The organism is Anderseniella sp. Alg231-50, assembly GCF_900149695.1.
Classification (GTDB): Bacteria; Pseudomonadota; Alphaproteobacteria; order Rhizobiales; family Aestuariivirgaceae; genus Anderseniella.
Genome location: NZ_LT703003.1, coordinates 2,343,884 through 2,401,554, shown reverse-complemented (window position 1 = coordinate 2,401,554; position 57,671 = coordinate 2,343,884). Strand labels below are relative to the sequence as shown.

Sequence of the window (57,671 nt, the reverse complement as noted above, 5' to 3'; positions counted from 1 at the left end):
GCGCGCGTCTCATGACGCAAGTGCTTGGCGCTTATGCCGCCAAGGCGCACGACCTGCCGCGAGCGCTGCTGGTGCTGGGACCCCTGATGCCGACCGGCGAGCGTACCGAGATATTCCGCCAGGGTGAGTTGATGGACAATGTGGACGTGATCGAGTTTGACAACAGCATGGAAGACCTGGTCGAGAGTGCATCAGCCATTGTCGGCATGTGTGGCTACAATACGTTCTGCGAAGTGTTGTCGTTCAACAAGCCGGCCCTGATCGTGCCGCGCACAAACCCGCGTGAAGAGCAGTTCATCCGGGCGCGCCGGGCCGAACAACTGAACCTTGTTCAGATGATGCTGCCCAGTGATGCAGATGACGCTGTTTCACTGTCTGCGGCGTTGGCCGGCCTGCCTGACCGTGCCCTGCCTGACAGTGCCGGAGGTGCTGAAATGCTGAACGGACTGGAAACCATAAATGCTTTTGTGAGCAAATGGGCCGCCAGCAGGCCGGCTGCGGACCTCTATGCCGTTGCGGATGCCGGCTGACCGCTTTCGGAAAGCACCATGACCCAGCCAGTTGCATTCGTCCTGAAAGGCTATCCGCGCCTGTCGGAAACATTCATCGCCCAGGAGATACTGGGGCTGGAACGTGCCGGATTGCCGCTTGAGATCATTTCGCTGCGCCGGCCAACCGACGGCAAGCGCCATCCGGTGCACGGTGAAATCAAGGCGCCGGTCATGTACCTGCCGGAATATGTCAAGGATGAGCCATTGCGCTGTTTCAGGGCGTGGCTGAAAGTCCGCAGGCTGGCCGGCTATCGGGCGGCGTTCAAGGCCTTCCGGCGCGACTGGGCACGCGACAGGACAAGCAACCGGGCGCGCCGGTTTGTGCAGGCAATGGTACTGGCTGCAGAGCGGCAGGATGCGGTCTCGTCACTGCATGCCCACTTCATCCACACACCGGCGTCCGTGGTGCGGTATGCGTCTATGATATTGCAACTCGGCTGGACATGCTCTGCACACGCAAAGGACATCTGGACCAGCGATGACTGGGACCTTGCCGACAAGCTTGCTGAAGCGGACTGGGCGGTGACCTGCACCCGCAACGGCTGCACGACACTTCGGTCATTGGCAGCCGACCCCTCCCGGGTGCACCTGTCATATCACGGGCTTGACCTGTCCCGGTTTTCGGTTTTCGACAAACGGGTACACGTCCGGGACGGCCGTGATGAAGCTTCACCGGTCCGGTTTGTGAGTGTCGGGCGTGCCGTGACGAAGAAGGGATACGATACCTTGCTGGATGCGCTGGCGAAGCTGCCGCAAGACATCCACTGGCGATTTGATCACGCCGGCGGCGGTGATTTGCTGGACGACCTCAGGCAACAGGCGGGCAGGCTTGGTGTCGCCGACCGTATCACCTGGCATGGTGCGATGGCCCAGGAAGATGTGCTGAAGCTTTATCGTGACTGCGATGTTTTTGTTCTGCCCTGCCGGATTGCGCCGGATGGCGACCGCGACGGGCTGCCCAACGTTCTGGTCGAGGCGGCATCCCAGGGGCTTGCCTGTGTTTCGACCGATGTATCCGGCGTGCCTGAACTGATCGACGATGGTACCCACGGGCTGCTGGTCAGAGCCGATGATCCGATGGCGCTGGCCTCCGCATTGACAAAGGCCACCCGCGAGCCTGCCTTGCGCGCCCGGTTGGGAGCTGCGGCAGAGGGTAAGGTGCGTGGACAATTTGATCACCAGGCATCGGTGCGGCAATTGATGGACCTGTTTTCGCAACGCGACACAGGACCGCGCCGATGAAAATCATGTTCTATGTGCAGCATCTGCTCGGCATAGGCCATCTGGTACGCGCCAGCCGTATCGCGTCCGCGCTGGTGTCCGATGGACAGGATGTCACCATGGTGACCGGTGGTATGGCGGTGGACGGGTTTCCGGCTGCGCAGGTTGCCAACGTCCAGTTGCCGCCGTTGCGCAGCGCCGACGACAGTTTTTCCGGCCTTGCCGACGAACATGGCCGCGAGGCCGGCGATGTATACCTGGCGCGCAGGAAACAAGCGCTGATCAAGGCCTTTGACGAGATTGAACCCGATTGCCTGGTTATCGAGGCATACCCATTTGCGCGCCGGCAGATGCGATTTGAGCTGCTGCCCCTGCTGGATCACGTGAAATCCTTGCCGCCTGGCCGCCGGCCAATGGTGGTGAGTTCCATTCGCGATATTCTGCAGCCCAAGTCGGCAAAACGTGACGAGGCCACCGCAGGTTTGGTAGACGGCTATTTTGACCTGGTTCTGGTGCACGGCGATGAGCGTTTTGCAACGCTCGACGAGACGTTTTCAGCTGCGGGCTCAATTGCGGACAAAATCGCATATACCGGCATGATTGCGCCGGATGAGACGGTGCCTCCAGTTGCCGACAGGTATGATGTGATTGTTTCTGCAGGTGGTGGGGCAGTGGGTGAAGACCTGCTGCGCGCCAGTCTTGCAGCGCGTGAACTGACCTCGCTCAATTCGGCACACTGGCTGATCGTGACCGGGCCAAACCTGCCTGATGCGGCGGTCGCGCGCCTGCAGGGCGATGCATCAGACGATGTCGAGATTGTTCGCTTCCGGCCCGATCTTGCACACCTGTTGAGGCAGGCCAGGGTTTCCGTCTCGCAGGCAGGCTACAATACCGTTGCGGATGTGTTGCGGGCGAAATGTGCAAGCGTCCTGGTGCCGTTTGCGGCTCACGGCGAGCAGGAACAGACGATCCGGGCAAGCCGTCTGCAAGCCGCCGGTCTGGCGGTCTGCATGCAGCCTGGCGACCTGTCTCCTGCAGACCTGGCGCGCGCCATTGATGCCGCCTGCAAGCAGGATCGTGACTACGCGGACGGCATGCTGCTGGATGGCGCTGTCGCCACCGCAGGTGTTTTGAGGGAGCGCCACGAGGAGTTCAAACGCGACCAATCAGCATGAAACGTGTGTATTTCGGCAGGCGCAGTGCACCGGCGTATTTCAACTCGCTCAACGCCGCCTGCTGGGCCAGTTCGTCGACGCTCTCAACGCAATTTACGTGGGTTGGTTCGGACGTGTAGTTGTTCGATTGCAGCATGACCCGGCAACCTCTTGGCAGCAGCGAGAGCCATTTCGGCAGGTCCGCGATGTGCTCGCAGCTTGTATTGATCACCAGGTCAGGGGCGTCGATGCCGGTGTAGTCGAGCGCATACATGTCCGCGGTGTGGGCGCTGAAGGTCGCTTCACCTGCCAGTTTTCTGTTCAGCTTTTCGGCAATCGGGGCAACGGCGGGATCGATATCAAAACTACTGATTGCCTTGATCTTGAACCTGGCATCATCAAACAGCATGGCCGGCAGGATGCCGATCCAGCCGCCCATAACCCAGACATGGTCGAATGCGCCGCGCGTGTGGGTGGCCAGCATGTCGCGGGCCCATTGCTTGGAGGCGACCTGCTTGTGGTTGAATGCGTTGTCAACGGGCGTGTCGGGAAATTCAGCGACGGTTTCCGCAAGCGCCGACAACAGGTCCGATCCGGTAAACTTGGCGGCTCCGCGCAACAGGTCGAAGACGTAATCTTTGTTGAAACTGCGTTCGGTCACTGTATTCACCTTTGCGGTACCGAGTGTGATTTCCAGTGGTATGAGCAATCAACCGCAGCTATGCTAGTAAAAACATGACGGTAACAAAATTCATACGAAGATTTGATGCAGCGACCAGCCGCTAAATTCCCAGGTGATCTGCCTGCCGGTCCGGTCGGAATGCCGCATCTGGCTGGTCCGGCAGCCGGTTTGCGGCAAGCCATGGCGGCGTACTTCGTCGACGGATGCGCTACCATTGTCGAGATTGGCGGACACCTCCAGCCCGTGTCCGGTTTCCTGCGTCACGTGCCTGAAGAATTCGTCTGTATTGATCCCAAATCCGAACCCTTCGAATCAGATAAACTGGACGGGGAACCGTGCCGGGTGCGCCATATCGCGCGAAAGTTTCAGGATGTTGATCTTGAACTGCAGCCCGGCAGCTACGGTCTGGTGTTCGTGGGTTACTCGTTAAAGGCTTTCGGAAGTCAGGACGCGGTCGGGCAAAAACTGTTCTCGCTGATCGACAATTCGGCCATTACGGTTCTTGAGTTTTCGCCCAACCTTCAGCGAGCCAGCGATCAGATGCAGTCTTTGCTGAAGCGCCCTGAAACGGAGACTGTTTGCTCATTGGATTTTTCGATAGAGGACGGTGCTTTCGAAACGACTGAGTACGGCACGCGCCGTCTTGTTGTGCTGCGTCCTCGAAGCGGCAGTTCCGACCTACAGAATATGGTTACCCATGCTTGACCGGAACATCCTGAGATTTACCTGGACCTATTCGCGATCGGCCCAGATATTCATTCTGTTCATCGTACTGCTGTCGATGCCGACCTATTTCATGTCGCTGGACCTGCCCAAGCAGATCGTCAATGGCCCGATACTGGGGCAGGGTTTTGAGACGGCGGGCGCAGAACAGACTTTCATGAAACTCAGCTGGACTTTCTCCGGCGAGGAATGGGTGCTGTTTGAAGGCTTTCAGCTTGAGCGGGTAAAAATGCTGTTTGCCCTGTCCGGCGCATTCCTCACATTGATCATCGTCAATGGCTTGTTCAAATTCTATATCAATACCTACAAGGGCAGGCTTGGCGAGCGCATGTTGCGGCGCATTCGCTATTCGCTGGTGGACCGCCTGTTGCGGTTCCCGGTGCGGGCATTCCGGCGCATAAAATCTTCCGAAATGGCCAGCATGGTGAAGGATGAAGTCGAACCCATTGGCGGCTTCATGGGCGATGCCTTCGTACAACCCCTGTTACTGGGGGGGCAGGCCATCACTGCCATGGCGTTCATCATGGTCCAGAATGTCTATCTGGGCCTGATCGCCATCTTCATGATCGGCATCCAGTTCATCATCATTCCCAGAATGCGCCGCCACCTGATCCGCCTGGGCAAGGAACGCCAGATCACGGCCCGCAAGCTGGCCGGGCGGGTCGGCGAGATTGTCGACGGCATTACGCACGTGCACGTCAATGACACCTCGCATTATGAGCGTGCAGACATATCCAGCCGGCTGGCCAAGATTTTCTACATTCGCTACGAACTTTTCCAGCGCAAGTTTTTCACCAAGTTCCTCAATAACCTGCTGGCCCAGATTACGCCTTTCCTGTTTTACGTCGTCGGCGGGTACTTCGCCCTGCAGGGCAAGATCGATGTCGGCCAGCTGGTTGCCGTGATTGCCGCCTACAAGGATCTGCCGTCACCGATCAAGGAACTGATCGACTGGGACCAGCAGCGGCTTGATGTGGAAGTCAAGTTCACCCAGGTGGTGGAGCAGTTTGATATCGAGGACATGCTTGACGAAAACCTGCAGGCTCTGCCGGACGAAGCGGTGCCTCCTCTGGCGTTCCCGATAGAAATCAACAACCTGACGGTGACCGACGATACCGGCACGACCTTGTTGAACCGGGCCCGGCTGAAGATTGCGGCTGGCACCAGCCTTGCCGTGGTCGGACCGTCAAATTCCGGCGCTGATGTGCTGGCGGACTCGATTGTCAGGCTTTATGTCCCAGACAACGGTTCGGTCAGTTACGGTGGCACCGACCTGTTCGATATCGGTGAGAGCGTTATCGGGCGGCGCGTAGGCTATGCAGCCAGCGATATATTCCTGCCGCAGGGCAGCCTTCGTGACGGTCTGCTCTATGCCCTGAAACACCAACCGGTGGCAGAGCGGACCTATGAAGGTCCAGATGCCATGACCCGTCAGCGGTTTATCAACGAGGCCGAAATTACAGCCAACACCCATCTGGATATCGATGCGGACTGGCTGAGCATCGATAATGACGTAGCTGCCAGCGGCGAAGGCATGGTCATTCACCAACGCCTTGTGAACGTGCTGTGTGCGGCAGGACTGGAAGACGACGTGTTCAATCTCGGATTGCGGGGTGAAGTTGATCCGCACAGCAATCCGCAGTTTGCCGACAATATTCTCGCGGCCCGAAAGGCGCTGCGCTCACATATCGACGAAATGCATTTGTCTGAACTGGTTGAGCTGTTTGATCCGCAACAGTATGCGGTACAGGCGACAATCGGGGAAAACCTGTTGTTCGGTACGCCGGTTGGCGATGAGTTTGCACCTCAGAACCTGGCGAAAAACGAATACCTTCGGTCTGTGTTGCGTGACGCCGGTCTCGAGGATGCGTTGCTTGCCAAGGGTATAGAACTTGCGGAAACGACCATTGGCCTGTTTCAGGACCTGCCGCCGGATCATGAGTTCTTCAACCAGATAACCTTTATGGATGCAGAACGTCTGCCTGAATACGCGGCACTCCTGAAACGCGCCAAGCAGACCGGCGAAACCGCCCTGACGGTTGACGAGCGCTACACGCTGATTGAACTCACCTTCTCCTATGTGGAGCCGCAGCATCGTATGGGACTGGTTGATGACGATCTGCAGGACCGGGTTCTTGATGGCCGAAACCGGTTCAAGAGCGGTTTGCCGGAAAACCTTGCCGGCACCATCAGCTTCTACGATCCTGAAACCTATAATGCGGCAGCATCGGTTCAGGATAATCTGCTGATGGGACGTGTCGCACATGGTATGGCGCGGGGACCGCAGCGGGTGTTTGAGGTGATGTCGGCGACCCTCAAGGAGATGCAGTTGCGTGACGAGATACTCGATCTCGGCCTGGAATTTGACATTGGTTCGGCAGGCAAGCGGTTGAGTTCCGTACAGCGGCAGAAGCTGGGCCTGGCGCGGGCGCTGATCAAGCAGCCGGACCTTCTGGTGCTGAACCGCCCGCTCAGCGCGCTTGATGGTCGTCAGCAGGCCGCAATCTTGAGCGACGTAATGAACTATGTAGCGCAACAGCCGAACAAGCCTGCCATTGTGTGGGTGGTTTCGGATGCTGCGCTGGCGTCGGATTTTGATGAGATATGTGTAATGGCAGGTGGTAAAATACTTGAAACCGGCAAGCGAGAAACACTGTTGAAAAGTGGCGGTGCCTATTCGAAAGTGCTGGCAGAGTAGCAGCAGCGATCTGCGCCGACAGGGAGAAAATTATGGCGCTTAATGATGAAGTCGAGATGCTTGGCAATGTATCACTGTTTGCCGGGCTGCAACCGAGCCAGCTGAAACTGCTGGCCTTTACGTCGCAACGCCTGACTTTTACCGAAGGCGATATGCTGTTCAACCAGAACGATTCCGGTGATGCAGCCTATGTTGTGCTGTGCGGAAAGGCGGAGGTCATTGTCAAAATCAATGGCAGTGACGTGGTCGTGGCGACGCTTGGCGAGAATGACGTTATCGGTGAAATCGCCATTTTGTGTGATGTACCGCGAACCGCAAGCGTGCGTGCCGCCACCAAGCTGGAAACACTGTGTATCGAGAAGGAGCAATTGCTCAAGCTGCTGAAGGAATTTCCTGCAATGGCGATCGACCTCATGAAGGTGCTGGCAGAGCGGTTGGCCGCAACGACGGCGGATTTGTCTGCGGCACGGGCCGAACTGAACAAGCTGTCGAAGGGGTAGCCGGCGTTAAATGCGTGTGTCCATCGCAGGTGCGGGGCCCGCTGGCCTGTATGCCGCCATCCTGATCCGGCGCGCGCGGCCGGACATCGATATCTCCATATTCGAGCAGAACTCAAGTGATGCGACATTCGGGTTTGGCGTGGTGTTTTCCGACCAGGCCCTGGGCTTCCTGCGCGAGGATGATGCAGAGACTGCTGCCCTGATCGAACCGCACATGCAGCGCTGGTCCGACATTGCGGTGGTGCACAGGAGTGAGCGCATTGCAATTGACGGTGTCGGGTTTTCGGCCATTGGGAGGCTTGACCTGCTCAAGCTGCTGCAGCAGCGCGCCGTGCAACTCGGCATAGAACCGGTTTATGAAACCCGCATCGAAACCGCCGAAGATCTCGGACCGGCAGACCTGATCATCGGGGCAGACGGTCTCAATTCGGTCGTCAGGGCATCTGGAAGGCAAGAGTTCGGCGAGCGCATGGAAACACTGTCCAACCGCTTCATCTGGTACGGGGCGGATTGCGAGTTTGATGCTCTCACCCAGAGCTTCGTTGAAACCCGGCTGGGCAAGTTCAATGCCCATCACTACCGCTACCAGGCAGGCCGCAGCACATTCATCATCGAAACCACCGATGCCACCTGGCATGAGGCGGGGTTTGCGGAGCTGGATGCTGATGCTACGCGAGCCGTTTGCGAAGAGCTGTTCGCTGATGTTCTTGATGGTGCACGGCTGGTGGATAACAATTCAACCTGGCGGCAGTTTCCCAACCTGACATGCGAGCGGTATTATTCGGGCAACAAGGTTCTGGTCGGAGATGCCCTGCACACTGCGCATTTCTCAATCGGATCAGGCACGAGGTTGGCCCTGGAAGATGTGGTCGCGCTGGTCGATGCTCTCAAGTCAAGCGACTGGAACATACCCGACGCACTGGCGGATTTTCAGGATGCCCGCCATCCGGCCCTGCAAAAGATCGTCGGTGCGGCGACAAGATCTGCTGCCTGGTATGAAGCATTTGACCAGCACATGACACTCGAGCCGTGGCCTTTTGCACTGAGTTACATTCGGCGCGCCGGTAGGCTCGATGCTGACAAGCTGCACCGCTTTGCGCCGGGTTTCACGGCACAACTTGAAGCGCACGGCGTTTCGCTGTCTATTTGAAAGATTGACTGAATTCATCGAGGTGAGATTGATAATGGCACAGGCATCAGTTTCAAACACAGCTCAGCGTGAAGCGTTCTACAAGGCAATCGAACCTGAGAGCATGACAGCGCTTTGGTCTGTCATGGGGGCTATCATCACCCCGGAGCCGAAAAGCGAATGTGTACCGTTCATGTGGCAGTACGACAGGGTTCGCTCAAGGTTGCTGGAGGCCGGTGACCTGATCACCGCAAAGGAGGCCGAACGCCGGGTGCTGATCCTTGAAAACCCCGGCTTGAAGGGGACGTCAAAATGCACCACCTCGCTGTATTGCGGCGTGCAGCTTGTGATGCCCGGCGAGGTCGCGCCTGCGCACAGGCATACCCAGTCTGCATTGCGGTTTGTGCTGGAGGCATCCGGCGGGCATACGGCAGTCGGCGGTGAAAAGACCGAGATGCACTATGGCGATTTTGTCATTACGCCCAACTGGGAATGGCATGACCACGGCAATGACAGTGACGAACCGGTGTTCTGGCTGGATGGCCTGGACATTCCCCTGGTGCAGTTTCTCGATGCTTCATTCGCAGAAGGGTTCGGCGAGGACCAGCAGCCGATCAGCAAGCAGCAGGGTGACTCCAATGCGCGTTATGGCGCGAACATGTTGCCGCTGGGCTACGAGAAAGCGACGCCGACATCGCCGATCTTCAATTACCCATATGACCGATCGCGCGAGGCGCTCGAGCAGATGAAGCGGCAGGAAGAATGGGATCCCTGCCACGGACTTAAAATGCGGTATGTCAACCCGGTCGACGGCGGCTGGGCCATGCCGACAATCGGCACCTGCCTGCAATTGCTGCCGAAAAGCTTCACTTCGCAAGCCTATCGGTCTACCGACGCGACGGTGTTCGTCGGCGTTGAGGGCAAGGGCCGCATCATTGTGGACGGCGAGATTTTCAACTGGTCGCCGCGTGACGTTGTCGTCGTACCGTCCTGGCGCGAGGTTGTGCACGAGGCATCGGAAGATGCCGTGCTATTCAGCTATTCCGACCGGCCGGTACAGGAAAAATGCGGCTTGTGGCGCGAACGGCGCGGCAACAATTAGGATCGATGGCGAAATTTCCGTGTTTCCCGTTTGACCGACTGCGGGCAAGCTGTAATATACCGGCATGGTTTCAATGACCTTCAAATCAAGCATTTCGAAACGGGTCCTCAATTCGGGGACTGTGTTCATTATGTGATGTCGAAATCAATGTAACGATCGAAGTAAACCCCGCCGGTTTGGACGGGGTTTTTTATTGCCTGTCACCGGTCACGACAGGAGATCAAAATGACCTTTCAATCGACGACAAGCGGCATATGGATTCCGCTGATAACGCCCTTCAAGGCTGGTGAACTGGATGAGAGTTCCCTCAGGAGACTGGTGAAGCACTACTCCAGCATCGGGTTGCGAGGCTTCGTGCTTGCCGCCACCACCGGTGAAGGGCAAACGTTAGATGATGCGGAGCTTGAGCGACTGGCATCCGTTTGCGCCGACGAGACCAGCCATTGCAGTTGCGAGATGCCAATATACCTGGGTGTGTCGGGAAGCGATCCGCGAAAAGTCGAAAAGCGATTTCAACAAACAAAACACTGGCCAATTGATGGCTATCTGATCAGCGGGCCCAATTACTTGCGACCGTCGCAGGATGGGGTGAAGCGGCATTACGAGTTCCTGGCCGGTAGTACCGAGCGTCCGATAATGATCTACAATATCCCGTATCGCACGGGCGTGAATGTGCTGAACGAAACCATGCTGGAACTGGCGGCCTTGCCAAACATTGTGGGCTTGAAGGATTGCTGCGGCAGTCCGGAACAGTCCTATGACCTGCTGAGGTGCGCGCCGAAGGACTTTTCGGTTCTTACCGGCGAGGATCCGTTTTTCTACAACGCAATGGTTCATGGAGCGAAAGGAGCGATTCTGACTGGTGCACATGTGCTGGCGCACGTGCATCTGGAAATCTGCGAGGATCTGCACAACGGGCATCAAAAGCTTGCGCTGGAAAAGTGGAACAGGGTCGTTCATATCCCGCGGCTGCTGTTTGTAGAACCTAGTCCGGCACCCGTAAAGCACTGGCTGTGGCGCCAGGGACTGATAGACAGCCCGGAAGTGCGACTGCCCATGCTTCCGATCGGTGACAGCCTGGCAGGGAAGATCGATGCAGCCGTAAATCTGCAGGGTGGGACTGATTGGCGAATTTGAGCCGGAACAGCTCTAGACCAGTTTGCCGCCGAGCCGGTCCAGCATTCCAAGACACTGGTCCAGTTGATCGAGTTCGACATACTCATCGGGTTTGTGGGCCTGTTCTATCGAACCGGGCCCGCACACGACCGCCGGAATACCGATCTGCTGGAACAGGCCGGCCTCGGTGCCGAAGCATACGAAGTCCGAGGTGTTGGCGCCGGTGAGTTGATATACCAGCTTAACGGCTTCGCTGTCCGGCATCGCTTCCAGCCCGGCAATTTCACCCATCGTATGGGTCACGATGTCTGCGGCCGGGTGTACGGCGCGCATGGCGGGCAGCAGATCATGCTCGACATGCTCACGTATTCGGGCCTTGACGAAATCGGCGTCGCTGTTCTGGACGGGGCGCATTTCCCAGTCGACGGTGCACTTGTCGGCAATGACATTGTGGGCGATGCCGCCGGCGACACGACCGACCTGCAAGGTTGTGTGAGGTGGATCGAATGGTGACGCTGCCGGGCAACGTGCCTCAAGTTCCGGCCGCAATGACATTAAATGGCTGACATACCGAACCGCATACTCAACGGCGCTTACACCGGCTTCCGGTACCGAGCCGTGGCCCGCCAGGCCCGAAAACTCCACGGTGTATTCATAACACCCCTTATGACCTTCGATGATGCGCATCAGGGTCGGCTCGCCGATGATGCAGGCAGCCGGTTTCATGCCGATGTCACGCAGTTCCCGGATGAGGGCCTGAGCACCCAGGCAGCCGGTTTCCTCGTCGTGGGTGAAAGCAAAATGCACGGGCCTGGCAAGGGGGAGGGCGGCGTAGTGTTCCGCCATGGCGAGGCTGGCTGCGATGAAGCCTTTCATATCGCAGGCGCCGCGGCCAAACAGTCTGCCGTCTTCCTCGCGCATCAAGAACGGGTCCGATGTCCAGTCCTGGCCCGTCACAGGCACCACGTCGGAGTGGCCCGACAGAACGATGCCGCCATCCGCCTCAGGCCCGAGCGTCGCAAACAGATTGGCCTTGGTGCCGGATTCATCCGGCGAGACCCGGACGCTGGCGCCCAACCTTTCCAGTTTTTCGGCGGCAAAAGCGATCAGTGGGAGATTGCTGTCTGATGAGATTGTAGGGAAGGCAATGAGCTTTCCCAACAGGTCGGCGGTGTTTTCAAGCTGGTCGTGCGCCATGGTCAGTGATCAGGTCCGTGTTGTGTGCCTCAACCGATCATGACAGCATGGGACCTTGAATTGTCAAACTGTGAATTTCGGGAGATCTGCCATGGGCAATGTCGATATGACCTATCTTTTCACATCGGTCGAGGGGCGTATCAGCAGGCAGCAATGGTGGATAGGAATTGGAATCCTGGTCGTTATATGGGTGTTAAGCGCGGTTCTGCTTGGCCGGGATGGCCTGATACCCTTCATTGTCGGCATACTCATCTGGCTCGGGGGCATCATGCTGCACATAAAGCGCTGCCATGACCGGGGTAAATCCGGCTGGTGGTGCCTGCTGCTGCTTATCCCGTTTGTGGGTTTTATATGGGCGCTCATCGATCTCGGTATTCTGCCCGGGACCATCGGGGACAATGAGTACGGGCCTGATCCCCTGGATACTGCGTAGCCATCCCATCCCGATTTCTGCCACAGCCAGTTTCCAGATGTGCTGAGAGGCGGCGGCTACGCACTTGACTCCAGGTTGTGTTTGAGCTTTAATTTAACGTACGTTCATTTAATTAGCGAGTCTGTTTTGGCCCGAACCACAGGCAGTATTGGCATTGAAACGGCAGAGCGCATTCGCTCGGCCGCTGAGCAGCTGTTTGCAGCGCGCGGCTTTGCAGCTGTATCCATGCGCGAAATTGCCGGGGCAGTCGGGGTGCAGGCCGCCGCGCTCTACAATCATTTTTCCAACAAACAGGCCCTGCTGGAGGATCTTCTGGTTTCCCACATGGAAAGCCTGATTGCGGCGTGGAAGGAAGAGGCTGATGCGGACGAGGCTGCGGACAGGGCGCTGGAGCGGTTTGCGCGGTTTCACATTCGCTATCACATCGACCGCTCGGATGCCGTGTTCATCTCCTATATGGAACTTCGCAATCTCGAGCCGGACAATTTCCGGCGGGTTGAAAACCTGAGAAAAACTTACGAGGCGTTTGTTGTCGGCATTCTCGATGACGGACGTGCCAGCGGTGAATTTGACCTGACTGATACGCGGATCAGCGCCATGGCCATCATTGCCATGCTGACCGGCGTCAACACCTGGTACAGGTCGCGCGGACGGTTATCCCTGTCTGAAATTGAAGACATTTATACAAAAATGGTGTTGCGCAGCGCCGGTGCGCAACCAGGAGAGGCATCATGTTTGGCAGCGGAATGAATTTTGGTCTTGGAGAGGACGTCGACGCGTTGCGCGACATGGTGCAGCGCTGGGCAGGGGATAACCTTGCACCCCGTGCCGCACAGATTGACGAAACCAATGAAGCGCCCAAAGACCTGTGGCCACAGATGGGCGAGCTGGGCCTGTTGGGCATCACCGCCGATCCTGATTTCGGCGGAACCGGCTTGGGATATCTGGCGCATGTGGTGGCGATGGAAGAGCTCAGCCGTGCATCAGCATCTGTGGGCCTGAGCTACGGCGCGCACTCGAATTTGTGTGTGAACCAGATCAACCGGTGGGGCACAACCGAGCAGAAAACCAGGTATCTGCCAAAACTGTGTTCCGGAGAGCATTTCGGCGCGCTGGCCATGTCAGAACCCGGATCAGGATCTGATGTGGTGTCCATGAAGCTGCGGGCTGAAAAGCGCAATGACCGCTTCATCCTGAACGGCAACAAGATGTGGATCACCAACGGGCCCGATGCCGAAACACTGGTGGTCTATGCCAAGACCGATCCGGAGGCCGGGTCGCGCGGGATTACCGCTTTCCTGATTGAGAAATCCATGACCGGGTTTTCTACCGCGCAAAAACTCGACAAACTCGGCATGCGCGGTTCCAATACATGCGAACTGGTATTCGAGGATTGCGAAGTTCCTTATGAGAACGTGCTTGGTGAAGAGGGACAGGGTTCGAAAATACTCATGTCGGGCCTGGACTATGAGCGCGTTGTACTCGCCGGCGGGCCGTTGGGCATCATGGCCGCCTGCATGGACGTGGTTGTGCCGTACAGCCACGAGCGCAAGCAATTCGGCAAGTCCATCGGCGAGTTTCAGCTGATGCAGGGCAAGCTGGCCGACATGTACACCACCATGAATGCCTGCCGCGCCTATGTGTACTCGGTGGCGGCAGCGTGTGATCGCGGTGAAACCACCCGCAAGGATGCAGCAGGATGCATTCTCTACGCTGCCGAGAAAGCGACCTGGTGTGCGCTGGAAGCCATCCAGGCGCTCGGCGGCAATGGCTACATCAATGAGTATCCCGCCGGCCGTTTGCTGCGCGACGCCAAGCTGTATGAGATCGGCGCCGGCACATCGGAAATCAGGCGCATGCTGATCGGGCGCGAAATGTTTGTGGAATCCGCATAATGGCCATCTTGAAGCCGACCGCACCGACGCGTGGCGAGACCTTTGATGCCAATCGAAAGGCGATGCTCAGCGCATTGTCCACGGTCGAGGATGCTGTCAAAGCGGCGCTGGATGGCGGCGGTGATGCCGCGCGTGAAAGACACTTGTCGCGTGGCAAGATCTTGCCGCGCGAGCGGGTGGCGAGACTGCTTGATCCCGGTTCGCCGTTTCTTGAGATCGGCGCAACTGCGGCACACGCAATGTATGACGGGGCAGCGCCATGCGCCGGCATGATTGCCGGCGTTGGCCGGGTCGAAAACCGCGAAGTGATGATCATCGCAAATGATGCGACGGTTAAGGGCGGCACCTATTATCCGCTCACCGTGAAAAAGCATTTGCGTGCGCAGGAAATAGCCCAGGTGAGCAACCTGCCGTGCATCTACCTGGTGGATTCCGGCGGAGCCAATCTTCCCAACCAGGACGAAGTGTTCCCGGACCGTGACCATTTCGGGCGCATCTTTTTCAACCAGGCCAATATGTCGTCCCGCGGCATTGCCCAGATCGCGGTGGTGATGGGATCGTGCACGGCAGGCGGTGCCTATGTGCCGGCCATGTCGGACGAGTCGATCATCGTCAAGGAGCAGGGCACCATCTTTCTGGCAGGCCCGCCCCTGGTGAAGGCTGCCACCGGCGAAGTCGTAACGGCGGAAGAACTCGGCGGGGCGGATGTGCACACGCGTTTGTCCGGGGTGGCCGACCACATGGCGATGGACGATGCCCATGCACTTGAGCTTGCGCGCCGGGCCATCGCCAATCTCAATTCGCAGAAACAGATGTCTGTCACGCTGCAAACGCCGGAAGCCCCGCTTTATGATCCGGACGAACTGATGGGCGTTGTGCCGGGTGACCTGAAAACACCCTACGACGTTCGCGAAGTGCTGGCCCGCGTCGTGGACGGGTCACGTTTCGATGAGTTCAAGGCGCGCTATGGTCCGACGCTGGTTACAGGCTTTGCGCATATTCATGGCATTCCGTGCGGCATCATCGCCAACAACGGCGTACTGTTTTCGGAAAGTGCGACCAAGGGTGCCCACTTTGTGGAACTGTGTTCGCAGCGCCGCATTCCGCTGGTCTTCCTGCAAAACATAACCGGCTTCATGGTCGGCAAGTCATATGAGGCCGGGGGCATCGCCAAGGACGGCGCCAAGCTGGTGACGGCCGTTTCGACAACATCGGTGCCGAAAGTGACGATGATGGTCGGCGGGTCTTTCGGGGCCGGCAATTACGGCATGTCGGGGCGGGCATTCGACCCGCGGTTCGTGTGGTCGTGGCCCAACAGCCGGATTTCGGTGATGGGTGGCGAGCAGGCCGCAGGCGTGCTTGCAACGGTCAGGCGTGACGGGATCGAGCGCAAGGGCGGCGAGTGGTCCGGGGATGAAGAGGCTGCGTTCCGCAAGCCCATTGCGGATCAGTTCGAACATCAGGGGCATCCGCTTTACGCCTCGGCCCGGCTTTGGGACGATGGTGTGATCGATCCGCGCCGGACCCGTGATGTGCTGGGATTGTCGCTGTCTGCCGCACTCAACGCACCGATAGCGGAAACACGTTTCGGCGTGTTCAGGATGTGAGGGCGGGTCTTTGTTCAGCAAAATTCTCATAGCCAATCGGGGCGAGATTGCAGTGCGCATCATGCGTACGGCAAAGCGGCTTGGCGTTGCCACCGTCGCTGTTTATTCGGATGCGGATGCAGGTGCCATGCATGTGGCTGAAGCAGACGAAGCCGTGCGCGTCGGTCCGCCACCGGTGGCCGACAGTTATCTTCAGGCAGACACCATCATTGCGGCGGCGAAGGCAACAGGTGCTGAAGCCATTCATCCCGGCTACGGTTTTCTGTCCGAAAATCCGGATTTTGTCGAAAAGGTCGAAACTGCGGGCCTTGTGTTCATCGGTCCGTCTGCCGAGGCCATCCGTGCCATGGGGCTCAAGGATGCCGCCAAGGCCCTGATGGAAACGGCAAACGTGCCGGTCGTTCCCGGATATCATGGCGAGCGTCAGGAGCCGGAATTTCTGAAGCAGCAGGCTGAAGAAATTGGCTATCCTGTGCTTATCAAGGCGCGCGCCGGGGGTGGCGGCAAGGGGATGCGCAAGGTTGATGCGGCTGACCAGTTTGCCGACGCACTGGCAGGCGCACAGCGCGAAGGCAAGGCAAGCTTTGCGGATGACCGGGTGCTGATCGAGAAATACGTTACCTCGCCACGCCATATCGAAATCCAGGTGTTCGGCGACCGGCACGGTGATGCCGTGCATCTGTTTGAACGCGACTGTTCGCTGCAGCGCCGTCATCAGAAAGTGATTGAGGAAGCACCGGCTCCCGGTATGACCGACGAGATGCGCACCGCCATGGGCGATGCGGCGGTCAAGGCGGCCAGGGCCATCGGTTATTCAGGAGCCGGTACCGTTGAGTTCATCGTTGACGGGTCAGACGGACTGCTGCCGGATCGGTTCTGGTTCATGGAAATGAACACCCGCCTGCAGGTTGAACACCCGGTCACCGAAGCTATTACCGGGCTCGATCTCGTCGAGTTGCAATTGCGTGTCGCGGCAGGAGAGCCGTTGCCGTTTGTACAGGCTGATCTGGCCATTGACGGCCATGCCTTTGAGGCAAGGCTTTATGCAGAAGATGTTCCCAGGGGCTTCCTGCCGGCCATCGGGACGCTGGATCACTTGAGGTTTTCGTCTGCAGCGCGCAACGATACCGGCGTCCGCGAGGGCGATGAAATCACGCCGCATTACGATCCAATGATTGCCAAGGTCATCGTGCACGGGCGGTCCCGGGACGAGGCGCTGGCGAAAATGCGCGCGGCACTGGCCGACACGCAGATCGCCGGCACTGTCACCAACAAGGCGTTCCTGTCTGCATTGTGCAGGCATGACGGGTTTTCCCGGGGGGCAGTGGACACTGGCCTGATCGAGAGGGATCTGGCGCAACTCGTGCAGGAAGGCGAAACTCCCGTGCTTGCGCAGGCAGTGGCGGCAATTGCCGTTTTGGGCCTGGCGGGCGACACGGACCAAGATGATCCGTGGAGTTCGCTGTCCGGGTGGCGGCTGTGGGGGGCAGCACAGCATTTTGTGAAGCTTGTGCAGGGCGCCGCGATATTTGATTTGCGCGTGTCGTTGCGCAATTCCCGCGACTTCAAGGTTTCATCGCAAACCGAAGCGGTTAATGTGTCGCTGGTCGAGCGCGCACCCGACAGGATGATTGTTGACGGTCACACCCAGCCACTGCGCTTTGCCGTATCTGAAGTTTCCGGCCGTGTCGCGCAGGTCACCGTTTTCCTGAACGGCGATACGTTTGTGTTTGATGTCCCGGACGGTGTTACCGATGCAGGCGATGCCGGGTCCGGTGATGATGTGCGCGCACCGATGCCGGGCCTGGTAAAGCAGATCAGGGTGAAAGCTGGTGAACAGGTTACAAAGGGCGACGCCCTTGCGGTGCTGGAAGCCATGAAGATGGAACACACGCTGACGGCAGCGCGAGACGGTATCGTTGCCGAAACATATGTGGCGGATGGCGACCAGGTAAGTAACGGTGATTTACTGGTTTCGCTCGTGCCGGAAAAGGAATAGCGTCGGCTCCAGATCAGAATGCTTTCTGGTTGCTTCAACCAAAAGGAACAAAGCTGATCGCTTCTGGAGGTGCCGGCGATGAATGTACAGCGAGGAAGACGCGGCGGTAGACGGCAGGCCGGAACGGAAACTCCAGTCAGGGATGTGAACTACCGCAACCTGGTCAATCCGTTTGCACCACAGCCGCTTTACTCCGACGACCAGATTGACCGCATCCACGAACTCGCCAAGCAGGTGCTTGCTGAAATCGGTATCCGTGCCTTGCTGCCGCGGGCGCGTGATACCTATCGCGCCGCGGGATGTATTGTGGATGACGACACCATGATGGTGCGGATCGGTGACGAGATCATCGAGGCGGCGATCGCATCAGCGCCGGGCACTTTCGTTTTGCAGGCCAGTGATCCGGAAAACAATATCCCGCTGGGCGGCACGTCGCTGAACTTCATGCCGGTGGGCGGTCCGCCGGGCTTTTCCGATCTTGAAGGAGGCAAGCAAACCGGAACGCGTGCAGCGGCGCGCAATTTCATGAAGCTGTGCCAGCACTTTGATGTCATGCATGTGGCAGGCCCGTGTGTTGAAGCGCAGGACCTGGCTTTGAACGAGCGCCATCTTTGGATCAAGCTGGATCATCTCACTCTGACCAGCAAGGCCGTGTTTACCTGGGCGCGGGGCACACCCCAATCGATGGACGGGTTTGAAATGATCCGCATCGCGCGCGGGCTGTCCACTGAGGAGTTCAGGTCCGCACACCATACCTACACAGTGATCAATACCAATTCTCCGCTACAGCTTGATATTCCGATGCTCAACGGGTTGATGGATTTTGCCGAGCACAACCAGATAGTCGTCATCACGCCGTTCACGCTGTCCGGCGCCATGGCACCGGTGACCATTTCCGGGGCGCTGGTGCAGCAGCATGCGGAGTTTCTGGCCGCGCTGGTCATCAACCAGCTTGTGCGTCCGGGTGCGCCGGTGGTGTACGGGGCGTTCACCTCCAACGTGGACATGAAGTCGGGTTCGCCGGCGTTTGGTACGCCTGAATACGTCAAGGCTGCCTGGGGCTCGGGCCAGCTGGCGCGCAAGCTCGGCTTGCCGTGGCGCTCTTCGGCACCGACCGCATCGAATGCACCGGATGCACAGGGTGCCTACGAGACACAGCTTTCCCTGTGGGGCGCCATTCAGGGCGGGTCCAACTTCATCGCGCATACCGCAGGCTGGCTGGAAGGCGGGCTTACCGCGTCTTTCGAGAAATTCATTCTCGATATTGAGGTCCTGCAGATGGTTGCCGAACTTTGCCAGCCGGCAAAGTTCGATGAGGATGAGCTGGCGCTTGATGCCATTCGCGAGGTGGGGCCGGGCGGCCATTACTTCGGATGCGAACACACCATGGAGCGGTATTCAACGGCGTTCTACAAACCCCTGGTGTCCGACTGGAGCAATTTTGGCCAATGGACAGAAAACGGTTCCCTGACCGCGACGCAGCGGGCCAATACCATCTGGAAAAAGCTGGTCGCCGACTTTGAACCGCCGGCACTGGATGCCGGAATTCGTGACGAACTCGACGATTACATTGAACGCCGCATTGCTGAAGGCGGTGCCTTGCCGGAATCGTGAGACTTGTGCCGGATATCAGCTTGCCGTCGCAGACCCATGTGCCGGGAACCGGCAGCAAGCCTGATCAGGTACCGCTTGACCATGCGAAGGAACTCGCGCCCGCGGTTACCGGGGCATATGACTGGCAAGACAATGTTCCCTATCTTTATGGCCATGACCTGATGCGGGCCGGGTATTACTGGGAAGCCCACGAGGTATGGGAGGCAGTTTGGCTGGCGACGCCGTCCAACAGTCCGGAACGGCTGTTGCTGCAGGCGTTGATCCAGACTGCCAATGCGCAATTGAAGACAGGAATGCAGCGTGACAATGCCGCAGCAAGGTTGCAGGGCCAGGTGGAAGAGTTGCGACTTGAGCTGATTGCCAGGCTTGGCGGGCGGATTGAAACATACATGGGTGTCGACATAGGAAACAGTAATATGCATTATATTGCGTAATCAATTTCTATTTATGCACTTTATGTGCGAAAACTCTTGACCGCTGCTAACCATGCATATGAGGGTGCAATCTGGATTCAAAACGCTGGATTAACCTGACATGAGCCGTATCGACTTTCAGACTTCACCGGAAACCTACCGACACTGGCGCATTGAACCCGATGGTGAAGTGGCCCGCCTGGTGATGGATGTGGATGAAACCGCGGGCCTGTTTGACGGTTATGAACTGAAGCTCAATTCCTATGACCTGGGGGTGGACATTGAACTGGCAGACGCAATTCAGCGGCTGCGGTTCGAATACCCGCAGGTCAAGACGGTTGTCCTGGCATCAGGCAAGGACAAGGTGTTTTGTGCCGGCGCCAACATCCGCATGCTCGGTGGATCAGCACATTCCCACAAGGTGAATTTCTGCAAGTTCACCAATGAGACGCGCAACTCAATGGAAGAGGCGTCTGCCGAAAGCGGCCAGACCTACTTGTGTGCTGTTTCCGGTGCGTGTGCCGGCGGCGGGTATGAACTGGCGCTTGCCTGCGACCACATCATGCTGACCGATGACGGATCATCCACGGTGGCGCTGCCGGAGGTGCCGCTGCTGGCCGTGTTGCCCGGCACGGGCGGCCTGACGCGGGTGACGGACAAGCGCAAGGTGAGGCGGGATCGCGCTGATGTGTTCTGCTCTCTCGAAGAAGGTATTCGCGGCAGGAAAGCGGTCGACTGGCGGCTGGTAGACGAAGTCGCACCGGCATCCAAGTTCGCCGATGCCGTTAGTGAACGCGCACTTGAGCTGGCAGCCAAATCCGACCGTCCGTCCGACGGCGCTGGTGTCAAGCTCACCGCGCTGAACAAGACCATCACCGACAACGCCATCGCCTATTCAACCGTATCGGCGGAATTTGACCGTGCTGCCCGTGTGGCAACGATCAACATTACCGGCCCGGACACTGGCCCGCCTGCCGACGTCGCCGCAGCCGAAGGCCAAGGTGACCAGTTCTGGCCGTTGCGCCTGGCACGCGAACTGGATGATGCACTGCTGGAAATCCGGTTCAATGAGCTGGAAATGGCCGTGGTTCAGTTCAAGTCCGCCGGTGATCCTTCTGTGGTGCTGGCCTATGACGGGTTCATGGACAGCAATGCCAAGCACTGGCTGATGCGCGAACTGCTGCTGTACTGGCGTCGCGTGCTGAAACGCGTTGACCTCACATCACGGACGCTTGCCGTCATGGCGGAACCGGGCTCTTGTTTTGCCGGTACACTGGCGGAGCTATTGTTTGCGGCAGACCGGTCCTACATGGCAGACGGCCAGTTTGAAGGCGACAACCGCGCCGAGGCGACCATTGCTTTGGGGCCACTGAATTTTGGCGCTTACCCCATGAGCAACGGCATCACCCGGCTCGAGACACGGTTTCTCGGCGAGCCGGAAGCCGTTGATGCCGCCAAAGCGAGGCAGGGCGAGGTGCTGGATGCATCTGAAGCCAACGAGCTTGGCCTGGTCACGTTTGCCTTTGACGATATCGACTGGGAAGACGAGGTGCGGATTTTCCTGGAGGAACGTGCCAGCTTCTCTCCCGACGCGCTGACCGGCATGGAGGCGAACCTGCGGTTTGCAGGACCGGAAACCATGGAAACGCGTATATTCGGCAGGCTGACGGCCTGGCAGAACTGGATTTTCCAGCGCCCCAATGCGGTGGGCGCTGATGGTGCCTTGCAACGATACGGATCGGGCAAGCGCGCTGACTTCAATATGGAACGTGTGTAGGAAATTCCTTTGGTATGAGGACCAAGCAGCATGGCTGATCTCGTGAACGTCGATTACAATACTTCAATCCCCAACAATGTGAACCTGTCGGACGACAGGCGCGTGTTGAAGGCCCTGGAAAAGTGGCACCCGGGCTACCTGAACTGGTGGAACAATATGGGGCCGGAAGGGTTTCAGGAATCGCTGGTCTATCTGCGCACAGCCGTATCGGTTGACCCGAAAGGCTGGGCCAAGTTCGGCTATGTGAAGATGCCGGAATACCGCTGGGGCATCCTGCTGGCACCGGAAGAAGAAGGCCGCACCATCCCGTGCGGAGAACATGCCGGCAAGCCTGCGTGGCAGGAAGTGCCTGGCGAATACCGCTCCATGCTGCGCCGCCTGATCGTGATCCAGGGTGATACCGAACCGGCCTCGGTCGAGCAGCAGCGGCATCTCGGCCAGACCGCACCGTCGCTGTACGACATGCGCAACCTGTTCCAGGTGAACGTGGAAGAAGGCCGCCATCTGTGGGCGATGGTGTATCTCCTGCAGAAGTATTTCGGTGCTGATGGCCGCGAGGAAGCAGACATGCTGCTCGAGCGCCAATCGGGATCGGAAGACCATCCGCGCATGCTCGGCGCCTTCAACGAAGCGACGCCGGACTGGCTGTCGTTCTTCATGTTTACCTACTTCACAGACCGTGACGGCAAGATGCAGCTTGAGGCGCTCGCGCAGTCCGGCTTTGACCCGCTGTCGCGAACCTGCCGGTTCATGCTGACCGAGGAAGCCCATCATATGTTCGTCGGCGAGACCGGCGTGGGCCGCACCATCCAGCGCACCTGCGAGGCGATGAAGGAAGCCGGCATCACTGACCCTTATGACATCGACGCCGTGCGCGCACTGGGTGTCATTGACCTGCCGACCATCCAGAAGAAGGCCAACATGCATTATTCGCTGTCGCTGGACCTGTTCGGCTCGGAAATTTCCACCAATGCCGCCAACGCCTTCAACTCGGGCATCAAGGGGCGCTACCGCGAAGCCAAGATCGAGGACGATCACAAGCTTGAGCGTGACACCTATCCGGTTCTCAGGCTGATCGACGGCAAGGTGGTCATTTCGGACGAACCGGCGCTGTCGGCCATCAATATGCGCCTGCGTGACGACTATGTGAAAGACGCCACCGGCGGCGTCAACCGCTGGAACAATATCCTCAAGAAAGAGGGGGTCGAGTTCCAGATCACTCTGCCGCACGTGGCATTCCATCGCCACCAGGGCGAGTTCTCTGCAATCCAGGCAGACCCGGAAGGCAACCTGCTGTCGGCAGAAGAATGGGAGAAGCGCAAGGATGACTGGGTTCCGTCAAAGGCCGACGGTGATTTCATCGACAGCCTGATGAAGCCGCAGTGGGAACCCGGCAAGTATGCCGGCTGGATCTCGCCGCCGCGGGTCGGCATCGACAACAAGCCCGGCGACTTCGAGTATGTAAAGGTTTCTGGAGTTGCGGCCAACGCATGACCGCGCTTGTCAAACAACACCTGATCGATCCGGAAATCTGTATCCGGTGCTACACATGTGAAGAGCATTGCCCGATCGATGCCATCACCCATGACGACAACAATGTCGTGGTGGATGTGAGCAAGTGCAATTTCTGCATGGACTGCATCAGCCCGTGCCCGACGGGATCGATCGACAACTGGCGGGTGGTGGCGGAGCCATACACCCTGGAACAGCAGTTTGAGATGCTGGAGCTGCCGGAACAGGAAGAAGGGCTGGAAGAGCCCAGCGACGGCGGCGGTTCGCTTGAAGCGCTTGAAGATGAAATCGAGGCGCTGCTGGCAAAGGCTCACGAAGGCACCGGCGGCAAGCCGGTGGCACCTGCGTCGGCTTCAAAGCCCTCGATCAACCTGTTCAACCGGGCCAAGCCTGCCAAAGCGGTGGTGCAGGGCAATTTCAGGCTGACCGACGCAGATGCCGAAAACGATGTGCGCCACATCATCCTGAACCTGGGCGAACAGGTGTTTCCGGTTCTCGAAGGCCAAAGCATAGGGGTGGTCGTGCCGGGCGAAGATGCAGATGGCCGTCCGCACGAGCCGCGCCTGTATTCCGTTGCCAGCGCGCGTGACGGTGAAAAGCCCAACACCAACAATATTGCGCTGACCGTCAAGCGTGAGGACAGGGGTGTCGCCTCCAACTATCTGTGCGATCTGGAAAAGGGCGCCGAGATCGATATTACCGGACCGTTTGGCGCGACCTTCCTGCTGCCCAATGATCCGCAGGCCAATCTGATCATGATTTGCACCGGCACCGGCTCGGCCCCGTTCCGGGGGTTTACCGAACGCCGCCGCCGGACAATGCCGGAGTTGCAGAACAAGCTGCAATTGTATTTCGGGGCACGCCGGCCGGAGGAACTTCCCTATTTCGGACCTTTGAAAAAGGTGCCGAAAAGCCTGTTGCACACGGAGTTCTGTTATTCGCGGGTGGAAGGTGAAACCAAGGAGTATGTACAGGACCGGATGCGGGTGCGGGCAAACGAATTGCTGGACCTGCTGCAGAGCGATGAAACCCATATCTACATTTGCGGGTTGAAGGGCATGGAAACCGGTGTCGACGAAGCCCTGGCCGATATCTGCCGCAATGGCGGGCTGGACTGGGCGTCCCTCAAACCGGACATGAGGACCAGCGGGAGGTATCACGTTGAAACCTACTGAAGGATTTGACCCGGCCACACTGGCGCAGTGCAATCATACGCCGCGTACGCAACCGGAGGGCAGGCGCGATTCCGAAGCCTTCCTGATCGGGCTCGGAGACCGGGTGCGTGCAGAACGCAAGGCGCGCGGCCTGTCGCGGCGGGTCTTGTCGGGCATATCAGGAGTGTCAGAACGCTACCTTGCCCAGCTTGAAACGGGCTCAGGCAATATCTCCATCATCCTGCTGCGTGACATCGCGATGTCGCTTGGTGTGTCCCTGGAAGAGCTTGTATCCGAAACCCGCTCGCTGCCGGAAGGCCATTCGGGACGTCGGCAGCGCATCGCGCTGGTAGGCTTGCGCGGTGCCGGCAAGTCCACGCTCGGGTTCAGCCTGGCACGTGCGCTGGATATGCCGTTTGTGGAACTGAACGATGAAATCGAACGCCAGAGCGGCCTGCCGGTGCCCGAAATCTTCAATCTGTACGGGCAGAACGGCTATCGCAGGCTGGAGGCCGATGCACTTGAAACCATTGCGGCGCGTCACAACAGCGTGGTGTTGGCGGTTGCCGGCGGCATTGTCGGTGACGGCGATGCGTACAACTGCCTGCTGCGTGATTTCCACACGGTCTGGCTCAAGGCCAGCGCCGAAGAGCACATGAACCGGGTCCGGGCGCAGGGCGACCTGCGTCCCATGGAAGGCAATCCGGCAGCGATGCAGCAACTGCGCAAACTGCTCGACGAGCGTAATGCAGATTATGCGCGCTCCCACTACAGCCTGAATACGTCCGGCCTTGCACCCGACGTGACACACGACAGCCTGGTCTCGATGGTTCGCCAGCAAATTCTTGCCGGTTAGATCTGGCTCTCCCTTGTAATGTCGCCGGTGTTGGCTGATCATCTGCCGGCAAGGCAATCCCATATTCCGGAGCGAATGACATGACGGCACCTGCCGCAATACGGCTTGATGAAATGGACAATGTGGCAACAGCCGTCAGGGCGCTCGAGACTGGCGAATATTTTCTTGGCGCAACCGCTTCAGAGCGCGTCGGGCGCGGCCACAAGATGGCTCTTTGCGCCATCGCGGCCGGTGAGCCTGTAACCAAGTACGGCCAGTTCATCGGAACTGCTTCAACAGACATTGCTGCAGGTGCGCATGTGCACACGCATAATGTGAACTTTGAAAGCACATCGCACGCTTATGAGTTTTCGACGGCGGTCCGGCCGGTTTCAAAGGTAGACGATGCAAGGCGTGCGACATTTGAAGGGTTTCGCCGCGAGAGCGGGAAAACCGGGACACGCAACTATATTGCCATCATCACCTCGGTGAACTGTTCGGCTACGGCGGCGCGCCTGATTGCCGACCATTTTACGCCCGCCGAACTTGCCGATTACCCGAACGTGGACGGGGTAGTCGCATTTGTACACGGTACAGGGTGCGGCATGGCTGACTCCGGAGATGGCTTCGACGCCCTGCAACGGGTCATGTGGGGCTATGCGCGCCACCCCAACCATGCCGGTGTGCTGATGGTCGGACTGGGCTGTGAAATGAACCAGATCGACTGGTTGCTGGAAGCCTATGGCCTTGAACGCGGCCCGCGTTTCCAGACCATGAACATCCAGGATGTTGCCGGCCTGCGCCGCACTGTCGAAACCGGTATATCCAAGGTCAGGGACATGCTGCCGGCGGCTGACAAATCGGTTCGCGAGACGTGCCCGGCGTCGGAACTGATGGTGGCGCTTCAATGTGGCGGATCGGACGCATGGTCCGGTATCACGGCCAATCCTGCCCTTGGACATGCATGCGACTTGCTCGTTGCGCAGGGTGGCACGGGCGTGTTGGCCGAGACACCGGAGATTTACGGCGCGGAACACCTGCTTACCCGCAGGGCGGCCACGCCGGAGATCGGCCGCAAACTGCTTGAACGGATCAGCTGGTGGCAGGACTATGTGGACCGCAATAACGGCTCGCTCGACAACAATCCGTCACCGGGCAACAAGAAAGGCGGGCTCACCACGATTCTTGAGAAATCGCTGGGCGCCGCGGCCAAGGGCGGCACATCACCTCTCAACGGTGTCTTCAAATATGCCGAACCGGTCACGGCGCGCGGTTTCACCTTCATGGACAGTCCCGGCTATGATCCGGTGTCCGTGACCGGACAAATTGCGTCGGGCTGCAACCTGGTTACCTTTACCACCGGGCGTGGTTCGGCGTTCGGGTCGAAACCGGCGCCAACGCTCAAGATTGCCACCAATTCCGAGCTTGCCGCGCGCATGCCTGAAGACATGGATATCAATGCCGGCCGTATTCTGTCGGGCGAGGCAAGCGTAGAACAGGTGGGCGAGGAGATTTTCCAGGCGTGGCTGCGTATCGCGTCGGGTGAGGGGTCATTGTCGGAAAATCAGGGCCTCGGTGATCACGAGTTCGTGCCCTGGCAAATCGGCGCCACAATGTGAAGCGTATATAGTCCGCATGAAAATAATTGTTGTTGCCATATTCGCGGCGGTGGGCTTCGGGTCTGCTGCCGAGGCGCAGGATTTGACCGGTGCACAGATGTTCCGGCAAAACTGGACCAGTGCTGAAACCGCGTCCGATGGTTTGGGCCCGATCTTCAATGAGGCCTCATGCCATGCCTGCCACTGGTTCGGTGGAGGGGCACGTATCCGTGTCAGACGAGACGGCGAAGTTGCCGGCGCAGGCGTTTTACTGCGTCACACTTTCGTCGACGGCAAGGGTGACCCGCACTACGGCGTCCAGCTGCAGAACAAGGCGGTCGATGGCGTGGAGCCGGAAGGTGTCGCGGACATGAGCGCCTTGCGGGTGGCCGACGGGTTGACCAGGTTCCTGGCGTCGGTTCGCTTTACCAGCGGGCCGGGGCGCACCGCGGGCATCACCATGTCACTGCGCGCGGCACCCGCACTTGATTCAACCGCACTGGTCGCACAGGTGTCCGCGGCTGCCATCGTTGCCGGAGCAGACTCGCAGGACAAGAACAAGGATGGCATTTCCGGCCGGATACACCTGCTGCAGGTGCCCGGCAAAAAGCCGAAGATCGGCCGTTTCAACTGGAAGGCGACAGCCGCCAGGGTCGAGGATCAGGTTGCCAACGCACTCTGGTTCGACATGGGGCTCACATCACCGGCTCATCCGGCGCCGCAAGGCGAGTGCACAACGCGCCAGCACGACTGCCTGGAGGCCTCCGGCAGCCAGTCGCCGGACCTGGCTGTCGACTTTGACGGCAACAAGATAGCGGGGCTGGCCGATCATGTCCGTTCGCTGGCAGTGCCGCCGAAAGTGCCGGAGCCGCCGCAAAGCTTTGCGGATGCGAAATGCAGTGCCTGCCATACTCCTTACATGAAGACGGAAGATGGCGGCTCGGTTGCGCTGTATTCGAACCTGCTGCTGCACAATATGGGTGAAGGGCTGACGTCCTATGGCGGTGAGGGATCGGCCTCGCCGACAGAATGGCGCACGACACCGCTGGTCGGGTTCAGGGGGAAGTTGCCGGATCATCGCTATCTGCACGACGGCCGCGCCGCAAATATTGATGAAGCCATCCGCTGGCATGGTGGAGAGGCGAAGACGTCCCGCGATGCATATATTGCCCTGTCTGCGTCGGAAAAACTGAAACTGACATCTTTTGTTCTGACACTGATGTCATCCATGCCGGTACCGCCCCAAGGAGATTGACTATGAAGAGCTTTGCGATTGCCTTGAGCCTGCTGGGGGCATGCGCGCTTCCCGCCTATGCCGAAGTGCACCAGGTGCAGGACTACAAACTGCAAGTGGAGACACTGGCCGACGGGCTGGATGCGCCCTGGTCGCTGGCGTTCCTTCCGGACGGGCGAATGCTGATCGGGGAACGCCCCGGGCGTCTCAGTATAGTTCCTGCCGGTGGCGGCAAACCGACGGTGGTGAATGGTCTGGAAGGCGTCTCGGCCGGTGGCCAAGGTGGACTGCACGGGATTGCGCTGGCGCCTGATTTTGCAAGCTCCGGCACGCTTTTTTATTGCCATGCCGCCTCTTATGACGGGGGCAGGGGGACGGTGGTTTCCAGGGCACAGCTCGACCTGACGGCCAACCAGCTGGACAACGTCACGCGGATTTTCCAACAGAGCCCGGCGGGCTCGACCGGCCGGCATTTCGGCTGCCGCCTGGTGTTTGACCGGGATGGCATGTTGTTCGTGACCACCGGTGATCGCGGTAATGCATCCGACTCGGCCCAGGATCCCTCGACCGGTATTGGCAAGGTTGTCCGGATCGACACTGACGGCAAGCCGGCTCCCGGCAATCCGCAGCCAGAAGGCTGGGACAAACGGATATGGTCAATCGGCCACCGCAATATTCAAGGTGCAGCCCTGCACCCGGCAACAGGCGAATTGTGGACGGCTGAGCATGGTGCGCGTGGCGGGGACGAGGTGAACAATCCGCAAGCCGGCAAGAATTATGGCTGGCCGGTTATCACCTACGGGATTGACTATTCGGGTGCCAAGATCGGCGAGGGGACCCACAAGGACGGCATGGAACAGCCCGTGCATTACTGGGATCCGTCCATCGCACCATCGGGCCTAATGATCTACTCAGGCGAGGCGTTTCCCAAGTGGAAGGGCAATTACTTCGTCGGCGCCCTGGCTGGAGGCGCGGTGTCACGGCTGGTGTTCGCTGACGGCAAGCCGGTTTCAGAAGAGCGAATCCTGCAGGACCTGGGAGAACGCATCCGGGATGTGGTCCAGGGCCCGGACGGGTTGATCTACCTGTTGACGGACAGCGGAAACGGCAAGGTGCTGAGATTGAAGATGTCGGAGTGAACGGTTCTAAGTCTTCTTCTTGTTTTTCCTGAACACGGCACAATGGTCCTTGATCTCGGAGCGGGGGGTCACAACAGCGACATGGTGGGCGGGCTTGCCAAAGTCGGCTTCAGTGGCGCCTTCGAAGACTTCCCTGAAAGCCAGGCTCAGTAAGCTGCCCGGCTCATCAGCCTCGAGAAGGGAACCGACACCCCAGTCCAGCCGGGTGTGTCCGGCGCCGGCGATCAGCACGGCACCGTCCTTGTTGGTCGCATCCATCAGGGCGCTGGCCATGACATGATCGCGGGCGCGCTGAATGTCCACCATCAGCGGTAGAACGGTCTCCGGCATCATGTTGCAATGGCTCCGAGCGATCTCCTTGAGCAGTGATTTGCCTGTTTCTTCGTCAAGAGCTCTGTTCAATCCGAGCTGAGCCCGTTCCTCACCGGTCAGTTTCGAACCTACCCGGCCGCCCAGGCGGCGGATGGTGCTTTTTTCAAGATTGCCGGCGCGAAGGGTCAGCCGGTTTTTCAGCGCAATCTCGAATATGGGCTTGTACATGGCAAAATCAGGCCATCCGGACTTGCTCCACTCGAGCCGGGCCGCGATGTCATCTGCATTGTCGGTCGGATTGGCGGCGAAGAAATCCAGTACCGGTTGCTGCGCGCGGGAAATCATTTCAATTACGACGGCCGGGCGGCGGTCCTGATCGACCATGTGCTGCAGGATTTCCGCCTGTAGCCGGTGATGATCCGGGTTTGTGTGGATTTCACCCAGCAATACAAACCGCGCCCTGGCGGCACGCTGTTTGACATCGTTCAGCGTGAGTTGTTGCCTGGTCGGGCTTGCATAAATTTTTCCGACAAGCTGGTGGTCACGAAAGTGCGGCGATTGCCAGACTGTGTCGGCCAGTGCACCGGATGTTGATATCAGCACGCCTAGAAGCGCTGTCATACAAACCCGTTTGATATGCATTTTACATCTCCAGAAAAATTGCCTGCCACCTCCTAACTAGATTGAAAAGATGGGCAACAGATGACAGGCTTGCCCCGGAATTCTGAACGTTGGGGAAACCACCCTGGATTGTCGAAGAGTGATATCCTATGCAAGTTGTTCGCAGTGATGACCATTTAAAGCACTTCCCGAAGGGTGAATTGTCCGGCGGCCTGTTTGTCCGGCCGTTTGAATGCCCGGAACGCTGGCAGCACATTATGGACCGGCTGGGTGTGCGCGGCTTTGAAGACTTTGCCGAACCGGCGGCGCTGGACATGGGACCGGTGCGCCAGATTCATGATGAAGGGTTCCTCGAATTCCTGGAGACCGCGTGGGACCGGTGGGTTGCCGAAGGCTATGAAGGTGAAGTCCTGGCGACCTGTTTTCCGGCACGCCGTATGCAGGTTCGCAAACCGGAGCACATTGACGGGCTTGTCGGCTACTACACCCTGGCCGTCGAAACCGCGATCACGTCCGGCACCTGGGAAGCGGCACAAGCCAGTGCGGCTATAGCGCAAACAGCGCAACGTGTCGTTGCAGGCGGCGCACGGTCGGCATTTGCATTGTGCCGCCCGCCCGGCCATCACGCCGCCAGGGATATGTATGGCGGGTACTGTTTCCTGAACAATGCAGCCATTGCCGCCCAGATGTTCCTGAACGACGGGGCAAAGCGGGTTGCGATCCTTGATCCCGACTTCCACCACGGCAACGGGACCCAGGATATCTTCTATGACCGCGACGATGTCCTGTTCCTGTCGCTGCATGGCGCACCGGAGCATGCGTTTCCGCATTTTCTCGGATATGAAGACGAAAAAGGTGCCGGCAGGGGTGAAGGGTTCACGGCCAACTACGCCATGCCGCCAAATACCGGTTATGATGAGTGGGGCAGTGCAATGGATGATGCCATCAAGCGGATAGAGGCCTACTCGCCGGATGCGCTTGTGATCTCTCTCGGGGTGGACACATTCGAGCGCGATCCGATCAGCTTCTTCAAGCTCAAGTCCGATGATTTCACCGACTATGGCGGGCGCATCGCAAAACTCAAGCTGCCAACGCTGTTTTGCATGGAAGGCGGTTATGCGGTGGAGGAAATCGGCATCAACACGGTGAATGTGCTGGAAGGGTTTGAAAATGGCTGACCTGAAGACCTGCTTGCCAGATGATGCCCGTGTTGCCGAACTGATGCGGACACCGCAAGAAGTGATGCGGCTTGCCCGCATGGGGGCGTCGCACCAGACCCGCCTGTCGTTCATGCGCGCCATCCTGCGCCGGGTAAAGCGTGAAGGCTGGCAAGTGGAACGCACCACATGGGATGTGGATGAAAACGGCGTCGGGGTCGGCGTTTATGAAGCACGCGGGCCTGAGCACACTTATTCGCTGATAGCCTATGCCAATGACCTGCCGCCGGAAAAGCGCTCCGACCGGGTTATCGCGACAGAATGGGATGCGACGTTTGCCCTGTTCGACGGGGTTCCGACGGGAGCCGACATTGACCGGTTGCGCGACAATGTCCCGAAACAGGAAGCAGGTCGTTGCGCAGCAACCGAACTGGTCCTGTCGCGAGCAAACAGGTCCGTGCGCCTGTTCGACCATGTCGCTGACTGCCTGGCACAGGGCCGGCAGCCGGATGTCGCGGAAATAGACAAGGTCGGCTACCTGATGCGCACCACGGCGGTTTATGGCAACGGCAAGTTTGGTCTGGCTGACCGGGACCTGTATGCAAGGCGTGAAGAGGCCGGCGGGCCGTTCCGGGTTGAGCTGCTGGCAGTATGGCTGATCCGTGTGTTCACGGTAGACATTGTCGAGCACATGGCGCGCATCAAGGGTGGTGCGAAGGCTGTTCTGCTGGATCACGATATCCGCCGGCGGCTGGGAGTTGGCAATTCAACCGGGCTGGGCATGGCGCCGTTCCTTGTCACCCACCCAGCCCTGCTGAACGCCTGGATCACGGCTCGCGAAACCGCGCTGGCGCGGGTGCGGGCTTTGCCGAGCGCCAACGCTGGTACGATCGGACATTTCCTGGAGCAACTGGACCGCGCGCATGCCGGGCTCGAGCGCTGGCACACGCCTGATGAGCGCCAGTCCATGCGGGTGTGTGAACTGGCCGGAGATTTTGGCAAGCTGAAACAACATCTCGCGACTGGCGCGCTCACTATGTCGGAGCCGTGGAACGAACTATACCTGTGGGCGGCGGCCAATCTGACGCTGGAAGGGCAGGAAGCGGTGTGCTCATTGGTGATCGAGCCCCATGGCGATCTGGTCGATGATCTGGCCGGTGCAATGGCAGCGGATGAAAGGCGGGCGTTTGCCATAGACGGGACAATGCGGGTCGATGCGCTTGCCGGCCTGGCTGCCAGGCATTTCGACTGGGCACTTGCGACTGATTTTGACGCCGCAGATCAAACCGCACGGTTCTGGTATGTGTCGGAAGAAAAACTGGAACCACGGCTGGGCGAGCGGCATGAGGAAGACGGGGTCGAGCTTGAACAACGCCTCGGAATAGGCCGTGAGGTTGCGACGATGATGACCGCGCTTGAGAACGAGCCGGGAAACACGTTGCTGGCTGAATTCCTGCTGCGTAAACCTGAACATCGCCATGCGGCGCGCCGGGTGCAGCTTGCAGCCCAATTGCCCTATGCCGAGATACACGACAATGTTCTGTCGGCGACCATGATGCCGATTGATATGCTGCGTTGTAAGCTGGCCTTCTTCGGCGCGTCGCGCTTCGATCCGAAATCCGACCGCTGGGTGCGGATAACCATGTATGCGGATGCGCCGTTTCCGGATGAGATCGAAGGCATGGATGCCGATGACTGGGCCTGGCCACTGTTTGACGAGACCCGACCTGCATGATCGTTTCCCTCAATGAAGCAGAGGTCATGGCGACGAAAGCTGCATGGGGCGCCGGACGCCCCTGGGGTTTGGCTCAGGAAGCAGGCCGGGCCGTGTCGGCACTTGAATCCCTGCGGCTTCCAGGTGCCAGGTCGTTGCTTGATCTTCTGGTTGCCACTGATCGTGTGCCTTGTGAAAAAATGAGGCCCGCTTCGGTGCACTCCGAATGCTGGCAGGCAGGCCATCCGATGTGTCCGGTTTTGGTCGGCGCATTCATTGCAGACATGGGCATGCAATCAGAAGAGGTGAATCTGCGCAGGGTTCATGCGCCGCTATTGTTGGTGTCGTTTTGCCAGACGTCATCTGACAAGGCTGTTGTCAGCTGGGACGACTGCAGCATTCACACTTCGGATGACGGGGTGAGTGTGCGAGGTGTAATGAATGCACCGATTGCCGACCGGGTATTGATCGCGCGCTGCGAACCTGCGGGAGACACTACTCACCATTGGCACCCGGGAGCCGTGGACATTGCCGACGAAATATGGGAAGCCCTGTCGGCCTTTGCGCATCGCACCTATGTACCCGCCACCGAGGCTTCGCGGCTCAAGGGTGCAGGTGCCGGCCTGACCGACAACGATTAATCTCTTTTTCCGGCATCCATCATCATGGCTCAACCGCCGCTTCTGACATTGCAGGACATCACGCTGACCTTTGGCGGCAGGCCGTTGCTGGCCGGTGCCGACCTGAGCGCCAATGCAGGCGAGCGCATCTGCCTGGTCGGGCGCAACGGGTCAGGCAAATCGACATTGCTCAAGATCGCTGCCGGCGATGTTGAGGCAGACAGCGGCACGCGATTTCTGCAGCCCGGTACCACCGTCAGATATCTTCTTCAAGAACCTGATTTTGCGGGGTTTTCGACCGTTCGTTCATATGTTGAATCAGGTTTGACGCCGGGCGATGACGAATATCGCGCCAATTACCTGATGGAGCAGTTGTCGCTGAGCGGTGACGAGGATACCACGCAGCTTTCGGGGGGCGAGGCACGCCGTGCAGCACTGGCCAGGGTGCTGGCGCCGGAGCCGGATATCCTGCTGCTGGACGAACCAACCAACCATCTTGACCTGCCGGCCATCGAATGGCTTGAAGCGGAGTTGAAATCACTGCGTTCGGCGCTGGTGCTGATCAGCCACGACCGCCGTTTCCTGGAGAACCTGTCGCAGGCGACCGTGTGGCTGGACCGGGGAACGGCGCGGCGCATGAACCGCGGCTTTGCCCACTTTGAAACCTGGCGCGACGAAGTGCTTGAGGAAGAACAACGCGAGCAGCACAAGCTCGACCGCAAGATCGTGCGCGAGGAACACTGGCTGCGCTATGGCGTCACCGCACGGCGCAAGCGCAATGTGCGCCGGTTGGGTGACCTGGAAGCATTGCGGGAAAAGCGGCGTACCACGTTGCGGGCACAAGGCAATGTCAACCTGTCTTCCGGGGATGCCGATGCGTCCGGCAAACTGGTGATCGAAGCCAAGAACCTAAGCAAGTCGTTCGGTGAGCGCGCCATAGTGCGGGACCTGAACCTGCGGGTGCTGCGCGGTGACCGCATCGCGATCACCGGGCCGAACGGGGCCGGCAAGACAACCCTGATACGCCTGATTACCGGACAGCTTGCGCCGGACGCAGGCACGGTGCGGCTCGGCACCAATCTCGAGATCGTGTCACTGGAGCAGGACCGCACGTCGCTGACACCGGGAACGACCCTGCGTGACGCGCTCACCGGTGGCGGGTCCGACCAGGTGATCGTCAACGGCGAGGCGCGCCACGTCATGTCGTGGATGCAGGATTTCCTGTTTCGCCCTGAACAGGCGCGAACCCCGGTCGATGTTCTTTCTGGCGGAGAACGCGGCCGCATCATGCTGGCGCGTGCCCTGTCGAAGCCATCGAATTTCATGGTGCTGGACGAGCCGACCAATGACCTTGACCTGGAAACACTGGATTTGCTGCAGGAACTGCTCTCGTCCTATGCGGGCACGGTGCTGCTGGTCAGTCATGACCGCGATTTCATAGACAAGGTGGCAACATCGACGCTTGCCTTCGAAGGCAATGGCGTGTGGCGTGAGTATCCCGGCGGATACACCGACATGATGCGTCAGGCCGGTGAGGCGAGGGCGGAGGTCAAACAGGCCTCAGACGTGAAGCCGGTGCACAAGACAACCCGTGCGTCTGCCGGAAAGGCGAGCGCGCCTGCATCGCAGAAGCGGAAAATGTCTTTCAAGGACAAGCATGCCCTGGAAACCCTGCCGAAGGAGATCGAGACGCTGGGCGACAGTATTGCCGCGCTGCAGGAGAAAATGGCGGCGCCGGATTTCTACTCGACTGACCCTGAAGGGTTCGAGAAAGCCGCGGCCGATCTCAAGGCCGCGCAAACCAGGCAGGCAGAGGCGGAAGAACGCTGGCTTGAACTGGAGATGCTGCGGGAAGAATTCGAGAGCTGATCACACCAGGTATTTCTCGACGGCTGCCTTGTTCCACTCGATGCCGCTGCCGGGCCGGCCTGTCGGTGAGATGGTGCCATCGGCCGAAACGGTTACCGGATCTGTCAAAAGCGCACCTGCAAGATCCAGAACCTCAAGCATGTGAGCGGTCGGGGTGGCCGGCATCAGGTGTGCCGTTATTTCGGTAAACACATGATTTGAAACCGGTATTGCCTGGCCATGGGCGAGAGCGGCGGCATCCTGCCAGCCGGTAACGCCGCCGATTTTCATGACGTCCGGCATGGCGTGATCGCTGGCGCCTGCATCCAGGCTGCGCTGCATGTCGGCAATGCCCCACCAGTTTTCACCGGTCTGGATGGGAATGCTGGTGCCGGCCCTGACCTGGGCATGGCCGGCATTGTCTTCTGCACGCGCAGGTTCCTCCAGCCAGGCCAGCTCGAAACGTTCAAGCCTCCTGGCGCGTTCGATTGAGATAACAGGGCTGAAAGCCTGGTTGAAATCCACGGCCATCCAGATTTCCTCACCGGCTGCTGCACTGAGCATTGCCTCAAGCACGCGTTCATCCTGCAACGGATCGGGATGACCGGCCTTGACCTTGAACGCGCGGTATCCGGCCTTCATGGATGTTTCGACCTGGCGGGCAGTTTCATCAGGCGGCATCTGCCCCATGCTGTCATAAGCACGAGTGGCTGACGGCGATGCGCCCAGCAAGCTGCACAGCGGCAGATCGGCGGCACGGGCAAGGCAATCCCACAGCGCCATGTCGATAGCCGCTGCGGCCATGCCGGCAAATCCCTGATTGCCGGCCAGGCGGAACTTGGCCTGAACCAGCGCAGCGACGTCTCGCGGCGCCACTGCGTGCCCGCTCAACATGTCTCCCAGGTCAGCCAACAGGCCGGCAACCGGTTTCAGTGCCATCGGTGTGTACACGAATATATAGGTGCTGCCGGTGATGCCGGTATCGGTTTCGATGTCGAGCAGGACCAGTGGTGCAGCGGCAATCGTGCCGGAAGCCGTCTTGTGCGGGATAGCGAGTGGCGGCTGCACGCAGGTGATGTTGAATGATCTGATCTTCATTGTTGTCGGCTCCGGGATGGTTGCCGTCACCATGGCGCACTGCGGCTGTCGTGTAACCAGCACATGTCGTTGTTTTCCGCAGTCCGGTCGCGCCCGCACTTTACCTTTGCCGCAACATCAAGCATTGCTCTTGCATGCCGCCAAGACAATGTATGGCAGAGGAAACATGACCGGTTCGACAAAATCCTATCTCATCGGTGTTGACACCGGTGGCACCTATACGGACGCAGCCGTTGTGGACGCTGCAACCAGCGAGGTGCTGGCCAGCGCCAAGGCGCTGACCACACGGGGTGATCTGGCTGTCGGGGTCTGCGAAGCGATAGAGCGTGCCTTGTCAGCACTGGGAGGCGACGCGGGCGCGGCATCCGGGGTCAAACTGGTGTCGGTTTCCACCACGCTTGCCACCAATGCGGTTGTTGAAGGCCATGGGTCCCCGGTCTGTGTCGTGCTCGTCGGGTTCGATGAAACCATGGTGCAGCGGTCGGGATTGAGTTCAGCGTTTCCGGGCCTGGTGGTTGAGTGCATTGCAGGTGGCCATGACCACAATGGCGGAGAAGTTACCAGGCTGGACATGGACGCGCTTGCCGGGGTTGTCGAAAAACACGGCCACGCCGTCGAGGCCTTTGCGGTGGCCTCGCAGTTTGCGGTTCGCAATCCGGCCCATGAACTGGCTGCACGTGACTTCATTACCGGAAAGACGTTGTTGCCAGTGACGGTTTCAACCGAACTGGCGTCCGCCCTGGATGCGCCCAGACGGGCGTTGACGGCTGCATTGAATGCGCGGTTGATCTCGCGGATCTCGCTTTTGATCAAGGCGGTACAACAAGCCATGGAACGGTTCGGCATTGATGCGCCGCTGATGATGACGAAGGGCGATGGCTCCCTGGCGCGTGCTGAAACGGTCGCGTTGCGCCCCATCGAAACCGTATTGTCCGGACCTGCCGCCAGCCTGGTTGGTGCGGCCACCTTGTCGGGCCTGAGTGATTTCATCCTGTCTGACATGGGAGGCACCACCACCGATCTGGGAGTACTGGAAAACGGCCGCCCGCAGGTCAACGAGCAAGGCGCGGATGTCGGCGGATGGCGCACCATGGTGCAGGCCATCGATGTACGCACGCTCGGGCTTGGCGGCGACAGTGAAGTTGGTTTTGACATGAAGGGCATAGCCAGTGTAGGCGCGCGCCGTTCAGTGCCGGTGTCCCTTGTCGCCAGCAAGTTTCCACACGTCATCCAGCAGCTCCAAGAAGATATCTCGGATGCCGAGTCAGGTTCCACGGCGGGGCAGTTTGTCATGCTGCCACTCGGGCGGGTGGAAAGTGATGCAAATCACGCCGGATTGTCGAGACGTGAGCAGGAGCTGCTTGCGAGCATCACGACGGAACCGCTGCCGCTGCGCAAGCTGGCAGCGGGATCAGGTGCACATCGCACTCTGGAGACCCTGTCGCGCAAAGGCCATGTGCAGCTTGCCGGCTTCACGCCGTCCGATGCGGCCCATGTGCTGGGGCTACAGGACAACTGGTCGCGCGATGCGGCTGTGCTGGCGGCACGGCTGCTGGTGCGCAATGTCTTGCAGAAAGCGCCGTCTGACGAACTCGTTACACTGCTTTCGCAGGGGGTGTGGGAGGAAACCGTTCGACTGGCCGGGCGGGCTGTTCTGGAAACGGCACTGGGTCACCACGCTATTGAACCCGGCGGCGCCGGTGGTCTGATCGATGTTGTATGCCGCGGTGAGGGCAAGCGATCCCTGGCACGAGTGTCGATTTCACCGCAGGTTCCGGTAGTCGCCGTCGGCGGGCCGGTGAAAATCTACTACCCGGAGGTCGGCAAGCGGCTCGGGTGCGAAATGGTGTTTCCGCAATCCTGCGAGGTGGCCAATGCGGTTGGCGCGGCGACCGGCATGATTGCACGCACTGTGACTATCGAGGTCAATGGCAACGGGGCCGGGGTGTTCAGGGTGCATGGCCCGCAGAACGTGTCGCAGTTTGCAAGTGCAAACGAGGCAATTGACGAAGCCAACCGGCTGGCGCGTGAAACCGCAGCTGCCGAGGTCAATGCCATGGGTGGCGGACAGGTCAGCTTTGCCGAGGATATCGAAAAGTTCCTGCTGCCGGATGCGGTCGACGACAATGGACTCTTGCGCGCCACGGTGAAGATAGAGGCAACTGCACGTCCCGCACTTTCTCTGTGACCGGTTCGGCTGTAGAACTGATCATATGGACCACAAAAGTCTCCTGGCATCTCTGAGCGGTGAAGAGCGCAACAGCCTGACTGTATTGTCCGACTGGCCGGGCCTGTTCAAGCTGGTCCAGCATGTTGTTTTCATGGCAGTGCTGGTGTGGGCGATCTTGGCCGGAGTGCCGGGGTGGCCGGTGTTGATGTTGCCACTCGGCATTCAATATGTGTTCCTGTTCACGCTCCTGCACGAAACCGTGCATCGCACGCCGTTTCGCAATGTCTGGCTCAACAGGCTGGCCGGGCGCATTTGCAGCGTTGTTCTCATCCTGCCGGCTGACTGGTTCCGGTATTTCCACCTGGCGCATCACCGGTTTACCCAGGAGCCCGGCAAGGATCCGGAACTGGCCGAACCAAAGCCTGAAACGGTCCGGCAGTATATTGTGCATATCTCCGGGCTTGCCGTTTGGCGGGGCCATTTAACGACATTGTTTCGCAATGCAGTGCAGGCGAACCGGGACAGCTTTGTGCCGGCGCGCGGCAAGGCCAAAGTCATGCGCGAAGCTCAAGCCATGGTGGTTCTGTATGCCATCCTGCTTGCCGGTTCACTTTGGACCGGATCGACCATGGCGTTCTGGACATGGATTTTGCCGCTGCTTGTTGGGCAGCCGTTTTTGCGGCTTTACCTGCTGGCTGAACATGGACGTTGTGCGTTCGTGGCCAACATGTTTGAAAACACCCGCACCACATTCACCAACCGCCTGGTGCGCTGGCTGGCCTGGAACATGCCGTATCATGCCGAACATCATGCTTATCCTGCCGTGCCGTATCACAAGCTTCCGGCATTTCATGCCAGGACGCGTGAGCACCTTCAGGTAACCGAGGATGGCTATGCACGCTTCAGCGCAAATTATGTCAAAAGCCTCGAGAGCTAGAGCATGATCCACCTGAATTGGAGCATTTGATGGAGCCAAATCAGCTCACTCGGTTAGGCGCAAAGTGCAGCGCGATGCGGGGCATCGGGCAAACTTTGCAACAACGCCGATGGGTTGACTTGGCCCACCATAGGCCGGTTTTTCACGTCCGCTGGATGGCGTTACGGCTCCCTTGTGGTCAACAGACCACGGCGGGAACCGTGCCTTACCAGCAAACGGGAAAAACCGGTCAAACGCTCCAATTCAGGTGGATCATGCTCTAGGCGTCAGCAATCAACCGGGCGCCGATCAATCCAAGGAAACCTCCCATAGCCCGGTCGATCCAGGTCTTGGCGGCGATGTAGGCATTGCGGGATTTGCGCACGGAAAACAGCATGGCGACGACGGCGTACCAGCCGATCTCGTTGCCGAACACGATGACAACCGCAACCACATAAACCCACAAGGGTGAATGAGCAGGCAGCAATGCCACGAAAATTGAGCCAAAAAACACAATGACCTTGGGATTGGCCAGTTGCGTGGCAAGACCGAGCATGAACGCGGGCCATGGACGCACCTTTTTTTGTTTGGCCGGATCCAGTTCAACCGGGTCGCCGGCGTGCCGCCACAGCATGATGGCCAGAAACAGCAGATAAACGCCGCCGGCGATCTTGAAGGCAGTATAGGCCCATGCAGCGTGTTCAAGCACAATGGCGAGGCCGGCTATAGCTGCGGTTGACCAGATGATGGTACCGGCACCGAGTCCCAGGACGGCGGCCAGGGCGACGGGGCGCGGGTTTGACAGGGCAAGCTTGGAGACCAGCACGAATGACTGGCCCGGGCTGATCGCCGCCAGCAGTTGTGCCGCCCACAGTGTGATCAGGGGGATCAGAAACTCCATTTTGGGCTGCCCATCAAACGCTCACTCAGCTTCATCGCGCGAAGCATCCATGATCTTGCGGATGGTTGCAAGCTGCTCGGTAAGGGTGGCAACATCCACTGCTGCAAGCAAGCCGGACAACTTTTCAATATCCTGATCCATTGCGCTGATGGCGTGATCACGAAACTCGCGGCCCTTGCCGGTGATCCACACATTCTTGCTGCGACCATCTTTCGGGTTGGGCCTCATCTCCACGAGATTGTGTTTTTCGAGCACGGAAAGCGTGTGGGTCATGGACGTTTTCGGCACCTGAAAGGCCCGTGCGATATCCTGCGGCGTGCGGCCGTCCGCAACGCGGATCAAATGATTGAGCACCGAGAAATGCGAGACCAGCATACTGTCGGGCAAGCGGTTTTCCAGGATGGTGCGGCTGAGCTGGCTGATGATGCCGATCTCGTTGAAGAAGCTGAAATAGGTCGATCTGGTCTTGTCATCCATGCGCAATACGGGTCTCGAGTGGCCACCGGGGTGTTTCTTGTACCTCCGGCCCAAAACCAAGTCGACCCAGCATCTGCACGGTGTGACCGGGTTGGGCCAGCATGTCGTGGGCCGACTTATAGTGCTCCGCCATTTCGGGGTATTCCTGCAGGGCCTGGCTGACCGGGTGTAATGCGAGGCCAAGGCGGGTGGTCATGAGATTGAGCCGCAGCCATCTTCGCCCTGTTTCAATCTGGTCGGCACGGGTGTTGGCTGGGCTGGTAAGGACGGCATAGGCAGGCGTTGCCGCCAGCATGTCCCGGTATATCTCAATGCCTTGTCTGAAACCATTCGAGGATGGATCCAGTTGATCTTCGCGGGTGAGCTGGCCAGTCAGCATCAGGGTTTCGAGTAACGGACCGCCCAGGTCGATGCCGTCGGGATTGGTATTGATCTCGGCCTTGCCGAAGCGCATCAGGTCCACGCTTTCGCGCATGGTGTGTGGCGTCAGCACTTCGACCATGAAGGCATCCCAGGTCAATTTGCGGAGGGCTGCGACAGGTTCTGCCTGGTTGATGATCGTTGCAAAGCCTGAGAGATCTGCGGCGAGTTCAGCGGGAACAGGCTTGTCTTCGAACGGTTCCTTGCAGGATCGCCGCTGCATGACTTGTGCGAACAGCGGATCAGCCTGTGCGCCCGGCTTGAAGGTCGACACGGCAACCGGACCATCTTCGCCGTGAGGGAAAACGTCGTGCTGGACATCAAATCCCTTGTGTGCAGCTGCAATACTCATCAGTTCCAGAAAGCAGCCCAGCCCGATGATAATTTGCCGGTTGTGTGGATCTGTCATCGGCAGGTCGCGTTGTTTGTCGCGCAACAGGACAACTTTTCCGTCCTGCCTGAGGTCAACAATCCAGGGTTGCCGATTGTGTGGGTTGGGCGCCAGGACGGCGTAGGACAGTGCGAATTTCCTCGGTTCCGAATAACTGCCCGCCGCCGTCCACGGCTCAAGTGCCTTGTGTGGAGTGCGGGTTGCGAGAAAACCGGTTGCGGATGCTGCGGCGGCGAGAACGACGCCGCCACCTATCAGACTGATTGCCTTGCGTCGGGACATTGTCATGGCATTACCTTTCAATTTAGTACGATATCGAATTAATTAATACGAAATCGTACTAAATGCAAGTGTGATCTTGAGGGTGGAAACGTGATGCCGGTCAGGGTTAGAAAGATGCAAGCCAGGAGCGAGGATTGAACATGCCCGGATTTGACAAAGCTGCGGCCACCTATGACCGGTCGCGCCATGCGCTGATACCGGACTATGACGATCTTTACGGCGCTGCGGTCCAGGCGCTTGAGCTTGACCAGGTGCAGGGCGCCCGGGTGCTTGATCTCGGTGCCGGCACAGGCGGGTTTTCGCAGGAAGTGGTCAATGCCCATCCCGACTGCAAGGTGGAACTGTCAGACCTGTCGGTGCCGATGCTGGATGAAGCACGTGCCAGGTTTGGCGCGGACCCAAGGTTCTCGTTCCGTGAGCTGGATATTGTTACCGGGGAGTTCGGTATCGGCTGGGACCGGGTGATCTCGTCCTTCGTCATTCACCATTTGCCGCATGAAGCAAAGCGCGAGGTATTCGCCAATGTGTGCGCTGCCCTGAACCCGGGCGGCACATTCGTCAACATCGATCAGGTACAGGCATGCTCGCAAGCCGTACAGGACATTCACATGCGGGTGTGGAGGAAGGATGCGCTCGCCGCCGGTGCGCTGGAGCAGGACCTTGAAGACGGCGTGGCCCGCATGGAGGCGATGGATATCAATGCCGACCTGGATGATCAGGTGTTGTGGCTGCAGCGGGCAGGCTTTGGCCAGGTGGATGTGGTCTACCGCAATTATTTCTGGGCGGTGTTCGTTGCCAGGAAAGCGTCCTGATCCATGCTGTCGGCCGGCTCCAGAAATTTTGTGCTGCTGATGCTGGTGCTGGGCGCCGGACTTTTCGGGTACCGGCAGCTGGCGGCTGGACCGGCGCAGTACGTGCTTGCAGTCAGTTGGCAACCGGCGTTCTGTGAAACCCGGCCCCGGCTGCCGGAATGTCGCTCTCAGACCCCGTCGCGGTTTGATGCATCGCACTTCACGCTGCATGGGCTTTGGCCGCAACCGCGCAGCAAGGCCTATTGCGGTGTGTCTGAAAATGACATTCGCAAGGACAAGAAACGACGCTGGCACGATTTGCCGTGGGACAGGCTTGACCAGACCACCTGGCGCCGGTTGCAGCAGGTCATGCCGGGAACCCGGTCCGGTCTGCACAAGCACGAATGGGTCAAGCACGGCACCTGCTATGACGGAACCGATGCGGGAGAATACTTCTCCGATTCACTGCACCTCATGGATGCACTCAACGCCTCACAGGTCCGAAAGCTGTTCACCGCACGAATTGGCGAAACGCTGAGCGGCGAACAAATTCGTGCCGCCTTCGACGAAAGTTTCGGGCCGGGAGCAGGCGACCGCGTGCGTGTTGCCTGCAAGAACGACCAGGGCAGGCGACTGATAGTCGAACTGACTATCGGGCTGTCCGGAACCATATCGCCGGGCAGCAAGCTGTCCGATCTGATCGCCGCATCATCGCCGACGGAACCAGGCTGTCCGTCAGGCGTTGTCGACGCAGTTGGACTTCAGTAAGTTCACACTCATCAGCACTAGGCCATGACCTAGTCAATCACGCCACATGCCGGGGATCAGACATGCTTGAATTATTCACACTCGAAAACCTGTTCACACTGATGGTGCTGACTGCGCTGGAAACGGTGTTGGGTTTCGACAACTTGTTGTACATCTCGATCGAAGCCAAGAAGGTTGCCGAGGACAAGCAGAAATACGTCCGACAGGTGGGGATCGTGCTGGCCATCGGCTTGCGGATAGTGCTGCTGTTCGTGGTGCTGCAGATGATCTCGGCATTCCAGTCTTCGCTGTTCAAACTGGACCTGCCATTTGTCCGTGCAGACGTAAACGGTCATGCGATCATTGTCCTGCTCGGCGGCGTTTTCCTGATCTATACGGCGCTGAAGGAAATTTTCCACATGCTTGTGGTGCACGACCTGCAGGGTGAAAATGGTGGTAACCGCTCCAAACGCACGGTTATTTCCGCATTGATATGGATACTGATCATGAACATCGTGTTTTCATTCGACACGGTGCTGTCGGCAATTGCCCTGACCGACGTGTTCTGGGTCATGGCGCTTGCCATAGTCCTGTCAGGTATCTTGATGGTGGTGATGGCAGAGCACGTGGCACGCTTCCTCGAACGCAACCGAATGTACGAAGTGCTTGGTCTTTTTGTGCTTTTGCTGGTCGGCATTATGCTGATGAGTGAAGGTGGTCATCTGGCGCATCTGGCGTTCTTCGGCTACGAGATTGATTCCATGAGCAAGGCCACATTCTATTTCGTGCTGGTCACCCTGGTGCTGGTGGATGTGGTGCAGGGACGCTATCAGCGCAAAATCATGGCGGAAGCCGCAGCCAAATCTGCCAGGCCTCCGGCTTCAGCACAATGAATCCTGCATCCTTACGTTGAAATTCCCTACGTGACTCTGCAACCGAATCAATTTCTTTTTGTCCGCGTTACTAGAACAAACGTTTTGGGAGAAGGTCGGCGATGGCTGATGTGAAAACGGAATACTACGAAGATAAAAAGGGTGAGTGGCGCTGGCGCAAGACGGCCAAGAACGGTGAAATCATCGGTGCGTCTTCGGAAGGCTATGTGAACAAGAAGGACTGCCAGTCAAACGCCAATCGCGGCTCCAAGTCAGGTGACAAATGGGAGTTCTACAAGGACAAGAAGGGCGAGCACCGCTGGCGCTGCTTTGCCTCGAACGGCAAGCAGGTTGGCCGTGCCACCGAGGGTTACAAGGGCAAGAAGTCTGCCGAGAACAATGCCATGGCCAATGGCTGGCCCGGCAAGGGCTAGGTAGCAGGGTTCTGCTGACACAGCCATGATCTGATATCCAGTTCGGACTTGAAAGCCCGGTGCAGTTGCATGCGCCGGGCTTCTTGGCATGACCCAACGTGGGTGATTGCGTAAACCGCGCCCATCAGCTAAAACCCGCACGACAATTCCACATATTCAGTAAAGAGGGGCACGAGCCTGCCATGGCGCGTCAATTCATCTATCACATGCAGGGCATGTCGAAGTCCTATTCCGGCGGCAAGAAGGTCCTCGATGATGTGCACCTGAGCTTCTACCCGGATGCCAAGATCGGCGTGCTGGGGCCAAACGGGGCGGGCAAGTCCACACTGCTGCGCATCATGGCCGGCATCGACAAGGAGTTCAACGGTGAGGCCTGGCTGGCCGAGGGAGCAACTTCGGGCTACCTGCCGCAGGAACCGCAGCTGGACGAAGCCAAGGACGTCATGGGCAATGTCATGGAAGGCGTGTCTGAAAAACAGGCCGTTCTTGATCGCTACAACGAACTGGCGATGAACTACTCCGACGAGACGGCAGACGAGATGACCCGCCTGCAGGACGAGATCGACGCGCAGAACCTGTGGGACCTGGACAGCCAGGTCGAACAGGCAATGGATGCGCTGCGCTGCCCGCCCGGTGATGCGGATGTGTCGAAGCTGTCGGGTGGCGAGCGCCGCCGTGTCGCGCTGACCCAGCTGTTGTTGCGCAAGCCGGACCTGTTGCTGCTCGATGAACCGACCAACCATCTGGATGCAGAAAGCGTCAACTGGCTGGAACACCATTTGCGCGAGTATCCCGGTGCCATCCTGATCATCACCCATGATCGCTACTTCCTTGACAATGTAACCGGCTGGATCCTGGAGCTCGACCGTGGCCGTGGTATCCCGTACGAAGGCAATTACTCCGCCTATCTCGGCCAGAAGGCGAAGCGCTATGCGCAGGAAAGCCGTGAGGACGCGGCCCGCCAGAAAGCGCTGGAAGCGGAACAGGAGTGGATTGCCGCCTCGCCAAAAGCACGCCAGGCCAAATCCAAGGCGCGTATCAGGGCTTATGACGAACTGGTCAAGGCCAATGACAACCGGCTCAAGTCCACCTCGGCCCAGATCGTCATTCCGCCGGGTGAACGGCTCGGCGATGTCGTCATCGACGTTGAAGGCCTCAAGAAGGGGTATGGTGACCGGCTGCTGATCGACGGGCTTGAGTTCCGCCTGCCGCCGGGCGGTATTGTTGGTATCATCGGGGCCAACGGCGCAGGCAAGACTACGCTGTTCCGCATGATCACAGGTCAGGAACAGCCTGACGAAGGCTCTATACGTGTCGGCGAAACCGTGCAGCTTGGATATGTGGATCAGAGCCGCGATACGCTCGATTCCAACAAGACCGTGTGGGAAGAGATTTCCGAAGGAAATGACATCTTCTATCTCGGCAAGCGTGAACAGAACTCGCGTGCCTATTGCTCGGCCTTCAACTTCAAGGGCGGTGACCAGCAGCAAAAGGTCGGCTCGTTGTCCGGCGGCCAGCGTAACCGGGTGCACCTGGCCAAGATGCTGAAGAAGGGATCCAATGTCCTGCTGCTCGATGAACCCACCAATGACCTCGATACCGAAACCCTGGCGGCACTGGAAGAGGCGCTGGAAAGCTATGCCGGCTGCGCGGTCGTGATTTCGCATGACCGCATGTTCCTCGACCGTCTGGCCACCCATATTCTGGCCTTTGAAGGAAACAGCCATGTGGAATGGTTTGAGGGCAACTTCGCCGATTATGAAGAAGACAAAAAGCGCAGGCTGGGTGAAGACTCCGTCATGCCCAAGCGGATCAAGTACAAGCAGTTCTCACGGTGAGTGACGATAACCCCGGCGCAGATGTCATTGTAATCGGCGCCGGGTTGTCCGGCCTTGTTGCCGCAACGCTTTTGCTGGAGCGGGGGCGTTCTGTGGTTTTGCTCGAAGCTGCCGACCGGCCCGGCGGGCGAATTCAGTCGCTGGTGGATCCGGAGACCGGAGATGTGCTGGGCGATCTGGGACCCACATGGGTTTGGCCATCCTATCAGCCCGTTGTCGGACAGTGGCTGGAGCGGCTTGGACTACATACATTTCCGCAGTATGAGACAGGTAATACGGCGCTTGATTACGGCCCTTCGACACCGGTGCAGTTTCAACCGGTGCCCGGCCAGCATGGCATTGCCCGGATTGCGGGAGGACCGACCGCGCTGGTCGATGCGCTGGTGGCTCAACTGCCTGACGGCATATTGCGCACAGGCCACGCGGTAACGGCCGTGAGGGCTGATGAAGCAGGTGTCAGGGTCGAGGCGTCAGGTGCCGTGTTTTCCGCTGCTCAGGTGGTTGTCGCCACGCCGCTGCGGGTTGCGGAGACTTCCATCAACTGGTCGCCGGCTCTCCCGGATGCACTGGCTCATGCCCTGAGAGCCACGCCGACATGGATGTCGGTGCATGCCAAGGCGCTGGTTGTGTATCCGGACGCGTTCTGGCGTGAGGCGGGTTTGTCCGGCCGCATTGCCAGCCCGGCCGGACCGCTGGCCGAAGCTCATGACATAAGCGGTGAGGACGCAACTCCTGCAGCCATATTCGGCTTTGTCGGATGGCCGCATGACATGCGGGCTGCAAACAGGGATGGGCTGAATGGCGAAATCATCGACCAGCTCGTGCGCTGTTTCGGAGAACCGGCGGCACGCCCAACTCAGATACATGTGGAGGATTGGGCGGCGAACCGGTTTATCTGCACACCTTACGATCTGGCAGAGCCAATGACCCATCCTGATGTCGGGCCCGAGATTTTACGTCAGTCCGGCGCCGATGGCCGTATCGTATTCGCTGCTGCTGAGACTTCTGATGTCAGCCCCGGTCTCATAGAGGGCGCGCTGGCTGCCGGCATGAGGGCGGCACGGCAGTTGTCCGATTCCCGCGTATAAATCCGGTATCGCACGCGCGAGGCATTCATGCGGGGTCTAGGCGGCGTCGGGAACAGTGTTTTCCATGTCCATGCAGGCAAAGGCTACTTCCCGCAACAGGTCGTCCCATGGACCCGGGGTTACCACCAATGCGTCAACCTGGTTCGTCAATGCGTGGTCCAGTGAGGCCGGACGATCTGAAATGCCGATCGTCTTGACCCGCCGCTGACCGGCTTCTGCGAGGAACTTGTTGACCTCTTCCGATACGTCCTGGTTCTGGTCCAGGTTGGCAATGACGGGGCCGGTGTGACCTTTGCGCAGGCCGTTCAGTGCCTGGCTGTAATTGGCGACGTGGCTGATCTTGTAACCGCGCTGTTCCAGCCGGGCCTTTATATCGTAAGCGACGCTGGAATTGTTGTTGACCAGCATTATCTTGGCGGCACTGCGTTGTGCGGCCTGGCTGACGGGTTGGGTAGCGGCCTGCTGGCCCAGGTGTGATTGCTCAACGACGGGCACACTGAGATTGACGGTGAATGTCGTGCCTTCACCCAGCTTGCTGCTGACCTCGATGCTGCCGTGCATGAGCTGGGCAATCTCGCGGCAGATGGCCAGACCGAGGCCGGTGCCTTGAACCTGTATGTGGGATGACTGGCTGGCCTGTGAAAAACGATCGAATATTTCGGCAAGGCTGTCTTTTCCAATGCCAATGCCCGTATCGGTTATCTCGATACAGACGTTGGCATGGCCGGGTCTTGTAGCGTTATGCACCGCACTTGCATTCAGTACGACACCACCATGTTCGGTGAACTTTATGGCATTGGAGATCAGGTTGGTCAGCAGTTGCCGCAACCGCATCGGATCGACTTGCACAAATCCGGGCAGATTATCGTCAAGATCGCATACCAGGTCGATGCCCTTTTCCCGGGCGCGGATGTTGAACAGGTCAATGGCTTCGGAGATGGACTGCTTCAGGTCGCAGGTTTCCGGTCGCATGGTCAGCTTGCCGGCATCAATCTTGGACAGGTCAAGTGAATCATTGAGAATGTCCAGCAACGCATGGCCGGACGTGGAAATCATCTGCGCGTAACCACGTTTGGTTTCATCATTCAAACTATCCGACAACAAGGTTGCCATGCCGACAATGCCGTTTAGCGGTGTGCGGATTTCATGACTCATTGTCGCCAGGAAGTCGCTCTTTGCGTGACTGTGGGCCTCGGCCTCAGTTGCGACCCGTTCAGCAACGGCACGCGCGCGCTGGGCCCGTTTTTGCGCCTTGAACGTGGAAAGCAGCTCACGCTTTATATACAGATCATGGAACAGGCTGTTGAACACGATTGCCAGCGACAATCCGCATAAGAGGGCGACCAGGGTCAGCCGCAAGAATATTTCATGGGACCGCTCCAGCAGGGTCCTGGTGTGGTAGACTTTCAGTGTATAGCCATTGTGTTTCGCAATGGCGGTTTCCGCCTTGTCTACCCATTCAGCACATGTGGCCTTGGCCTTGCCGCTCACGAGGTTCTTGCCGTTGGGGAATGACAGTACGGCACACTCGACTTGCGGACGAGACGCTATGGAGTTCAACAAACCGAGACGGACTGTCTGCGATTTCCTGCCGGTGCCGGAAACCGTTGAAATCGTGTTGACCAGTTGTTGCGATGCACGGGTGAACTCAACTTGCTGATCCGCACCTTCAAGGTCGATGTGCTGCCTTTCGATCCAGTTCAGCAGCGCCGCCATCATGATAACAGCTATCGGTACAAGCAGGTGAAGGTAGCGGGCATTTCGCCTGTCCGCTCTTTTCCTTTTGCTATGACGTCTGTCTGACAAGATCGTATCCACACCCGACGCACCTTCCGACAGGGCGTGGCCACCGCATCAGAAGAACCCCCGGGTTCCAAAATATCGGAGCGTCGTGTGCTGGCATGAACACGTGTTGCTCCGGGTCCGCATTTAAACTCAACTTTGAGTTGTTGACCGGAGCCTAGCGGATAAATCTTGGCAGGCGTTTAGCGCGGGAATCGCGATTTGTATGATCGCGTCAAGAAACAGTTAACCATCAGTTTCGCTCGGCCCACAGGGCGAGCCCGACAACGGCGAGCATGGTGACTGCCATGGTTATATTGATCAGCCTCTGGATGGCGTCCGGCAGGTTGAGCCGCTTCAGGTAAACGCCAATGCCGAGCCACAGAAAGTGAATCGGTATCCAGAATGCGTTCAGCACGGCGATCTTGAGGGCTACTTCGAGAGTATAACTGGATGGCAGGAACGCGAAGCCGGTAAACAAAGCGGTATTGACCGCGTAGGCTTTGGGATTGATGAACTGGAGTGTGAAACCATTCCAGAACCCGGGCGCTTTTTCAGGAGCGATCAGGGCAACCCTGTTGCCGGAAAAAGCGATTTTTCCCGCCAGGTAGGTCAGATACGCGATTGAGGCAAACAACAGGATCAAACGCAGATAGGGGATGGAGAACAACACCGCCGCCAAGCCGGTTGCAACGGCCATCCCGACGGCAAAATTACCCGCGCACAAGCCCCATAGATAAGAGAACCCGGCCTTGAAACCGAAACCGGAGCCAACGCCTGCAACACTCAGTACGCCGGGACCGGGCGTGATCAGCAGGAAGAAGCAGGCAAGTGCAAATTCAATCATTTCCCATCCGGGCTTTCATCACCGCACAGGGATTTCCAGGACTTGCGTGACTTGTGCTTGTCATACCAGATGCCAATGGCGGGAAGATCGTGCAACAAACTGGTGTGACCGGTGTGGATGCAGAAGTTATGTACCGCCGGAAGCAGCCACATATCTGCCAGGGTAAATCCTCGTCCAACCAGCCAGGTCCTGCTGCCGATGCACTCATTCAATACCTTGAGGCAGGACCGGGTGTCGCCGCACTGCACAGCTGCTGCTGATTGGGCGCCCATCAGTTTGCCGAGGCGGGAGTGAATGACACCGATCCACTGCTCCACTTCGGCCGATCGAATTGGGTCGGCGGGCACCAACGCCCTGCCATTGAAGCGATGATCGATATAGTGGGTGATGCCGCGGATCTCGAAGAGCCGGATCTTGCCGTGCCGCAATGCCGGTAAAGATCCAAACATGTTTTCTTTCAGAGCCTGCAGGGAACCGTAGTCAAGTTCGCGAAACCGATACAGAATGCCTTTTTCCATACACGCCATCCTGCAGATGCGCACACCTGCATCACGTGCCGGTCCGATAATTTCCAACTCTGCCATTCCCACCACTCCGCCGTGCTTCGCTATCGCATAAAGCACCTTGAGTTACAACCGGTCGTGATCTGCCTGACGTTACGTTTTCAGCGATCCGATGGGTGATCAATGGCGGGTAAATATGGCTTGAGATCGACCAAAGGTGTCTGGTCCAGTGCATCTGTCGCATCTATGCCGATGATGCCTGCCGTTGGATCGACGCTGGTGATCCTTACCAGCGCCATGGCAACAGGATTTGGCCGTACAGGTGAGCGCAGAGAAAAAACGCCTGCCGGCGTTTCGCGATGACGCGGTCTCTGCAGGACAATGTCGCGCCGGGCCTGATGCATCCAGTACAGGATATGCAGGTAATCGCCGGCCGCGAGACCAGCTAGTCCCGGACGCCAGGCTTCATCAATTTCCAGACTGCAATCGCCCGCAGATTTTTCGCGGGCCTGCCGCATGTTTTTCGGGCACTCGCTGCGCTCACGCCATGGCGACCTGATACGACCAATAAAAACCACATGCGCATCACCGGTTTCCACGGCCGGATCGCGCTGCGACCTAATTTCACCGTCACGAATATCTGCCGGACCACATTTGACGGAGGATCCGGTCATAGCGGAACCTTGCCTGATTTCAGGAAGGTGAAAATCGCGTCGATATTGCCGCCTTTATGTATGACGTGATCAAAGCTTTGCCGCAGCAGAATCCCCATCCAGATACCCTGAACGCGGATATCGGTAATGCGATCCTCTTTCGTCCTGAACTCCACTTCCGTGCGGCGGTCCTGTTTGTGTTGCACATAACCGCGCACAATATTGCCGCGCGAACCGGTGACCACGAATGCAGTGCCGCGGACCTTCTTGCCGTTTTTGGCAATGGCTTTGAGGATCATACGGTTGAACAGGTCCACATATGCTCGTTGCCGATCCGACTTCAGTTTGCGGCGATGCTTGCCCAAAACGAACAGGGCCAGCGAACTCATGGCGACATATTTATCCAGCGTGTCAGCGATTTCATGGTGATGGGCGCCGTTTCTCATCACATCGAGAAACCGGTTGGCTGCGTCATGGACCAGTTTCTCCGACGGCGAAGCAGGCGTGGCCAACACCATGCCGGAACCGGGATACCCGAGAGCGACCAGACCGGCGGACATTGCAACCAGCACGTCCCTGCGTTTCACTGTCTTGTTTACCATCGCGGCCAATATGCGGAAACTCGCACCTGCGGGCAAGGCCAGAAACGGGGTGCAGACTTGAACCAGTGCGCGCAAAAGTGCAGCTTGTGGCCATGAAAACACAGACCGTAACCATTGCTCGTAAGGGCGGCATTGCGATTGTCACCTATGATCGCGGCGGGCGGGCCAATGCCATGTCGTTTGACGTTATGGATGAACTGGCCGCTGCCGCTTTGGATTTTGTCGACGATACTGACCTGAAATGTGTCGTGCTGACCGGCACGGACAGGATCTTTTCCGCAGGCATGGACCTTTCCGATCCGGTTTTTGACCAGATCAACGAGATGTCCCTGCGCGATAAACGGCACTACAGCGAACGCGGCCCCAGGCTGGCGCGCGCATGGGCAGGCATCGAGGTGCCGGTCATATGTGCCATTGAAGGTCCATGCCTTGCCGGCGGACTGGCACTGGCGTCGATGTGTGATTTTCGCGTTTCCTCGCGAAGTGCCCGGTTTGGCGCACCTGAAGTCCAGGTGGCGCATAATATGGGATGGCATTCGGTGCCAAGGCTGATCGCGCTGGTCGGCGTTCAGGCAACCCGGCGCGTTTTGCTGGCCGGTGAAGAGTGGACGGCGGATGAAGCCAGACGGCTTGGTTTTGCGGATGAGGTTTGCGAGGCGGGCGGGGCGCTTGGCGCAGCGAAGCGGATGGCTGACAGGATTGCCGGCTATCCGGGGCTTGCGGTCCGAATGATCAAACGCCAGATCGACGCATCAGCGCATGCGCTTGATTATGCGACAAGTGCCTATGACAAGGACCAGCAACTGGTTGCATGGATGTCGGATGACTTTCAGGCTGCCCGGGCAAAATTTGCCAAGTAAAGTCAGTTCCGGATCATGTTTCAGCGATTGAGGGTTTCAACCAGTTGGTTGACGGCGCGTTGATCGCCACCTTTTTTCACCAGGAACTTCTGGAAAATGCCGCGCTGCTGATAGGTCAGTGAAACAAATCCCACGATTGGTACGGACACTTTTACATCGGCGATCTTGAAGGATTTGCCTGCCCGGCGCACCAGAAACTGCACCGTATACTTGTTTCCGGTGCGCAGGGTGACCAGTGTGTTGACAGCGATATCGGAGCCTTTTGCCTTCTTGGCGTCCAGAACCTGCGCTTTTGCCACACGGTATTCGCGGGTCTGATCAGCGAAGTAACGTGCCATGAACGCGGTTACGCCATTGTAGTAGCGCTTGTTTTGCGATGAGCGCAAAAACCGCTGATACTTGCCTAGCGAGTACTTTGAAATTCCCGGAATGTCAGCATGACGGCGCAAGACCCGCGCAAAACTTGTGATGGTGCCCGACCGGTTCGCTGCCAGCAGATCATTGGCTACTTTTTTGGTGAACTTGATTGCCGCCTGATCAGCCGCAACCGGAGGGGCAATCAGAGTTGTTGCCATCATGAAGGCGGCCAATGCCGTACCCAATGTTAACGTGCGCCGGTTCATGCGGTTTGTGTCCTTTGAGCAATATTAACGCGACATGAGACCTTGCGCCGTGAGGCTGGTGCTCAATCTCCAAATCAATTAATTAACACAACTAAAGCGGTTTCGCGGCAGACGTCAAGATTATCGGGGGTGCAGACAGACTTGCTGGTGATGTCAAGGCAGGCTAAGCCTGTTTATTGAGAGAAAATTGACCAACCAGGCTGTCCGATTGAATGGCGATGATTGATGAACTTCTTGCGGGATTGCGTGCAGCAGGGGAGGAAACCCGGCTGCGCTTGCTGTTCATTTTGTCGCGTGGCGAGTTCAATGTATCGGAACTCACCACCATCCTGGGGCAAAGTCAGCCTCGGGTCAGCCGCCACCTGAAACTGATGGTCGAGGCGGGCCTGATCCAGAGATACCGGGAAGGGGCCTGGATGCTGTTTCGCCTCAATACAAGCTCGGGCAATGCCGAATTTGCCCGATCCCTGATCCGGTTCATGGCTGATGACGACCCGCAAATTGTCCGCGACCTGGAGCGTATCGCCCAGATCAAGGCGCAGCGCCAGGCGGACGCCCAGGCCTACTTTGCGGAGAACGCCGAAAACTGGGCTGCCATCCGTGCCTATCATGTCGCTGAGGAAAAGACCGAAGATACTATTCGCCAACTGGTCGGCGGCGGCCACATTGGCAGGTATGTTGATCTGGGTACCGGCACCGGCCGGATGCTGGAGATGTTTGCACCGTTGGCCGACGAGGCGATCGGCATCGACATGTCGCGCGAAATGCTCAGTTTCGCCCGGGCGAATCTCGGCCAGGCCGGGCTGGACCATGTCCAGGTCCGGCAGGGTGATATTTCCAGGCTGACATTGCAGGACGCATCGGCCGATCTCGTCACCCTGCATCAGGTGCTGCACTTTGTTGCGGACCCCGCCAAGGCAATCGCCGAGGCAGTGCGCCTGCTGAAACCGGGCGGGCGCCTGCTGGTGGTGGATTTTGCCTCGCATGACCTGGAGTTTCTGCGTGAGCAATTTGCCCATCGACGTCTGGGTATTGCTCACTATGACATGACGTCGTGGGTACAGGCAGCCGGCGCAAAAATCACAAAGCATGAACAACTCAGCCCGCCTGCGCATCTGGCGCAGGAAGGTCTGGCGGTTGCTCTATGGGTTATTGAGAAGGCGTGAGGCCGGAACGCCCGTTCGGGTTCAGGCAGATCGACGAATGTCTGCGGTGACATTGATTTTGAAAATCAATGCCTGACAACCGGGAGGTCAGATGCCAACTGCCGACATTGCCTGGTCGGCTGCCGCTTCAGCCAATAAACCTCAGACCCATCATGTTGTATTTTCGCCAGGCGACTTCACACTCATATCTGGTGTCACCGGTCAGGACATGCAGGGTGAAGTGATCAGGTATGCCAGCGAGAGACTCTGCAACCACTCGGCAGCCGCTGTCGGAAAGGTCGCGAATACTGCATTCGCTGACACTCATCTTGTTGTTGTATATTATCTTCGCTGCCCGAAACACCTTGGCGCGATCAGCCGCGCGGTTGTCAGTCGACTCGGACTGCGGCACACAAGAAGCAGCGCCGACCGGCTTCAGCAGGCATTCGAGCGCCCGGACCAGCTGGTAGGCCGGCAACTGAACAAGAACCATCAACAGGCGCTCATCGTCGAGCGTTGCAAGGGCGGTCTGCAGGATTGCGAGTTCGCTCTGGGACAGCACGGGCGAGGCTGACTGCTGTGGCGCATCTGGCACCTGGAAATCTGCTGATACACCGTTGACCTGGCCTTGCTGGTGCGAAGGTTCGGCCGTTTGTGTTGTACCCTGTTCATGACCAACATGGGGACGTATTGTCTCCGATGGTCGGGCAAGTTGTTCGTCCTGTGGCCTTTGCATAGTGCTCATTTGATCCATATTTGCCATCCTCCCTGGGCGTCGCCGCCTGCAATCACCGGTTGCAGCTACCAGAGAATCGTTAAGCTTTTGCTCCAGATATGGGGAATATTGATCCTTTCTCAGTGAACCGACCCACATTGAAAGCCAGCAGAAGTGAGGTTTTGAAGGTGACCTGCTCACCGGTTGTCACGCCCCGTCTTTCAGACAGGAAAACGTTACCAGAGCTGATGGAAGTTGTTTGCCTTCTTGACGAAATCCACATTTGCAACTTTCCCCCAGACATTGGCGACACGGGGACAGGCAAGCTTCAGTGCAGGGATGTCGGGGTGCCAGCTTGCTATCATGGCAAGGTAGATGTCTGCTGCCGACATGGTCTTGTCGGCCAGCCATTCATGTCTTGAAAGATGCTCTTCTATGATGTCGAAGCACGCGTTCATCTGTTTGATTGCGCAGGACTTCACTGCGTCGGTGCCGGCAGCATCGGAGGTGTAGCGGTCGGAGTAGTAGCATCGCAGATCCGCCTCGTAGACATTGGCCGATAGATAAATCATCCAGCGCAGGTAAGAGGCCCGCCCGGCATCACCGGGCTGGGGTGCCAGGCCCGTGTCGCGGTGAGCATCACCGAGGAACAGGCAGATGGCGGCGGATTCAGTCATCAACTGGCCATCCGGCAAGATCAGCGCCGGCAACTGCGCTGCCGGATTGATGGCAAGAAAACCGGCAGACCTGTGTTCATTTTCGCCGGTATCGACAAGCTCGCGCTTCCACGGCGCATTGCCTGCCTCAAGCATGGCTTCGGCGGCGAATGCTCCGGTACCGGGTGACGTGTAAATCGTGTACATCTGACTGGTCCTGAAATGGTTGTGTTTCGTTAATGACGCTGACGTAGTTTCAACATGGTTGCAATCTATTCGCCGTGAGAATGAACGTGAAGCGATATTCGACAGACATGATCCGTTGGGCTGCGGCAGGTTTGACACTTGTCGGCGTTGCCGCGTGTTCATCCAAACCCAACCTCACGGATGACTTCACCAGTGCCGGTGTTCGTCCGCCGTCGGGTCAGTGCACGGTGAACCCACGCTCCATTGCCGATGCGGTGTCGATCGGCTCAGTTGACGGCAAGGGTGCCTGCGGCATCAAGAACGCCTGGAAGGTGTCGGCGATCGGTGATGTGGCATTCTCAACGCCTGCAAGAATACGCTGCCAGATGGTGGGAGCCACCAACAGCTGGATCGGCAAGGTGGTGCAACCGGCTGCCCGCTCGGCGTTCGGGGAGCGTGTGGTGAAACTGCGCATTGCGGCGTCTTATGCCTGTCGCGGACGTGACAACAGGCGTGGCGCGAAAATCTCCGAGCATGCGTTCGGCAATGCGCTGGATGTATCAGCCTTCACGCTGGCATCCGGACGTGTGGTGGAAGTTGAAGGCGGATGGAAAGCTGGCGGTAAGGAGAGCGCGTTTCTGAAGCGGGTGCACGGGCGGGCGTGCGGCACGTTCACGACCGTTCTCGGACCAGAGGCAAATGCCGCGCACCGCAACCATTTCCATTTTGATCTCGGCAAGCATGGCCGCTCCGGCAAGGGCAAGTACTGCCGCTGAAGACAAGCCGGGACTGATGGCAAAGGCAGGACATAGTAGTCTGTTTGCGACATTTTCGGGCGTCGTTGACGCGATATACAGACGCTTTTATCCCGACATACCCTGTCCATGTGGTTAGTCAGGCAACATATCGCGGATCGCATCTGTCCTATCCAATGGGCGTCGTCCTGTGCGCTCTGGCCGGTGTTTGCTGGTCGCTCATCCCGCTGGGTATCAGGCACATAGAAACCGCCAGTGTCTGGCAGATTCTGTTCTTTCGCTCGGCGGGGCTTCTGCCGATGCTGTTCTGCCTGATGTACTGGCGTTCAGGCGGGCGGCCTTTGCAGGCAATACGCACAGCAGG

General features: G+C 58.5%; 54 protein-coding genes (2 of these 54 running past the window's edge). 39 read left to right on the top strand and 15 right to left on the bottom strand.

The annotated features are described in order from the left end of the window. The 3 genes in view from DHN55_RS11430 to DHN55_RS11420 are tightly spaced (at most 18 nt apart) and all read left to right on the top strand, a layout consistent with a single transcriptional unit that may run on beyond the window. Nucleotides 1-530, top strand: partial view of a glycosyltransferase gene (locus DHN55_RS11430; protein ID WP_108881391.1) — the end only. It extends 682 nt beyond the left edge of the window; 530 of the gene's 1,212 nt are visible here — the last part of the coding sequence; the start codon falls outside the window, past its left edge; it ends in the stop codon at nt 528-530. 18 nt (nt 531-548) lie between these two features. Beyond that, a complete protein-coding gene (locus DHN55_RS11425) occupies nt 549-1,793 on the top strand; it encodes a glycosyltransferase (RefSeq protein ID WP_108881390.1) in 1,245 nt (414 codons plus the stop codon). Then, nucleotides 1,790-2,947, top strand: a complete 1,158-nt coding sequence (locus tag DHN55_RS11420) for a glycosyltransferase (RefSeq protein ID WP_108881389.1) — start codon at nt 1,790-1,792, stop codon at nt 2,945-2,947. Before DHN55_RS11425 ends, DHN55_RS11420 begins: the two co-directional genes overlap by 4 nt. On the opposite strand, the gene DHN55_RS11415 is transcribed toward DHN55_RS11420, so the two are convergent. Then, nucleotides 2,925-3,587: a class I SAM-dependent methyltransferase gene (locus tag DHN55_RS11415; protein ID WP_337660184.1), complete on the bottom strand. Its 663-nt coding sequence runs from the start codon at nt 3,585-3,587 to the stop codon at nt 2,925-2,927. The genes DHN55_RS11420 and DHN55_RS11415 overlap by 23 nt on opposite strands. A gap of 201 nt (nt 3,588-3,788) precedes the next feature. Here DHN55_RS11415 and DHN55_RS11410 point away from each other — a divergent pair, with 201 nt between their 5' ends. The 6 genes from DHN55_RS11410 to dapA all read left to right on the top strand — a co-directional run bounded on the left by DHN55_RS11410 (nt 3,789) and on the right by dapA (nt 10,897). Next, nucleotides 3,789-4,313, top strand: coding sequence for a hypothetical protein (locus tag DHN55_RS11410; RefSeq protein WP_337660183.1), 525 nt, complete (start codon nt 3,789-3,791; stop codon nt 4,311-4,313). Next, the gene (locus DHN55_RS11405) at nt 4,306-7,029 is read left to right on the top strand and encodes an ABC transporter transmembrane domain-containing protein (protein WP_108881387.1); all 2,724 of its coding nucleotides are present in this window, start codon (nt 4,306-4,308) and stop codon (nt 7,027-7,029) included. Before DHN55_RS11410 ends, DHN55_RS11405 begins: the two co-directional genes overlap by 8 nt. 32 nt (nt 7,030-7,061) lie before the next feature. Beyond that, nucleotides 7,062-7,529, top strand: a complete 468-nt coding sequence (locus DHN55_RS11400; protein WP_108881386.1) for a cyclic nucleotide-binding domain-containing protein — start codon at nt 7,062-7,064, stop codon at nt 7,527-7,529. A gap of 10 nt (nt 7,530-7,539) precedes the next feature. Next, nucleotides 7,540-8,679, top strand: coding sequence for an FAD-dependent monooxygenase (locus tag DHN55_RS11395; protein WP_108881385.1), 1,140 nt, complete (start codon nt 7,540-7,542; stop codon nt 8,677-8,679). Nucleotides 8,680-8,713: 34 nt separating this feature from the next. After that, complete coding sequence (gene gtdA / locus DHN55_RS11390; protein ID WP_108881384.1) at nt 8,714-9,760, top strand: gentisate 1,2-dioxygenase; 1,047 nt, start codon at nt 8,714-8,716, stop codon at nt 9,758-9,760. A gap of 225 nt (nt 9,761-9,985) precedes the next feature. Further along, nucleotides 9,986-10,897, top strand: coding sequence for a 4-hydroxy-tetrahydrodipicolinate synthase (dapA, locus tag DHN55_RS11385; protein WP_108881383.1), 912 nt, complete (start codon nt 9,986-9,988; stop codon nt 10,895-10,897). 12 nt (nt 10,898-10,909) lie between these two features. On the opposite strand, the gene argE is transcribed toward dapA, so the two are convergent. Next, the gene (gene argE / locus DHN55_RS11380) at nt 10,910-12,073 is read right to left on the bottom strand and encodes an acetylornithine deacetylase (protein ID WP_108881382.1); all 1,164 of its coding nucleotides are present in this window, start codon (nt 12,071-12,073) and stop codon (nt 10,910-10,912) included. Between the two features lie 91 nt (nt 12,074-12,164). On the opposite strand from argE, the gene DHN55_RS11375 reads away from it, so the two are divergent. The 14 genes from DHN55_RS11375 (at nt 12,165) to DHN55_RS11310 (ending at nt 29,283) form a co-directional block, all read left to right on the top strand. Beyond that, complete coding sequence (locus DHN55_RS11375; protein WP_108881381.1) at nt 12,165-12,506, top strand: DUF805 domain-containing protein; 342 nt, start codon at nt 12,165-12,167, stop codon at nt 12,504-12,506. Nucleotides 12,507-12,632: 126 nt separating this feature from the next. Continuing rightward, the gene (locus tag DHN55_RS11370; protein ID WP_108881380.1) at nt 12,633-13,256 is read left to right on the top strand and encodes a TetR family transcriptional regulator; all 624 of its coding nucleotides are present in this window, start codon (nt 12,633-12,635) and stop codon (nt 13,254-13,256) included. Beyond that, nucleotides 13,238-14,401, top strand: coding sequence for an acyl-CoA dehydrogenase family protein (locus DHN55_RS11365; RefSeq protein WP_108881379.1), 1,164 nt, complete (start codon nt 13,238-13,240; stop codon nt 14,399-14,401). Before DHN55_RS11370 ends, DHN55_RS11365 begins: the two co-directional genes overlap by 19 nt. Next, nucleotides 14,401-16,008 carry a carboxyl transferase domain-containing protein gene (locus tag DHN55_RS11360; RefSeq protein ID WP_108881378.1) on the top strand — a complete coding sequence of 536 codons (1,608 nt, stop codon included), beginning with the start codon at nt 14,401-14,403 and terminating at the stop codon, nt 16,006-16,008. Before DHN55_RS11365 ends, DHN55_RS11360 begins: the two co-directional genes overlap by 1 nt. A 61-nt stretch (nt 16,009-16,069) precedes the next feature. After that, on the top strand, nt 16,070-18,007 hold the full coding sequence (locus DHN55_RS11355; RefSeq protein ID WP_443111094.1) for an ATP-binding protein: 1,938 nt from the start codon (nt 16,070-16,072) through the stop codon (nt 18,005-18,007). A gap of 78 nt (nt 18,008-18,085) precedes the next feature. Further along, nucleotides 18,086-19,621, top strand: a complete 1,536-nt coding sequence (locus DHN55_RS11350) for a trimethylamine methyltransferase family protein (RefSeq protein WP_108881837.1) — start codon at nt 18,086-18,088, stop codon at nt 19,619-19,621. A 5-nt stretch (nt 19,622-19,626) separates the two neighbouring features. Continuing rightward, nucleotides 19,627-20,055 (top strand): DUF309 domain-containing protein, encoded by a 429-nt coding sequence (locus tag DHN55_RS22330; RefSeq protein WP_337660182.1) that lies wholly within the window; start codon nt 19,627-19,629, stop codon nt 20,053-20,055. 100 nt (nt 20,056-20,155) lie between these two features. Continuing rightward, nucleotides 20,156-21,811: a 2,3-epoxybenzoyl-CoA dihydrolase gene (gene boxC / locus DHN55_RS11340; protein WP_108881376.1), complete on the top strand. Its 1,656-nt coding sequence runs from the start codon at nt 20,156-20,158 to the stop codon at nt 21,809-21,811. A 30-nt stretch (nt 21,812-21,841) separates the two neighbouring features. Continuing rightward, nucleotides 21,842-23,305: a benzoyl-CoA 2,3-epoxidase subunit BoxB gene (boxB, locus tag DHN55_RS11335; protein ID WP_108881375.1), complete on the top strand. Its 1,464-nt coding sequence runs from the start codon at nt 21,842-21,844 to the stop codon at nt 23,303-23,305. Beyond that, nucleotides 23,302-24,498 carry a benzoyl-CoA 2,3-epoxidase subunit BoxA gene (gene boxA / locus DHN55_RS11330; protein WP_108881374.1) on the top strand — a complete coding sequence of 399 codons (1,197 nt, stop codon included), beginning with the start codon at nt 23,302-23,304 and terminating at the stop codon, nt 24,496-24,498. Before boxB ends, boxA begins: the two co-directional genes overlap by 4 nt. Then, nucleotides 24,485-25,333, top strand: a complete 849-nt coding sequence (locus DHN55_RS11325) for a helix-turn-helix transcriptional regulator (RefSeq protein WP_337660181.1) — start codon at nt 24,485-24,487, stop codon at nt 25,331-25,333. The genes boxA and DHN55_RS11325 overlap by 14 nt, the downstream gene beginning before the upstream one ends. 80 nt (nt 25,334-25,413) lie before the next feature. Next, nucleotides 25,414-26,931: a UxaA family hydrolase gene (locus DHN55_RS11320; RefSeq protein WP_108881373.1), complete on the top strand. Its 1,518-nt coding sequence runs from the start codon at nt 25,414-25,416 to the stop codon at nt 26,929-26,931. Between the two features lie 16 nt (nt 26,932-26,947). After that, nucleotides 26,948-28,165 (top strand): di-heme oxidoredictase family protein, encoded by a 1,218-nt coding sequence (locus DHN55_RS11315; RefSeq protein WP_108881372.1) that lies wholly within the window; start codon nt 26,948-26,950, stop codon nt 28,163-28,165. Between the two features lie 2 nt (nt 28,166-28,167). Next, complete coding sequence (locus tag DHN55_RS11310; protein ID WP_108881371.1) at nt 28,168-29,283, top strand: PQQ-dependent sugar dehydrogenase; 1,116 nt, start codon at nt 28,168-28,170, stop codon at nt 29,281-29,283. A gap of 6 nt (nt 29,284-29,289) precedes the next feature. On the opposite strand, the gene DHN55_RS11305 is transcribed toward DHN55_RS11310, so the two are convergent. Continuing rightward, the gene (locus tag DHN55_RS11305) at nt 29,290-30,216 is read right to left on the bottom strand and encodes a ChaN family lipoprotein (protein ID WP_337660180.1); all 927 of its coding nucleotides are present in this window, start codon (nt 30,214-30,216) and stop codon (nt 29,290-29,292) included. Nucleotides 30,217-30,365: 149 nt separating this feature from the next. Between DHN55_RS11305 and DHN55_RS11300 the strand changes: the two genes are divergently transcribed. The 4 genes from DHN55_RS11300 to DHN55_RS11285 are packed head-to-tail and all read left to right on the top strand — an operon-like array spanning nt 30,366 to nt 35,576. Further along, on the top strand, nt 30,366-31,394 hold the full coding sequence (locus DHN55_RS11300) for a histone deacetylase family protein (protein ID WP_108881369.1): 1,029 nt from the start codon (nt 30,366-30,368) through the stop codon (nt 31,392-31,394). Beyond that, a complete protein-coding gene (locus tag DHN55_RS11295) occupies nt 31,387-33,108 on the top strand; it encodes a hypothetical protein (protein ID WP_337660179.1) in 1,722 nt (573 codons plus the stop codon). The genes DHN55_RS11300 and DHN55_RS11295 overlap by 8 nt, the downstream gene beginning before the upstream one ends. Next, the gene (locus DHN55_RS11290; RefSeq protein WP_108881368.1) at nt 33,105-33,728 is read left to right on the top strand and encodes a DUF3726 domain-containing protein; all 624 of its coding nucleotides are present in this window, start codon (nt 33,105-33,107) and stop codon (nt 33,726-33,728) included. Before DHN55_RS11295 ends, DHN55_RS11290 begins: the two co-directional genes overlap by 4 nt. Before the next feature lie 24 nt (nt 33,729-33,752). Further along, complete coding sequence (locus tag DHN55_RS11285; RefSeq protein ID WP_108881367.1) at nt 33,753-35,576, top strand: ATP-binding cassette domain-containing protein; 1,824 nt, start codon at nt 33,753-33,755, stop codon at nt 35,574-35,576. On the opposite strand, the gene DHN55_RS22325 is transcribed toward DHN55_RS11285, so the two are convergent. Continuing rightward, nucleotides 35,577-36,653, bottom strand: coding sequence for an enolase C-terminal domain-like protein (locus DHN55_RS22325; RefSeq protein ID WP_337660178.1), 1,077 nt, complete (start codon nt 36,651-36,653; stop codon nt 35,577-35,579). Between the two features lie 166 nt (nt 36,654-36,819). On the opposite strand from DHN55_RS22325, the gene DHN55_RS11270 reads away from it, so the two are divergent. Next, a complete protein-coding gene (locus DHN55_RS11270) occupies nt 36,820-38,841 on the top strand; it encodes a hydantoinase/oxoprolinase family protein (protein WP_337660177.1) in 2,022 nt (673 codons plus the stop codon). 25 nt (nt 38,842-38,866) lie between these two features. After that, on the top strand, nt 38,867-39,760 hold the full coding sequence (locus tag DHN55_RS11265) for a fatty acid desaturase (RefSeq protein WP_108881364.1): 894 nt from the start codon (nt 38,867-38,869) through the stop codon (nt 39,758-39,760). Between the two features lie 259 nt (nt 39,761-40,019). Here the strand turns inward: DHN55_RS11265 and DHN55_RS11255 are convergent, their stop codons facing one another. The 3 genes from DHN55_RS11255 to DHN55_RS11245 are packed head-to-tail and all read right to left on the bottom strand — an operon-like array spanning nt 40,020 to nt 42,216. Further along, on the bottom strand, nt 40,020-40,640 hold the full coding sequence (locus DHN55_RS11255) for a LysE family transporter (protein ID WP_108881362.1): 621 nt from the start codon (nt 40,638-40,640) through the stop codon (nt 40,020-40,022). 21 nt (nt 40,641-40,661) lie between these two features. Beyond that, nucleotides 40,662-41,117 (bottom strand): MarR family transcriptional regulator, encoded by a 456-nt coding sequence (locus DHN55_RS11250; protein WP_108881361.1) that lies wholly within the window; start codon nt 41,115-41,117, stop codon nt 40,662-40,664. Then, nucleotides 41,110-42,216 carry an Acg family FMN-binding oxidoreductase gene (locus DHN55_RS11245; protein ID WP_337660176.1) on the bottom strand — a complete coding sequence of 369 codons (1,107 nt, stop codon included), beginning with the start codon at nt 42,214-42,216 and terminating at the stop codon, nt 41,110-41,112. The genes DHN55_RS11250 and DHN55_RS11245 overlap by 8 nt, the downstream gene beginning before the upstream one ends. 134 nt (nt 42,217-42,350) lie before the next feature. On the opposite strand from DHN55_RS11245, the gene DHN55_RS11240 reads away from it, so the two are divergent. The 6 genes from DHN55_RS11240 to DHN55_RS11215 all read left to right on the top strand — a co-directional run bounded on the left by DHN55_RS11240 (nt 42,351) and on the right by DHN55_RS11215 (nt 47,980). Then, a complete protein-coding gene (locus DHN55_RS11240) occupies nt 42,351-43,022 on the top strand; it encodes a methyltransferase domain-containing protein (RefSeq protein ID WP_108881360.1) in 672 nt (223 codons plus the stop codon). Nucleotides 43,023-43,025: 3 nt separating this feature from the next. Then, nucleotides 43,026-43,769 (top strand): ribonuclease T2 family protein, encoded by a 744-nt coding sequence (locus DHN55_RS11235; RefSeq protein WP_108881359.1) that lies wholly within the window; start codon nt 43,026-43,028, stop codon nt 43,767-43,769. A gap of 62 nt (nt 43,770-43,831) precedes the next feature. Continuing rightward, nucleotides 43,832-44,641 carry a TerC family protein gene (locus tag DHN55_RS11230; RefSeq protein WP_108881358.1) on the top strand — a complete coding sequence of 270 codons (810 nt, stop codon included), beginning with the start codon at nt 43,832-43,834 and terminating at the stop codon, nt 44,639-44,641. Nucleotides 44,642-44,742: 101 nt separating this feature from the next. After that, a complete protein-coding gene (locus DHN55_RS11225; protein WP_108881357.1) occupies nt 44,743-45,054 on the top strand; it encodes a DUF1508 domain-containing protein in 312 nt (103 codons plus the stop codon). A gap of 182 nt (nt 45,055-45,236) precedes the next feature. Further along, complete coding sequence (ettA, locus tag DHN55_RS11220) at nt 45,237-46,892, top strand: energy-dependent translational throttle protein EttA (RefSeq protein ID WP_108881356.1); 1,656 nt, start codon at nt 45,237-45,239, stop codon at nt 46,890-46,892. Beyond that, entirely contained in the window at nt 46,889-47,980 is a 1,092-nt protein-coding gene (locus tag DHN55_RS11215) for an FAD-dependent oxidoreductase (protein WP_108881355.1), read from the top strand. The genes ettA and DHN55_RS11215 overlap by 4 nt, the downstream gene beginning before the upstream one ends. A gap of 36 nt (nt 47,981-48,016) precedes the next feature. Here DHN55_RS11215 and DHN55_RS11210 read toward each other — a convergent pair whose 3' ends face one another. The 5 genes from DHN55_RS11210 to DHN55_RS11190 all read right to left on the bottom strand — a co-directional run bounded on the left by DHN55_RS11210 (nt 48,017) and on the right by DHN55_RS11190 (nt 52,367). Beyond that, nucleotides 48,017-49,699, bottom strand: a complete 1,683-nt coding sequence (locus DHN55_RS11210; protein ID WP_108881354.1) for an ATP-binding protein — start codon at nt 49,697-49,699, stop codon at nt 48,017-48,019. Between the two features lie 316 nt (nt 49,700-50,015). Further along, the gene (locus DHN55_RS11205; protein ID WP_108881353.1) at nt 50,016-50,609 is read right to left on the bottom strand and encodes a LysE family transporter; all 594 of its coding nucleotides are present in this window, start codon (nt 50,607-50,609) and stop codon (nt 50,016-50,018) included. Next, a complete protein-coding gene (locus tag DHN55_RS11200) occupies nt 50,606-51,193 on the bottom strand; it encodes a glutathione S-transferase N-terminal domain-containing protein (protein WP_108881352.1) in 588 nt (195 codons plus the stop codon). Before DHN55_RS11200 ends, DHN55_RS11205 begins: the two co-directional genes overlap by 4 nt. An 80-nt stretch (nt 51,194-51,273) precedes the next feature. Then, entirely contained in the window at nt 51,274-51,786 is a 513-nt protein-coding gene (gene tsaA / locus DHN55_RS11195; protein WP_108881351.1) for a tRNA (N6-threonylcarbamoyladenosine(37)-N6)-methyltransferase TrmO, read from the bottom strand. Beyond that, entirely contained in the window at nt 51,783-52,367 is a 585-nt protein-coding gene (locus DHN55_RS11190) for an ABC transporter substrate-binding protein (protein ID WP_108881350.1), read from the bottom strand. The genes tsaA and DHN55_RS11190 overlap by 4 nt, the downstream gene beginning before the upstream one ends. Nucleotides 52,368-52,459: 92 nt before the next feature. Between DHN55_RS11190 and DHN55_RS11185 the strand changes: the two genes are divergently transcribed. After that, complete coding sequence (locus DHN55_RS11185) at nt 52,460-53,227, top strand: enoyl-CoA hydratase/isomerase family protein (RefSeq protein WP_337660175.1); 768 nt, start codon at nt 52,460-52,462, stop codon at nt 53,225-53,227. Nucleotides 53,228-53,247: 20 nt separating this feature from the next. Here DHN55_RS11185 and DHN55_RS11180 read toward each other — a convergent pair whose 3' ends face one another. After that, nucleotides 53,248-53,850: an ABC transporter substrate-binding protein gene (locus DHN55_RS11180; protein WP_108881349.1), complete on the bottom strand. Its 603-nt coding sequence runs from the start codon at nt 53,848-53,850 to the stop codon at nt 53,248-53,250. Between the two features lie 212 nt (nt 53,851-54,062). On the opposite strand from DHN55_RS11180, the gene DHN55_RS11175 reads away from it, so the two are divergent. Beyond that, complete coding sequence (locus DHN55_RS11175; RefSeq protein ID WP_108881348.1) at nt 54,063-55,016, top strand: metalloregulator ArsR/SmtB family transcription factor; 954 nt, start codon at nt 54,063-54,065, stop codon at nt 55,014-55,016. A 127-nt stretch (nt 55,017-55,143) separates the two neighbouring features. On the opposite strand, the gene DHN55_RS11170 is transcribed toward DHN55_RS11175, so the two are convergent. Beyond that, nucleotides 55,144-55,590 (bottom strand): PilZ domain-containing protein, encoded by a 447-nt coding sequence (locus DHN55_RS11170; protein WP_337660174.1) that lies wholly within the window; start codon nt 55,588-55,590, stop codon nt 55,144-55,146. Nucleotides 55,591-55,946: 356 nt separating this feature from the next. Further along, nucleotides 55,947-56,573: a glutathione S-transferase family protein gene (locus tag DHN55_RS22320; RefSeq protein WP_337660173.1), complete on the bottom strand. Its 627-nt coding sequence runs from the start codon at nt 56,571-56,573 to the stop codon at nt 55,947-55,949. An 86-nt stretch (nt 56,574-56,659) separates the two neighbouring features. Between DHN55_RS22320 and DHN55_RS11160 the strand changes: the two genes are divergently transcribed. Both DHN55_RS11160 and DHN55_RS11155 read left to right on the top strand, forming a co-directional pair. Continuing rightward, nucleotides 56,660-57,328 (top strand): extensin-like domain-containing protein, encoded by a 669-nt coding sequence (locus DHN55_RS11160; RefSeq protein ID WP_337660172.1) that lies wholly within the window; start codon nt 56,660-56,662, stop codon nt 57,326-57,328. Between the two features lie 155 nt (nt 57,329-57,483). Further along, nucleotides 57,484-57,671: the beginning of an EamA family transporter gene (locus DHN55_RS11155; RefSeq protein WP_108881345.1), read on the top strand. It continues 682 nt past the right edge of the window; only the first 188 of its 870 coding nucleotides appear in the window; its start codon is at nt 57,484-57,486; the stop codon falls past the right edge of the window.

Coding starts and splice junctions, on each gene's coding strand:
- DHN55_RS11425 (WP_108881390.1), top strand. CDS start 549: ATGACCCAGCCAGTTGCATTCGTCCTGAAAGGCTATCCGCGCCTGTCG.
- DHN55_RS11420 (WP_108881389.1), top strand. CDS start 1,790: ATGAAAATCATGTTCTATGTGCAGCATCTGCTCGGCATAGGCCATCTG.
- DHN55_RS11410 (WP_337660183.1), top strand. CDS start 3,789: ATGGCGGCGTACTTCGTCGACGGATGCGCTACCATTGTCGAGATTGGC.
- DHN55_RS11405 (WP_108881387.1), top strand. CDS start 4,306: ATGCTTGACCGGAACATCCTGAGATTTACCTGGACCTATTCGCGATCG.
- DHN55_RS11400 (WP_108881386.1), top strand. CDS start 7,062: ATGGCGCTTAATGATGAAGTCGAGATGCTTGGCAATGTATCACTGTTT.
- DHN55_RS11395 (WP_108881385.1), top strand. CDS start 7,540: ATGCGTGTGTCCATCGCAGGTGCGGGGCCCGCTGGCCTGTATGCCGCC.
- gtdA (WP_108881384.1), top strand. CDS start 8,714: ATGGCACAGGCATCAGTTTCAAACACAGCTCAGCGTGAAGCGTTCTAC.
- dapA (WP_108881383.1), top strand. CDS start 9,986: ATGACCTTTCAATCGACGACAAGCGGCATATGGATTCCGCTGATAACG.
- argE (WP_108881382.1), bottom strand. CDS start 12,073: ATGGCGCACGACCAGCTTGAAAACACCGCCGACCTGTTGGGAAAGCTC.
- DHN55_RS11375 (WP_108881381.1), top strand. CDS start 12,165: ATGGGCAATGTCGATATGACCTATCTTTTCACATCGGTCGAGGGGCGT.
- DHN55_RS11365 (WP_108881379.1), top strand. CDS start 13,238: ATGTTTGGCAGCGGAATGAATTTTGGTCTTGGAGAGGACGTCGACGCG.
- DHN55_RS11360 (WP_108881378.1), top strand. CDS start 14,401: ATGGCCATCTTGAAGCCGACCGCACCGACGCGTGGCGAGACCTTTGAT.
- DHN55_RS11355 (WP_443111094.1), top strand. CDS start 16,070: ATGCGTACGGCAAAGCGGCTTGGCGTTGCCACCGTCGCTGTTTATTCG.
- DHN55_RS11350 (WP_108881837.1), top strand. CDS start 18,086: ATGAATGTACAGCGAGGAAGACGCGGCGGTAGACGGCAGGCCGGAACG.
- boxC (WP_108881376.1), top strand. CDS start 20,156: ATGAGCCGTATCGACTTTCAGACTTCACCGGAAACCTACCGACACTGG.
- boxB (WP_108881375.1), top strand. CDS start 21,842: ATGGCTGATCTCGTGAACGTCGATTACAATACTTCAATCCCCAACAAT.
- boxA (WP_108881374.1), top strand. CDS start 23,302: ATGACCGCGCTTGTCAAACAACACCTGATCGATCCGGAAATCTGTATC.
- DHN55_RS11320 (WP_108881373.1), top strand. CDS start 25,414: ATGACGGCACCTGCCGCAATACGGCTTGATGAAATGGACAATGTGGCA.
- DHN55_RS11315 (WP_108881372.1), top strand. CDS start 26,948: ATGAAAATAATTGTTGTTGCCATATTCGCGGCGGTGGGCTTCGGGTCT.
- DHN55_RS11310 (WP_108881371.1), top strand. CDS start 28,168: ATGAAGAGCTTTGCGATTGCCTTGAGCCTGCTGGGGGCATGCGCGCTT.
- DHN55_RS11305 (WP_337660180.1), bottom strand. CDS start 30,216: ATGACAGCGCTTCTAGGCGTGCTGATATCAACATCCGGTGCACTGGCC.
- DHN55_RS11300 (WP_108881369.1), top strand. CDS start 30,366: ATGCAAGTTGTTCGCAGTGATGACCATTTAAAGCACTTCCCGAAGGGT.
- DHN55_RS11295 (WP_337660179.1), top strand. CDS start 31,387: ATGGCTGACCTGAAGACCTGCTTGCCAGATGATGCCCGTGTTGCCGAA.
- DHN55_RS11290 (WP_108881368.1), top strand. CDS start 33,105: ATGATCGTTTCCCTCAATGAAGCAGAGGTCATGGCGACGAAAGCTGCA.
- DHN55_RS11285 (WP_108881367.1), top strand. CDS start 33,753: ATGGCTCAACCGCCGCTTCTGACATTGCAGGACATCACGCTGACCTTT.
- DHN55_RS22325 (WP_337660178.1), bottom strand. CDS start 36,653: ATGAAGATCAGATCATTCAACATCACCTGCGTGCAGCCGCCACTCGCT.
- DHN55_RS11270 (WP_337660177.1), top strand. CDS start 36,820: ATGACCGGTTCGACAAAATCCTATCTCATCGGTGTTGACACCGGTGGC.
- DHN55_RS11265 (WP_108881364.1), top strand. CDS start 38,867: ATGGACCACAAAAGTCTCCTGGCATCTCTGAGCGGTGAAGAGCGCAAC.
- DHN55_RS11255 (WP_108881362.1), bottom strand. CDS start 40,640: ATGGAGTTTCTGATCCCCCTGATCACACTGTGGGCGGCACAACTGCTG.
- DHN55_RS11250 (WP_108881361.1), bottom strand. CDS start 41,117: ATGGATGACAAGACCAGATCGACCTATTTCAGCTTCTTCAACGAGATC.
- DHN55_RS11245 (WP_337660176.1), bottom strand. CDS start 42,216: ATGACAATGTCCCGACGCAAGGCAATCAGTCTGATAGGTGGCGGCGTC.
- DHN55_RS11240 (WP_108881360.1), top strand. CDS start 42,351: ATGCCCGGATTTGACAAAGCTGCGGCCACCTATGACCGGTCGCGCCAT.
- DHN55_RS11235 (WP_108881359.1), top strand. CDS start 43,026: ATGCTGTCGGCCGGCTCCAGAAATTTTGTGCTGCTGATGCTGGTGCTG.
- DHN55_RS11230 (WP_108881358.1), top strand. CDS start 43,832: ATGCTTGAATTATTCACACTCGAAAACCTGTTCACACTGATGGTGCTG.
- DHN55_RS11225 (WP_108881357.1), top strand. CDS start 44,743: ATGGCTGATGTGAAAACGGAATACTACGAAGATAAAAAGGGTGAGTGG.
- ettA (WP_108881356.1), top strand. CDS start 45,237: ATGGCGCGTCAATTCATCTATCACATGCAGGGCATGTCGAAGTCCTAT.
- DHN55_RS11210 (WP_108881354.1), bottom strand. CDS start 49,699: ATGATGGCGGCGCTGCTGAACTGGATCGAAAGGCAGCACATCGACCTT.
- DHN55_RS11205 (WP_108881353.1), bottom strand. CDS start 50,609: ATGATTGAATTTGCACTTGCCTGCTTCTTCCTGCTGATCACGCCCGGT.
- DHN55_RS11200 (WP_108881352.1), bottom strand. CDS start 51,193: ATGGCAGAGTTGGAAATTATCGGACCGGCACGTGATGCAGGTGTGCGC.
- tsaA (WP_108881351.1), bottom strand. CDS start 51,786: ATGACCGGATCCTCCGTCAAATGTGGTCCGGCAGATATTCGTGACGGT.
- DHN55_RS11190 (WP_108881350.1), bottom strand. CDS start 52,367: ATGGTAAACAAGACAGTGAAACGCAGGGACGTGCTGGTTGCAATGTCC.
- DHN55_RS11185 (WP_337660175.1), top strand. CDS start 52,460: ATGAAAACACAGACCGTAACCATTGCTCGTAAGGGCGGCATTGCGATT.
- DHN55_RS11180 (WP_108881349.1), bottom strand. CDS start 53,850: ATGAACCGGCGCACGTTAACATTGGGTACGGCATTGGCCGCCTTCATG.
- DHN55_RS11175 (WP_108881348.1), top strand. CDS start 54,063: ATGGCGATGATTGATGAACTTCTTGCGGGATTGCGTGCAGCAGGGGAG.
- DHN55_RS22320 (WP_337660173.1), bottom strand. CDS start 56,573: ATGTACACGATTTACACGTCACCCGGTACCGGAGCATTCGCCGCCGAA.